The organism is Rothia sp. 27098_8_27, assembly GCF_041432805.1.
GTDB classification, from domain to species: Bacteria; Actinomycetota; Actinomycetes; order Actinomycetales; family Micrococcaceae; genus Rothia; species Rothia mucilaginosa.
The window spans coordinates 1-57,671 of the sequence record NZ_JAPWAJ010000003.1 but is presented as its reverse complement, the minus strand read 5'-3'; the positions used below and the strand labels follow the sequence as shown (position 1 = coordinate 57,671).

Sequence of the window (57,671 nt, the reverse complement as noted above, 5' to 3'; positions counted from 1 at the left end):
AGGATAAGACCCTCAAGGGCACCTACATGTACGAATGCCCCTCGCTGCTGAGCATGCGCGATGAGCTGACCGGCGAGATCCGTGACGTGCTGATTTTCAGCCCGCAGGGCATGCAGCCCCTCGGCGAGAAGTACAACAACATTTTCCAGAGCGGCTACATTGTTGGTTCGCTGGATAACGAGACCCTTAAGTTCACCGTGGAGACCCCCTTCACCGAGCTGGATGCAGGTTTCGAGTTCTACGCACCGCAGACTATCTCCGGTACCGGTCTGACCGCCGATCCGAAGGCACCGCACAGCGTCTGCGGTGATGCCCCGGTCATGATTGGCTGGCTGGGCAACGCAGACCAGGACGACCTGCCCTCGTGGAGTCACCGCTGGGTGCACATGTTCACCTACCCGCGTGAGCTGCACCTGCGTAACGGCAAGATTTTCCAGCGTCCGGTTCCGCAGCTGAATGACGCGATGGAGATGAAGCCTCTGTACCGTGAGGAGGAGAAGGGCAAGCTCGTGGAGCTGAAGAACGCCCTGACCTTCCGTCTGCGCGGCCGCGTGAACGTCTCTGATGAGCGCGTGAAGCTAAAGATTAAGGACACTCACGGCGTGGCTCTGAGCATTGTGCTGGATAAGGACTTTGTGCAGATGGACCGTGGCGGTACCCGCTACACCGAGGGCGGTAGCCTGCGCCGCCGTACCCTGAAGCGTTCGAAGATTCGCGAGTTTGATCTGCTTGTGGATGGCTCGGCTACCGAACTGTACGTGGGCGGCAAGTTGGTCGCGTCCATGGGTGCTGAGGTTATGACTGCTCGCACCTTCTTCAAGGGTGATAAGCGCCGCGTCCGCCTGACCGGTGGCGAGGTGCTGTCCCTGGAGTATGGCCGTCTCTAAGTCGTTTTCTAGGCGTTAGGAGCCGCCCGCACGGGTGGTTTCCGGTAATTTCTGAATATGTCTGAGGGCTCACTCTCCGTATGGAGGGTGAGCCCTCGCTTTTAAGAACTTTCCCGTGATACCATGTTTTACATCTGATATGTCAAACGTATGACATACATATGACATGCACACACAGACATGTCACCCCACCCCATTCACAAAGCATCATACGGTGGTGCTCCAAACAAAGGAGAGCGAGCGTGGACCACAAGTCAGTGGCACAGCGCGTGCTGAAGGACGTCGGTGGCGCCGGCAACATCGTTGCAGCCGCACACTGCGCAACCCGCCTTCGCCTCGTCCTGAAGAACCAGGACAAGGTCGACCAGGCAGCAATCGACAACGACGAAGACCTCAAGGGCAGCTTCCTCAACGCTGGCCAGTTCCAGATCATCGTCGGCCCCGGCGACGTTAACGAGGTCCACAAGCACCTCATCGCCGCTGGCGCACCCGAGGCGTCTAAGGACGAGCTCAAGGAAATTGCCTCCAAGCAGGGCAACATTGTCTCCCGCTTCATCAAGACCATCGCCGACATCTTCGTGCCGCTGATTCCGGTGCTGGTCGGTGGCGGTATGCTGATGGCGCTCAATAGCCTCCTGACCTCTAAGGGTATTTTTGGCCCCCAAGCAGTTATTGAACTTTTCCCTGAGTGGGCTGACTTCGCGGATATCGTCAACCTGCTCTCCGCAGCTCCCTTCGCCTTCCTGCCCGTGCTGGTCGGCTTCTCCGCCACCAAGGTCTTCGGCGGTAACCCCTACCTGGGTATGACCATGGGTGCCGCAATGGTCTCCCCGGCGCTGATGAACGGCTACAATGTCGCAGCATCCCTGGCAGGTGCTGAAGGCACCGACCCGATGAAGTACTGGAACCTCTTCGGTCTGCAGGTTCAGCAGGCGGGCTACCAGGGTACCGTGCTGCCCATCATGCTGGTCGCATTTATCCTGTCCCACGTCGAGAAGTTCTTCCACAAGGTCCTCAAGGGAACCATCGACTTCATCTTCACCCCGACCCTCACCATCCTGATCACCGGCTTCCTGACCTTCCTGTTGGTTGGACCCCCGATGTTCCAGCTGGGCACCTGGCTGGGTGAAAGCATCAACTGGCTCTACACCGTTGCCGGCCCGCTCGGCGGTCTGCTCTTCGGTACCTTCTACGCATTCATCGTGATGACCGGTATGCACCAGGCATTCCCGCCCATCGAGATGAGCCTGTGGGCAACCGGCGGTTCCTTCATCTTCGTCGTCGCCTCCATGTCTAACGTGGCTCAGGGTGGTGCCGCAGCCGGTGTCGCACTGACCACCAAGAACAAGAAGATTAAGGGTATTGCTTCTGCAGCCGCACCCTCCGCGTTCCTGGGCATTACCGAGCCCGCAATGTTCGGTGTTAACCTGGCTCTGCGCTGGCCCTTCTACATTGCAATCGTTTCCGCGGGTATCGGTTCGATGGTTACCTCTATTCTTGGAATTAAGGCGGGTAAGCTGGGCGCTGCTGGTTACCTTGGCTTCCCCTCGATTGAAGCAACCGTCGGTGCAGGTATCCCGGGCTTCTTGGGCTGCCTCGTCCTGACCACCGTCATCGCCTTCGTTGCCTCCTTCATCTGGGGTAAGAAGGTCGAGGCAGGCAACACTGAGGAGGCTGAGGCACCCGCTGTTGCAGCTCCCGTTGCCACCGCAGCTACTGCCGCTGCTCCCGCCGCCGCTGTAGCTTCTGAGGCTGGCGAGAGCGTCGAAATCGGCTCCCACATGGTCGGTTCCGTGGTTCTGCTGGCTGACGTCAAGGACCCCACCTTCTCCTCCGGCGCGCTGGGTGCAGGCACCGCGGTGGAGCCCACCGAAGGTAAGCTCTACGCACCCGCTGACGGCAAGATTACCGTTGCATTCCCCACCGGCCACGCATACGGTCTGCGCACCGAGGACGGCCTGGATCTGCTGATGCACATCGGCATGGACACCGTTGAGCTCGACGGCAAGCACTTCGAGCCCAAGGTTGCTAAGGGTGACACCGTCAAGCGCGGCGACGTTATCGCCGAGTTCGATATTCCCGCCATCAAGGCGGCTGGCTACCCGCTGGCAACCCCCATGGTGATCACCAACGCCAAGAAGGCGGCAGCTTCGGTTGAAGATGTCCAGGCTTCGGGCGCATCTGTCACCAGCGCAGATTCGCTCCTGAAGGTTGCACTGAAGGCAAAGGCTAACGCATAGTCTGCACTCTTAATGAGTAGATAACCTCAACGTGATGTACACCCCGTACCGCTCTCCCTAGAGCTGGTGCGGGGTGTTCAATTTTTCCTGCAAGAGCGTGCAAAAAGTATATGAATAAATATTCACTAAAATTATGCATATTGGTGCAATATAAGTTGGAACACATTGGTGCATAGCCATGAAAAATGTCTTGATAAGGAACAATTTATTAGCCAGGAGTGAATAATCCAGCTAATATTTATGTATAGTTTCAAGCTTTTGTAAAGGGTGAATATGACCTCAGCCTCCTATACCGTCCGCACCGCCGAGTCTCATGAATATGCAGATGCGCTCGAGGTGCTGATTGCCGCATTCGACGGAGACCCCGCCATGATGGCAGTCATTGCAGGTGGTAGCCGCCGACAGGAACTTGCCAAGCTCCGCGCAATCATGACCCTGCAGGTCTACGGTAACTTCCAGGGCCGCGGACGTATCGACATTGCTATTGACAACACCACCGGAAAAATCGTGGGTGTCTGTCTCTGGAACACCCCCGAATCCCAGGAAGGTTCCTTCGCTAACGAACTCAAGCAGATTGGCGCCTACTACAAGGCGCTCGGCTGCAAGACTCTGCTGAAGGCGATCCTAATGGAGCTACATCTGCTCAAGTACCGCCCCGCGTACAAGCACTGGTACCTCTTCAACATTGGTGTTCTCGAAGAGTATCGTAGCCGGGGCATTGGTTCCCAGCTACTCGACTACGGTACCGAACGCATTGGCGACTACCCCGCCTACCTCGAAGCATCGACCTACGACAGTGCACGCCTTTACGAGCGCCGCGGATTCTTCTCCCTCGGCCCGTTCCACGGCATCTTCTCCAAGGCGCACGCCGTCGGCATGGTCTACCCTGGAACCGGCCCGGCCGAGATTGTGCAGCGCAACTCCTAAAACTTCCGGACGCTCACAAAACCGATAAATGTATATACAAAATCCGCCCCACCGTGAGCACTCGCACGGTGGGGCGGATTTTTATTCTCAGAAGACGAGATTCTTATTGGAGCTCATCCGGAGCAGACATATCAGGCTGAATCTGATCCAGATCTGGGATGGAACGCACCGTAGCCCCCAGATGAAGCTCAACGGGGAGCACATCCTCAGGCTGGCTCATTGGGGGAGCAGCTTCCTCCGCGGATTCTTCCTGCTGCAGCTCAACCAACTCCAGCAGACGCTGCGCGGTACGCTTCGCTATACCCTCAATCGGCTGAACCACGGTCGCTAGTTCCGGCATGAGTAACTGAACGCTCTGCGTGCCGTCATAGCCAATCACCTGGAAATCCTCAGGAACGCGAATGCCTCGAGCACGCGCCCACCCCAGGGTGAGTGCGGCGTAATTATCGTTGGAGGCGAAGACCGCGTCCACAGGCTCGGGGCTTTCGGCACGCTCATCCAGGTAGCGGTAGAGAACCTCACGCTTAATACCCAGTGAGGGGCGGAAGCCCAGCTCCATGAACTCCGGCATGAGCCTCGCCTCAAGCATTGCCTCACGGTAGCCTCGCTGACGCTCATTGTGTTTACCCAGGGTAGAAGTTACGTGCACAATATTCTGCGCACCCGTGGCGATGAGGTGCTCCGTGGCGGCGCGGGCACCTCCGTAGTTATCGGAGCGAATATTCGGGTAGAAACCGCTTTCGAGACGGTCTACGGTCACCAGGGGAGCCTGCGCATGCGGAATGTTCACCAGCGCGTCTGAGTGGGCGCCGCTGATGATGCCGTCCACCTGATTGGAGAAGAGCATCTCCAGGTAGCGCTTTTCTTGCTCGGGGTGATCGTCGCTATTGCAGAGAATGACCCGGTAGCCCTCTTCGGCAAGGTAACTTTCGAGGCGGTACACCATCTCCCCGTAGAAGGGGTTCGCAACCGTGGGGAAGATAAGGCCCACCATCTGCGAGCGCTGCCCCTGCAGGCTACGGGCGATGGCATTGGGGCGGTAGCCGAGTTCCCGCATCGCCTCGTGGACCTTGGTGCGGGTGCTTTCGCTCAGGTAGCCGCGGTTATTGAGTACGCGGGAGACCGTGGTGGGGGAGACGCCCGCTAGGGCTGCAACGTCGCTGAGTTTGGGCTTTGCCACGGGGGCTCCCTTCGATATGTTAAACGATTGACATATCTCTCTACTATACCTTCTTCACCGGGGCTAACGTGGCCTCAAAAACCAGAAAAAACGCTTTTCCCCTGTGCTGTCAAACGCACCGATTTATCGTACCGGTCTACAGCACCGGAATAATCGGAACGCGAGCCCCCACCTCATGCGCAGAACCCCGCACCGAAGAATCATCCAACACCGCGCAGTGAGTAGCCGCCGCCAACGAGGACAACATATGCGACGCCGACTTCGGCAGAGGATACGCCACGCCATCACGCACCGACACCGGAAGCAGACGAGCCCCCGCCGGCTTACGCAAAGTATCCACCGGATCACCCAGAACCGCTGAATCCAGCTCAGGAAGAGGCATATCCCTCATACCAGCCAAAAGCGGCGGCAAATACGAATACAAAGCCGTGTACGCAGCCAAAGGATTACCCGGAAGACCCAACACAAAACGCTCACGACCCGAATTCGGGCCCGTCTCCGGAACCGGCAAACGCGCAGCCAACGCAGGATGACCCGGACGCACATCCACCGACTCAAACAGATAGGTTGCGCCCATATCGTTGAGCACTTTACGCACCAAGTCAACACCCGAGGTGCTCGACCCGCCCGTAAACACCAGCACACGAGCCGTCGACGTAGACAAAAACGTGCGGAACTCAGACTCAACATCCGCCAGGCGAATCGATGGGCGCGCCTCGCAACCAGCAGAAATAATCGCATGCTCCATAAAGCCGCCAAACGCATCACGCACCTGACCCGGCGCAGGCACACCAAATGTAATGACCTCATTACCCGTAAACGCGCAACGCACCGGAATCGGGGCGTACACCGGTAACTCATCAAAACCATTCGTACCCAAAAACGCCGCCATACGCGCAGAAATACGGTCACCGTGGCGCGCCAACAACTCGCCACGCTCCAGCTCAGCACCGGCATGGCGAATATCAGCACCCGGTGCCGGAGGCTCAAAACCCTCCGCCATATCCAAGTAATGAATGCTCGCCTGAGTCTCCAAATGGGAACCCATGCCCGGACGCGAAGAACCCTCCGCACCTTCATACAGACGCGAATGCTCCTCACGCACAATCGCCTCCGCGCCCTCCGGGATCAAGCCACCCGTCAGAATCGGGGTCGCCTCACCCGGAACAATCGGCACTGTTAGACGGTGAATATTCGCGCGAGAATCCTCCGGGTACGCAGGAGTCACCAGACGCCACGGAGGCGTACCCGCCACAGCATAGCCGTCCATCGCCGAAGAACTGTAGTGGGGCACCGGCATCACCGAATAAATATCGGCCGCCAAATAATGGCCAATCGTCGCCAACAGCGGCAAAGATTCCGTCTTAACATGGGGCGCAACCTGCTGGCCCTCCTCATGCAGAATCTGACGGGCCTGCTGCCACGAAACAGAAGGAATATGGTGAGACATCGTACCTCGTAAAAGTGTGTGCGGGACGCGCAACAGCGCGCGAGCTCAAAAACATCGCCCGGTCGGGAGTTAAGAACTGAGACCTACCACTAGGGTACTCGTAGCTTGGCAACTAGCGCTCCCGCGCGCCTCAGATGCTAATAACTCATGCTAATAACTCGACCAGAGCGAAGTCGTATAGCCAAGAGCCTGCGCCTGCTCCCACGTATCAACATCGGCGGTATCAGCGGCAGACATCTCCACCGCCGCGGGGTTCAAACGGCGCAAAAAAGAACGAACAGAAGCGTCAGTCGTGCCGGTCGAAAAGACCGAACGGATCGCCTCAAAACGGTAAATACCCACCAGCGGCTGATAGATGCCCTCAGAAACACCCCAGAAACCTGCAGATGCTTCAGAATCGTTGGGCGCTTCAGAATCGGTGGGGGAGGGGGTAGCGGTCGCGGCCTGCTCGGCACCCCGCGCGGCGGTAAGTAACTGCTGAACCGCCGGAGCAATACGCGGAGTATCTACGCCTAAAATCAGGCACCAGCTCGGCAGCGGCGCCTGCGAGCGCTCGCAATCGGCTGCAATACACTCCAAGCCGGCATGAATCGCCGCAGCAGGACCCGAAAACGGCGGATCCTCACGAGTACGCAACACCCCCGACGGCAACGGCAAGCTCTCAGGACCCACCACCACGCGCGGGGACGCGCTCGCCACCGCCTCCAGGGCGCAATCCAGCAGGGTGCTCGTGCCGTCAGACAGGGACGCCTTCGGAACGTGGTTCAGGCGGCGAGAAGCACCTCCGGCAACAACGACCGCGGCGCACGAAAAATCACCCTCGGCGGGAAGCTCCGAACCGGGCATCTGATCCGCCCGCATTATCCACCCGCAAAGGGAGGCAGAACGTCCACACGATCGGTATCCTGCAGGGGTGCCTGCGCATCAGAACGGGCGCCATTGACCAGGAACGAGCACTGCTCCATGACCTGCGCAAGAGTCAGGCCCGACGGGGTCGTGCCCTCCGAGTTCTGGCCCAGATACTCAATCAGCGCGCCAAGAGTTGCAGACGGCAGCTCAGCCAGGGGCACCGACAGCTGCGCGGTACCCGCCGCGGCACGTGCGGCAGCGAAAAAATGAACCTGCATAATGCTCCTCAATCCTTGATCAAACTCTGAGTAGGGTAGCCGAAAGCCAGGGGGTGCAAGGTGCCAGTAAAAGACCTTGTCCCACGCATATCTGACTGTATATTCGGCTAATAAATAGGGTAGCGTCTTAGCCACCAATAGCGCTCATCGAGCGGCTCGCCTTCGCGAACTCCTCAATATCGAAGTCAGCGTCTTCCTTACCGTGCGCACGCGGCTTAAACCACATGCCCTCACGCCAGCGCAGAGCCAGCTGCTGATCGTCAGCGCCGGAGCGTAGAAGCTGCATTAGATCAGTCTCAGTGTCAGAGAACAAGCACGAGCGAATCTTGCCGTCCGCCGTCAGACGGGTACGAGTGCACGCATTGCAGAACGACTCCGTCACCGAAGCGATAATGCCCACACGGCCCAGCGACTCGGTGTCGTCAGCCGGGAAGCCCGCCTCATCCAGGGCAGTGCCGAGCGGGTACACCTCCCACAGCTGAGCGGGGGAGTCGCCGCGAGCCTCAGCCACCGAACCTAGAACGTACTCAGCCGACAGTTTCTCGCGAATCTCAGCGGCAGTAATCGTGCCCTCACGGGTCCAACGGTTATCGGCATCCAGCGGCATCTGCTCAATAAAACGCAGCTGATAACCGCCCGCCAATGCCCAGCGCAGAAGCTCCGGAGCCTGATCATCATTCAGACCCGGCATCAGCACAGCATTAATCTTGATGGGCCACAGACCAGCCTCGGCAGCACCGTCAATACCCTTGAGCACGGCATCGAGCTTATCGCGGCGGGTCAACTCGGCAAAGGTTTCACGGCAAATCGTATCCAGAGAAACATTGATGCGGGTCAGACCAGCCTCCGCCAGGGCGGCGGCACGCTTCTCCAAACCAATACCGTTCGTCGTAATAGCAAGCGGAACATCCGGATGCGCCTGATGGATACGGGAAATAATGTCCACCAAATCGGCGCGCACCAGCGGCTCGCCACCGGTAAAGCGGATCTCCTCAACGCCCAGCTCAGTAATCGCAATATCGGCAAGGCGCGCGATCTCCTCGGCGGAGAGCAGATTCTCCTTGGGAAGCCACTGCAAACCATCCGCCGGCATGCAATAAATGCAACGAAGATTACATTTATCGGTCAGAGAGATACGCAGATCCGTCGCCACGCGACCCCAACGGTCCAAGAGCGGACCGCTGTTTGTAATATTCGGGAGCTTACGCTCGACCTTTACGCCACTCTCAGATTTTTCGGGCGTAATAAAAGCAGCCCCGTTACCCTCCGCAGAAGATAAGGTGCTTAACGTTGGGCCCGCAATGAGCTCAGAAGAGGCCGAATTTGCCGTGTACGCCATGTAAAACCTATGTGGAAAATTTGCATATTTCAGGTGACAATATGATTATTCCATGTTCCGGCGCCCCGTACATAGTGTGTGCAGGGTAAGTTACAACTGCGCCACGGCAGACAACCACGACGAAGTAACGCCGCGTGTACAAGCTAGGGACGTACACGGAACGTCATACAGAGCCCGCACATGGACGCACCTCACCTTCAATAGCAGTACGAACTAACCAAGGAAACAAATTTCATGAAGAGCCCCCTCGCAGCCCTCAGCGCGCTCGCCGCCGCAACCCTCGCCCTCACCGGATGCGGCGCCACCCAGAGCTCCTCTTCGTCCACTGCCTCCGCATCGAGCAACCAGGCTGCCTCCGGCAAGGTCGAAGTCTTCGCTGCAGCCTCCCTGAACAACGCCGGCGCAGACCTCGAAAAGGCATACGAAGCCGCCAACCCCGGCGTGGACGTCACCTTCGTCTATGAAGGCTCCGCAAAGCTCGTCAACCAGATTGAGCAGGGCGCAACCCCCGACCTGCTCATCACCGCAGACACCAAGAACATGGATAAAGCAAAGAAGTTCGACCAGTTCTCCGACTCCAAAACCAACGTTCTGGTCACCAACAAGCTCGTGCTTGTCACCGCCGAAGGCAACCCCGGCAAGATCAACAGCCTCGACGACCTCAAGACCACCGACGGCGTCGTCGCAGTCTGTAAAGAAGACGTCCCCTGCGGCACCATCGCCCACCAGGAACTGAAGAAGCACGACATCACCCTCAAGAACGCAACCACCGAAAGCAAGGTCACCGACGTAGCCACCAAGGTCACCACCGGTAACGCCGATGCGGGCTTCATCTACACCACCGACCTCGCCGCCGCCAAGAAAAAGGGCGTCAACCTCGGCTCCGTCGAGCTGACCGATGTGGAACGCAACGAATACCCCGCAGCGCTCAGCAAGACCGGCTCTTCCTCCGAAACCGCGAAGAAGTTCAACGAATGGCTGAAGAACTCCGACGAGGCGAAGAAAATCCTCACCGAGTACGGCTTCAACACCGCACAGTAATTCAGCACCGCCACAGTAGGGAACAACCCGCGTCTCATCACCCATGACAGACACTACCGCTACCCGCCGCAACGCCGGAACCTCACGCACACCCGGAAGTAGCCTCTTCGCCTCCGTGCCCGTGCTCTTCCTGGTTCCGGCGTCGCTGGGTGTTTTCCTCATTGCCGGACCGCTCCTCGGGCTCTTCCTCAACATCCCCTGGAGCCAGCTCGGCAGCATCTTCACCCCGCAGGTGCTCGGGGCGGCAAACCTCTCCCTCAGTACTGCCGCCGCCTCCACCCTCATCTGCGGGCTTCTCGGTGCACCCCTGGCGCTCGTGCTCTCCAAAGTGCTCAACCGCTCGCGGCTACACCGATTCGGGTCAGTTCTCTACGCCATCATCTACACCCCGGTGATTCTCTCCCCGGTCGTCTCCGGACTCGGTCTGCTCTTTTTCTGGGGACGCAAAGGCATGATCGGCACCTACCTCTACCAGGCAGGAATCTCTATCCCCTTCACCCCCAACGCGGTGATTATCGCCCAAGTCTTCGTTGCCCTACCCTTCTTCGTTGCCACCGCGGTCACCACCCTGCAGGCTATTCCCCGCGAATACGAAGAAATCGCCCTCGTCGAAGGCGCTAAACCCGCAGAAATCACCTTCAAAGTGCTCCTGCCCCTCGCCGCGCCCGGCCTCGCCACTGCCTTCCTGCTCTCCTTCGCCCGCACCCTCGGCGAATACGGCGCAACCGTCACCTTCGCCGGCAACGTGCAAGGCAAAACCCAAACCATACCCCTCGCCATCGACCTAGCCATCAACAGCAGCGACATCCCCAGCGCCCTCGGAAGCGCCCTGATACTCATCAGCCTCTACCTAGGAATCTTCGGGGTCCTCGGCCTAATCCGCGCCCTCAAAAAACTACGCGAAAGCACCCGATAAGCCGCTTCGTCACTTGCCCCACATACCGGCCGGCACACACCGGTCCTTAGGCAAAACTCCATTTACCAGCCCGCAAACACACACCTACACTAGTCATAACCGCCGCCGCACGATTGGAACCGCCATGATTTCCCCCGAATTCAATGGAACCCCTAGCACCGAAGAATACCGCGCCTACCTGGCGCTCCTGCTACGCGAAGTCTTCATCGGCACAGCAGAAACGGTTCCCCTCTACCATGCGGCAGGACGCATCCTCGCCCAAGACGTCACCGCACGTATGGACGTACCCAGCTTCGACAACTCCCAAATGGACGGCTACGCCCTCACCGCTGAAGCCGCAGGACGCGAAGACCGCATCTTCACCGTCGGACGCGAAATCCCCGCCGGCCGCCCCCTGCAGCGTTCCCGCTCCTCCGACGACCTGACCTACCCCATCATGACCGGCGCGCCCATGCCCAAGGGCTACGACGCCGTTATTCCCGTCGAACAGTCCGAACGCATCGAATACCCCGACCTGCCCGAATCCTTCGGCCGCCCCAGCGAAAAGGTCAAACTTGCCCCCGGCAAGCCCGGGCAGTTCGTGCGCCGCCGCGGTGAAGACGTCGTCACCGGTCAGGTCCTCGCACGCGCCGGTGAACGCGTCACCCCCGCTCTGCTCGGTGCGCTCGCATCCCAGGGCTATGCCCGCTTGACCGTCGCGGCAGGTCCCCGCGTGCTCGTCTGCACCGGCGGCGACGAGATCCTCTCCGGTGTTGAAGAAGACGGCAGCGCCACCACCCAGGAACTCGGCCAGGGCCAGATTTTTGACGCCAACGGCCCCATGCTCACCGCCATGCTCCGCGAAGACGGAGCGGAGGTGCGGCGTATCGCTATTGGTGATGATCCCATCGAGCTGTTGCACCGCCTCACGGCAGAATACGAGAGCTTCAAACCGGACATCATCATTACCTCAGGCGGTATTAGCCACGGTAAATACGAGGTGGTGCGCAACGCCATCGCCAAGGCGCACGAAGCCGATATTCTGGTGCCCGTTTCCTGGTTCGGCCACGTCAGCCAGCAGCCCGGCGGCCCCCAGGGGGTAAACGTTCTCGCTTTCAAAGGTCACCGCGTGCCCATGATTTCCTTCCCCGGCAACCCGGTGAGCACCCTCATCTCGTACGCGCTGATTCTTCGCCCCTACCTGCGTGCCGGTGGCCCCTACGGCGTGCCCCACGCGGTTGCCTCCGAACAGGCAACCTTGAACAACGCACCGCGAGGCGTGCTCGTCACCGACACCCCGCTCACCGCACCCGCAACCAAGCGCCAGTTCCTGCGCGGCACTCTCGCTATGGTTGAGGTGGAGCCCGGAACCTACAGGGTGGAGCTCTACCCTGATGTGCTCTCCGGCTCGCATCTGCTGCACCGCGCCGCCCAGGCGGATGTGCTGATTGAGCTGGCGCCCGGAACCACCTACACCGGGGGAGAGGCGGTACACTACCACCGCATTCGCCTCACCGATAATTAGGGGCAACACCCCCGCATTGTTCCTTGGTCGAACGACAAGGAATAATTGAGACTCACACTAAGTAACGATTCGCGGCAGAAGAATACCGCGCAGAAGCCAGGAGAAACGATGACCTCTACCTCGCAGCCCAACCAGGAACTGACCCACGTGCGTGCCGACGGCTCGGCGCACATGGTGGATGTTACGGAGAAGTCGGTTACCACCCGCACCGCCCTGGCTGAGGCGACCGTGCGCACCCGCGAAGACGTGATCGCCATGATTTTCGACGCCGACCTGCCCAAGGGTGACGCCCTTCCCGTCGCACGCGTTGCGGGCATTATGGGTGCTAAGCGCACCCCGGAAATCATTCCCCTCTGCCACCCGCTGCCCCTGGGCAAGATTACGGTGGACTTTGAGCGCGGCACCGACTTTGTGCGTATTGAGGCCTCCGTGAAGACCCGCGGCGTCACTGGCGTGGAGATGGAAGCGCTCACCGCCGTCTCCTCGGCGGCATTGACCGTTTTCGACATGATCAAGGCAGCCGATAAGCACGCCGTCATTACCGATATCCGTGTTCTGGAGAAGAGCGGCGGCAAGTCCGGCGACTGGTCCGTCCGCGAGGACTCCTAAGCTGCGGCGGCGCACCCCCGTCACCTGATAGATACAGAAAAGGAAAGCCAATGAGTAGCGAAGAGTACACCATGCCCGAGAACCTCACCGGCCTGGTTATTGTCGCCTCCACCCGCGCAGCCCGCGGTGTGTACGAGGATAAGTCCGGCCCCATCGCCGTGGAGTGGCTGCGCTCGCGCGGTTTCGACACCCCGGATGCCGTGGTCATTGAAGACCGCGATATTGTCGAGTACTTCAACACCCTGGTGGCTGAAGGTAAGAAGAACGGTAACCTACCGACCTTCATCCTGACCAGCGGTGGTACCGGTCTGAACTCTGACGACCAGACCGTGGAGGCGGTTCGCCCACACCTGGACAAGGAAGTACCCGGCATCATGCACGCCTTCTGGATGAACGGTCTGAAGAACGTTCCCGCCGCGGTACTTTCACGCGGCGTGGCGGGCGTCATTGACCGAACCTTCGTGATGACCCTGCCCGGTTCGCGCGGTGGTGTGAAGGACGGCGTGGCAACCCTCGACCCGCTTGTTGAGCACATTTGCCGTCAGATGGAGGACTACCATGACCACTAAGCCGCAGAACGAAGGATCCCTGGACCATTCGGGTGCGCACGGTGCTGAGCCGAGCGGCTCGACCGTGGTGTTCACCGATATTACGGAGGCGCCCCTGGAGCCGCTGTACGCTGCGGCTAAGGCTGAGGTCATGACCGACGCCATGGGTGCCCTGGTAATTTTTGACGGCATTGTACGTAACCATGATCACGGTAGTGCGGTTCGCGGGCTGTCCTATAGCGCGCATCCGCAGGCTCGTGAGTATATTGCGGAGGTTGCCGCCGAGGTTGCTGCCGAGCTGGACGGTGTGCGTCTGTGGGCTGTGCATCGTGTGGGGCCGATTGCTATTGGTGAGTCGGCTCTGACCGTGATGGCGGCGGCTGCTCACCGTGGCCGCGCGTTTGATGCCTGTGAGCTGGTGGCTGACCGGGTGAAGGCTCGTGTACCGATTTGGAAGGAACAGGAACTGCTCGATGGAAGCATCGAGTGGGTTGGTGTGGACACTTCTCCCGCTTAGCCTTCTGAATATTCTGATATCTCTATATAAGCCTGTCAGGGGGTTTTCTCTCGGGCAGGCTTATTCTCCTTGAAAGCTCAAGTCACCTCTACTACTAGACGCGAGGAATCCCTATGTCTTCTCAGCCTTCAACCGGCACGGGCGAGCTCTCTGCCGCTGAGCGTGCGTTCTATTCTCGTCAGCTGATTCTGCCCGAAATGGGTTACGAGGCTCAGTTGGCGCTCAAGCGCGCACGCGTGGTGGTGCTGGGTGCTGGCGGTTTGGGTGCTCCCGCGCTGCTGTACCTGGCGGGTGCCGGGGTCGGTCAGATTGTGGTGGTTGATGATGATTTCGTGGATGCCTCGAATCTGCACCGCCAGGTGATTCATACGCACGCCAGAGTGGGTAATTCTAAGGCTGAGTCTGCCGCAGAGTCTTTGCGCTCGCTGAATCCTTTTATTGAGGTTGTGCCGGTGCGTGAGCGTTTGACGGAGGCGAATGTTGATGAGCTTCTGTCTGGTGCTGACCTGGTGCTGGATGGTAGCGATAATTTTGAATCGCGTTATGTGGTGTCGGCGGCGGCTGCGCGTGCTGGGATTGCGCATGTGTGGGCTGCGATTCTTGGTTTTGATGCGCAGCTGAGTGTGTTTTGGGCTGGTCGCGGTCCGGTGTATGAGGATTTGTACCCTCATGCTCCTGCTGCCGGTAGCGTGCCGTCGTGTAGTACTGCTGGCGTGGTGGGTGCTATGGCTGGCGTGGTGGGTGCTGCGATGGCCATGGAGGCGGTGAAGCTGCTGACCGGGGTGGGGGAGCCGCTCATGGGTGAGGTTGGCCTATATTCGGCATTAAGCGGAAGGTGGGAATATATACCTCTTGTAGCTAGCGTGCAAGCTGTACCTAAGAAAAGCGCTGTTTTGCCCCAAGAAACAAGTCATAAGCCCAAAAATTATGTAACAATTCGTAATATTTCTCAGGATTTTACAAGCTCTTCTGCTGACTCGAAGCCCCGCTCGATGAGCGCTCAGGACCTTAAAAAGATGTCATCGGGTGAAAATATTGCCCTTTTGGATGTCCGTGAGCAGGTGGAGTTCAATGCCTTTGCGATTGACGGTGCCATTAATCTACCCCTCACTGAATTGCTTGAAGCGGCTCGAAATGACTCCCTCAAAGCCCTAATTGAGCGTAAAATCCCCGCAAATGCCCATAAAATCGTTATTTACTGCACCGGATACACCCGAACGGTTGAAGCGGCTCGTGAAATAGCGCCTCTGGAGGAGCGTTCTGTGTACATGCTTGAGGGTGGAATTTCCGCCTGGCTTACGGTCTAAAACACCCTTATTTCGCATGAATTAGGCAAGGTTTTTATCTCGTATTTTCTATGCCAAATTTCCGATATATTGGGCAGTATGGAACAAGCATCACAGATTAAGGGCCCGGATGGCCCCCTTACCGATCAGCTGATCAAGTTCGGTAAGTTCTTCTCCCGCTGGGATGAGACTGAAGACGGCCGCGCCGTCTTCCGTGAAGGCGGCCGCGAAGGTGACGCCTTCTACCGCGACCGTTGGAGCCACGATAAGGAAGTTCGCTCTACCCACGGCGTGAACTGCACCGGCTCCTGCTCCTGGAAGGTGTACGTCAAGGACGGCATTATCACCTGGGAAGCACAGGAAACCGATTACCCCTCGGTTGGTCCCGACCGCCCCGAGTACGAACCCCGCGGTTGCCCCCGCGGTGCAGCATTTTCGTGGTACACCTACTCTCCCACTCGCGTTAAGTACCCCTACGTTCGCGGTCTCCTGCTGGAGATGTACCGCGAAGCGAAGGCAATCCACAACGATCCCGTGGACGCCTTCCACTCCATCGTGTCCGACCCCGCCAAGCGTGCACGCTACGTGAACGCACGCGGTAAGGGTGGTCTGGTGCGCTCGACCTGGGCTGAGGCTCTCGAGCTGATGGCTGCTGCTCACGTGCACACCATCAAGTACTACGGCCCCGACCGTAACACCGGCTTCACCCCGATTCCGGCAATGTCCATGGCGTCCTTCAGCGCGGGTGTTCGCTACATCCAGCTGGCCGGTGGCGTCATGACCAGCTTCTACGACTGGTACGCTGACCTTCCCGTGGCTTCCCCGCAGGTCTTCGGCGACCAGACCGACGTTCCCGAGTCTGGCGACTGGTGGGACGCTGCGTACCTCATCATGTGGGGCGCAAACGTTCCGCTGACCCGTACCCCGGACGCTCACTGGGTCTCCGAGGTTCGCTACCGCGGTACCAAGGTTGTCACCGTGAGCCCCGACTACGCCGACAACACCAAGTTCGCTGACGAGTGGCTGCCCGCCCAGGCAGGTACCGACGCGGCGCTGGCAATGGCAATGGGCCACGTCATCCTCAAGGAGAACTACGTCGACCAGCGTGTCGAGTTCTTCGAGGACTTCTCCCTGACCTACACCGACCTTCCCTTCCTGGTCACCCTGGAAACCCGCGAAGACGGCATTAAGGTTCCCTCCAAGTTCCTGACCGCTGCAAAGCTCGCTGGCGAGGCTGAGCAGCCGAATGCTGACTTCAAGCCCGTCCTGATGGACCGCGAGACCGGTGAGGTCTTCGTCCCCAACGGCACCATGGGTCACCGTTACGCTCAGGAAGACCAGGGCAAGTGGAACCTGGATCTGCAGGGTCGTAAGCCGATTCTGTCGATTCGCGACCTGCCCCAGGGCCAGACTGCAGCTGCAGAGATTAAGATGCCGACCTTCGACAACCCGAAGGGCCACGGCGACGTCATTACCCGCGGCGTGCCCGTAGCCTACGTTGAAGGCCACGAAGTCACCACCGTCTTCGATATCATGCTGGCACAGTACGGTGTGGGGCGTGAGGGCCTGCCCGGTACTTGGGCTAAGGACTACGAGGACTGGAACGTTCAGAACACCCCGGCATGGCAGGAGCAGATTACTTCTGTCCCCGCCGAGGCTGTTATCCGCGTTGCCCGCGAGTTTGCTAAGAGTGCCCTGGATTCCGGTGGCCGCTCCATGGTCATCTTCGGTGCAGGTATCTGCCAGTGGTACCACGCTGACACCACCTACCGCGCTATCCTCGCCCTGCTGAACCTGACCGGTTGCCAGGGTCGTAACGGTGGCGGTTGGGCTCACTACGTGGGCCAGGAGAAGGCGCGTCCGCTGACCGGTCTGACCAACATTGCGAACGCTCTGGACTGGAGCCGCCCGCCGCGTCACATGATCGGTACCGGCTTCTGGTACATGCACACTGACCAGTTCCGTCAGGACGCATACTCCACCGATTACCTGCAGTCCCCGCTGGCTAAGGGCGAGCTGCGCGATGTTCACACTGCTGACGTTGTGGCACGTTCTACCCGTATGGGCTGGATGCCGTTCTACCCGCAGTTCCCTGAGAACTCGCTGGACCTGGCAGACAAGGCAGAGCAGGCTGTGGCACGCGGCGAGGCTTCCTCGAACGCGGACTACATTGCACAGCGTCTGAACTCCGGTGACCTGGAGTTCTCCGTTGAGGACGTTGACAACCCCGTCAACTGGCCTCGTACCCTGACCCTGTGGCGTTCGAACCTGTTCGGTTCCTCCGCTAAGGGTGAGAGCTACTTCCTGAAGCACCTGGTCGGTAGCATGGACAACGTCCAGGGCTCCGACTCGGAGAAGCTGCCGAACGAAGTGAAGTGGGTTGACGACGCGCCTCAGGGCAAGCTGGATCTGCTGGTCACCTCGGACTTCCGTATGACCTCCACGACCCTGCTGTCTGACATCGTTCTGCCGACTGCTACCTGGTACGAGAAGCACGATATCTCCTCGACCGATATGCACCCGTTCCTGCACGCGTTCTCCCCGGCAATTGACCCGCCGTGGGAGGCAAAGACCGACCACGAGACCTTCAAGGCACTGGCGTTTGAGTTCAGCCGCCTGGCTAAGAAGCACCTCGGCGTCCGTAAGGACATCGTTTCGGTCCCGCTGTTGCACGACACCCCCGGCCAGATTGCTCAGCCCGGCGGCCACGCACCCGACTGGAAGAACACCCCCGGTATGGTGGGCGTACCCGGCAAGAACATGCCGAACTTCGTCACTGTCGAGCGTGACTACGGCGCACTGTACGACATGTACACCACCGTTGGCCCGCTGTTCGACAAGCTCGGTGCCACCACTAAGTTCATCACTTACGATCTGAAGGACGAAGTCGCGAAGATGGCTAAGGAATTCGGTGTGATGGACTCCGGTAAGGGCGCAGGCCGTCCGGCACTGGATACCGACGTGAAGATTTCTGAAGCAATCCTCATGATTTCCGGTACCTCCAACGGTGAGGTCGCTGTCAAGGGCTTCAAGGAGCTTGAGAAGCAGACCGGTCTGCACCTGATGGACCTGGCAGAAGGTAACGAGGAACGTCGTATCACCTTCCCCATGACCCAGGCCGCACCGCAGCCCGTGATGACCTCCCCCGAGTGGTCCGGTTCGGAGACCGGTGGTCGCCGTTACGCTCCGTTCACCGTCAACATCGAGAAGAAGAAGCCGTTCCACACCCTGACCGGCCGTATGCACTTCTTCCTCGACCACGACTGGATGCACGAAATGGGCGAGGCTCTGCCGATTTACCGTCCGCCGCTGGATATGACCGGCCTGTACAACGAGCCTGAGCTCGGTACTACCGATGGTGTTTCGGTTGCTGTTCGCTACCTGACCCCGCACAACAAGTGGGCAATTCACTCGCAGTACTTCGATAACCACTACATGCTGAGCATGTTCCGTGGCGGTCCGACTGCATGGATGAGCCCGCAGGACGCTGAGAAGATTGGCGTCAAGGATGGCGAGTGGATTGAGTGTGTGAACACCAATGGTGTCTTCGTCGGCCGTGCGGTTGTTTCGCACCGTATGCCCGAGGGCGTTTGCTACGTCTACCACGCTCAGGAGCGTATGGTTAGCCCGAAGTCTGAAGTCACCGGTAAGCGCGGTGGTATTCACAACTCGGTGACCCGTATTCTTCTGAAGCCCACCCACATGATTGGTGGCTACGCTCACCAGGCGTTCGCCTTCAACTATCTTGGACCGACCGGTAACCAGCGAGACATCGTCTCGTACATCCGTCGCCGTAAGTCCCAGGAGGTAACTTTCTAATGCGCGTTATGGCACAAGTTGCTATGGTGATGGCGCTCGATAAGTGCATCGGCTGCCACACCTGCTCCGTGACCTGTAAGCAGGCATGGACGAACCGAGCCGGTACCGAGTACGTCTGGTTCAACAACGTTGAGACTCGTCCCGGCCAGGGTTACCCCCGCCGTTACGAGGATCAGGAGAAGTGGAAGGGCGGCTGGGTGCTGAACAAGCGCGGTCGTCTGGAGCTCAAGAGCGGTAACCGCTTCCAGAAGCTCTTCACGATCTTCGCTTCCCCGATTCAGCCCGAGCTGAACGACTACTACGAGCCCTGGACCTACGATTACCAGAACCTGACCAGCGCTCCTCTGGGTGATGACTTCCCGGCTGCTAAGCCGGTCTCCCTCATCACCGGTGAGGACACCAAGGTCGAGTGGGGTATGAACTGGGACGACAACCTGGCTGGTGCGACCGAGTACGGTCACCTGGACCCGCTGGTTGAGAAGGTTCGCAAGAAGGCAGAGGACAAGATTAAGTTCGAGTTCGAGCAGACCTTCATGTTCTACCTGCCTCGTATTTGTGAGCACTGCTTGAACCCCTCCTGCATGGCTTCTTGCCCCTCCGGCGCTATCTACAAGCGCGCTGAGGACGGTATCGTTCTGGTTGACCAGGACCGTTGCCGCGGTTGGCGTCAGTGCATCACCGGCTGCCCCTACAAGAAGGTGTACTTCAACCACAAGACGGGTAAGGCTGAGAAGTGTACCTTCTGCTACCCCCGTATTGAGGCTGGTATTCCGACCGTGTGTGCTGAGACCTGTGTTGGTCGTATGCGCTACATCGGTATCTTCCTCTACGATGCAGACCGCGTGACTGAGGCTGCTTCGGTTGAGGATGAGAAGGACCTCTACGAGGCTCAGCTGTCGCTGATGCTTGATCCTTCGGATCCGGCTGTGATTGAGCAGGCTCGTAAGAACGACATCCCCGATGCGTGGATTACTGCAGCTCAGAAGTCGCCCGTGTACAAGCTGGCGAAGGAGTGGAAGGTGGCTCTGCCCCTGCACCCCGAGTACCGCACCATGCCGATGGTTTGGTACGTGCCGCCGCTGTCTCCGATTGTTGACCTGCTCAAGGAGCAGGGCCACGATGCAGAGAACAGCAACAACCTGTTCGGCGCTATTGAGTCTCTCCGTATTCCGGTTGAGTACCTGGCTGAGCTGTTCACCGCTGGTGACACTGAGGTTGTTACTAACGTTCTGCGCCGCCTGGCTGCGATGCGTTCGTACATGCGTGACATCAACCTCGGTGGCGAAGGCAACGAGGAGATTGCTCAGGCAGTTGGCATGACTGGTCAGCAGGTGTACGAGATGTACCGCCTGATGGCTATCGCTAAGTACAACGAGCGTTACGTCATTCCGAAGGCTCACATGGAAGACGCCCACAACCTTGAGGAAATGGGCTGCTCCCTGAGCGTGGATGGCGGACCCGGCATGTACGGCGATGCGTTCAACGACATGGAGGGTCGCCCGACCCCCGTGTCCACCGGTGTCTACGAGGCTAACAACAAGGTCAGCTTGTTCAGCTGGGACGGTTCTTCCCGTCCTGACGGCCTCTTCCCGAATACCACCGGAAAGAAGTAATAAGTGGCTGGATTCTTTTCCAAGCTCATGGGCAAGGCCGGTTCCGAGGCTACTGTCTCGGAGCCGGCTCAGCCGGAGAACCCGTTTGATATCGATTACGGTCCCGGCGAGGATAAGGACTCGGTGATTTACCAGGTGAGCGGTATGCTCCTGGGCTACCCCGATGAGGAGACTCTGAAGGTTCTGCCTGAACTGGTGGAGATTACCGCTTCCACCCAGGATGAGGCTTTCATTGCTGCCGTTGATGCGGTTCAGCAGTGGCTGACTTCTAAGGACCTGGAGGATGTGCAGTCCGAGTACGTGCAGGAATACGACCTTTCGCGTCGTCATTCTCTGCATCTGTCCTACTGGACCGATGGCGATACCCGCCGCCGTGGTGAGACTCTTCTGCGTTTCAAGCAGATGTACCGCGACTCCGGTATGTTGACCGTTTTGAATGGTGAGCTTCCGGACTACCTGCCGCTGGTGCTGGAGTTCTGTGCGTTGGTGGATCGCCGTAAGGGCCGTTCCGCTTTGCAGGCGTACCGTCCGTCCCTTGAGCTTCTTCGTCTGTCCATGAAGGACGGAAATCTGCCCCACTACGGGTTGTTGCAGAGCATCTGCGATACCCTTCCTGGCGTCTCTCCGCAGACTCAGGAAGAGGTCCAGAAGATGGCTGGCTACGGCCCTCCCGTCGAGACTGTTGGCCTGAATGGCTACGCTGATCACCAGCTGCTCCAGCAGGCTTCGGCTCGTTCTAACTAGTTTTATCCCTTGTGAGGAGACAACACGTGTACGTACTTGCTTCTGAGAACGCAGGACATGCTGCACAGGCTGTAGTCGATCCGGGTATTGTTGACATCCTGCTGTGGGGCGTTCTGCCCTATGTTGCACTGGTCGTTCTGATTGGTGGCACCATTTGGCGTTACCGTACTGACCAGTTCGGATGGACTACCCGCTCGTCCCAGGTCTATGAATCGAAGCTGTTGCGCATCGCTTCGCCCCTGTTCCATTACGGTCTTGCGGCCGTTTTCCTTGGCCACGTTGGTGGTCTGGTGGTGCCTAAGGCATTCACCGACCTGGTCGTTTCGGAAGACACTTACCACATTGTGGCGCTGGTTGGCGGTTCTGTTGCTGCGGTCGCAACCATTGTTGGTATGTTCGTTCTGATTGGTCGCCGCGCTTCGAACTCTCGTGTGCGTTCGGCTACCACTCGTAATGACGTTTTCATGTATATCGTTTTGGTTCTGGTGATTCTCGCCGGTACTGCGGCTACTCTAATTTCGGCAGTGAACCCCTCGGGTGGTTTGCCTCCGGTGAATGGTCACGAGGTTCACTTCAACTACCGTGAGACCATTTCTGTGTGGTTCCGTTCGCTGTTCTACTTCCACCCTGAGGTGGCTCTGATGGTGAATATTCCTGTGGCTTTCAAGATTCACATCGTGGTGGCTATGGTTCTGTTCATCATTTGGCCGTTTACCCGCCTGGTGCATGCACTGACTGTGCCCCTGCACTACCTCTTCCGCCCCTACACCGTGTACCGCTCTCGTGGCGGCCAGCGTGTTGGTGCACGTCGAGGTTGGGATCCGGTTGGTACTCTCCCGCGTGAGCGCGCCGACCGCTAATACACATATCCATATTGCAAAAGAGGAAATATGAGCACCCCTGCTGCACCGAGCTACGACCTGAAGAATGGTCAGCTCCGTAACGTTCTGCTGGCAACGTTCATCTCGACCATCGGCTTCTGGGCCTGGACTATTGTTGGTCCGCTGGCCAAGCTGTACGCCAAGCAGATGCACCTGGACGCTGGTATGACCAGTGTTCTGGTGGCTATGCCGATTTTCATCGGCGCTATCGGCCGTATTCCCGCTGGTGGTCTGACTGACCGCTACGGTGGTCGTATTATGTTCACCGCGGTTCTGGCGATTAGCGCGCCCCTGGTCCTCCTGGTTGGTGTTGCTGGTCAGATGAACTCGCTGCCCATGCTGCTGATTGTCTCCTTCTTCCTGGGTATTGCGGGTACCGTGTTCGCTATAGGTATTCCCTTCAGCTCGGCATGGTATGACGTATCGAAGAAGGGCTTCGCAACCGGCGTGTTCGGTGCAGGCATGGTGGGTACCGCGGTTTCCGCATTCGCTACCCCCCGCCTGGTGCAGGGTATCGGTTACTTCCCGACTCACATCCTGATTGCTGTGATTTGTGCAGTAACCGCCGTGATTTCTTTCGTGTTCCTGAAGGATTCCCCGGCAACCATCGGTCGTGAGGTTACTCCGCTGATGCCGAAGATTGTTCAGGCATTCAAGGTGAAGACCACTTGGCAGCTGTGCTTCCTCTACGCTGTTGTGTTCGGTGCGTTCGTGGCATTCTCGAACTACCTGCCCACTTACCTGAGCAACATCTACCACTTCGACGCTAATGACGCTGGTCTGCGTGCGGCTGGCTTTGCCGCTGCCGCTGTGGTGGCTCGTCCCTTCGGTGGTGTCCTGGCAGATAAGTTCGGTCCGAAGATTATCTCCCTCATCTCCCTGGGTGGTGTGGTGATTCTGGCAGTTATTACCGCGTTCCAGCCTGATGCTGAGCACGTGTATGGTGCTGTTTTCATCCTGATGGCTGCTCTTCTGGGTCTGGGCCACGGCTCGGTCTTCGGCTGGGTGGCTCGTGCGGCTGATCCGAAGAACGTTGGTGCGGTGTCCGGTGTGGTTGCTGCTGCTGGCGCTCTGGGTGGTTTCTTCCCGCCGCTGGTGATGGGTGCAACCTACAACCAGGCTGAGAACAACTACTTCATCGGTCTGATGCTGCTGGCCGTGACCGCGTTCCTCGCCTTTCTGTCGGCATTCCTCGTGCCGCACGGTGGCAAGCCGGATCACGCTAAGAAGTAATCCATTGAAGATATTTAGATATTCCTCGTAAGAGGTATATCTGAGCTTGTTTTCATAGGGGCCCCGGTTCGTTCTTCCGGTAACGGAGAACGAACCGGGGCCTTGCTCTGTTCGGTATCAGGGGCGAGAGAATCCTTCGAGTCGTCAATATGAGGGTTAGGAGAAGAGTTATCGTCTCCGAGCATGTCGAATCGTGATAATGGTGAGAAAAATGTGCGGAGATGTGGGACACTTAAAGCGTTCGACTCGTCGCAATAGCGCGACGTGACCCCTCTACGGTTTGCGCCGACCAATAGGAGAATCCCTATGTCCTTTATTGATCGTCATCTCGGCCCCCGTTCCGCAGACGCAGAGCAGATGCTCGAAACCCTGGGATATTCTTCCCTGGATGCGCTGATGGACGCTGTCGTCCCCTCGCAGATTCGCCTCGACGGCGAGCTGCAGCTTCCCGCCCCGCTGTCGGAGCATGAAGCTCTTTCGAAGATTGCCGGCTATGCTGCGAAGAATAAGGTTCTCGCCCAGATGATTGGTGCCGGATACTACGATGCAGTAACTCCCGCGGTTCTGCGCCGTAACATTCTGGAAAACCCCGGTTTCTACACTTCTTACACCCCGTACCAGGCTGAGATTTCTCAGGGCCGTCTGGAGGCTCTGCTGAACTTCCAGAACACCGTGATGGAGCTGACCGGCCTGGAGATTGCAAACTCCTCCCTGCTGGATGAGGCATCCGCAGTAGCTGAGGCAGCTGTCATGATGCACCGTGCGAACCGCAAGGTGAAGAATGGCTTCTTCGCGATTGACTCCCGTTGCCTGCCTCAGGTTATTTCGGTGACTCGCGGCCGTGCAGAGATGCTCGGCATTCCCTTCGTCATTACTGATTTCTCTGAGGGTCTGCCTGAGGGCGACCTGTACGGTATCGTCCTGGCGTACCCCGGCAATGAAGGCGATATTCGCGATATTGAGCCGCTGATTAAGGCCGCTAAGGAGCGTAACGCCCTGGTCACTGTGGTCGCTGACCTGCTGGCTCTGACCCTGCTGAAGTCTCCAGGTGAGCTGGGCGCTGATATCGCTGTGGGTAACACTCAGCGTTTCGGTCTGCCCTTCTTCTTCGGTGGCCCCCACGCTGCGTACATGGCTGTTCACAAGGGCATGGAGCGTACCATGCCTGGCCGTCTGGTGGGTGTTTCTAAGGATTCGGCTGGTAAGCCTGCGTACCGTCTGGCTCTGCAGACTCGTGAGCAGCACATTCGCCGTGAGAAGGCTACTTCCAATATTTGTACTGCTCAGGCTCTGCTGGCGATTGTTGCTGGTGCTTACGCGATGTACCACGGTCCTGAGGGTCTGCGCGCTATCGCGAACCGCCTGCACACTAATGCCGCTCGTGTTGCTACCGCGCTGAAGTCTGCGGGCTACGGTATCGCTCACGATACTTTCTTCGACACCGTCGTGGTGGAGGCTGCTGGCCGTGCCGACGAGCTGGTTGCGAAGGCTCTGGAAGCTGGCGTGAACATCCGCCGCTTCGACGAGAACCGCGTCGGTATTTCCGTGGGTGAGTCTCACGGTGAGGAGCTGCTCAAGGGCCTGGTTGAGGCTCTGAGCGGCACCCTGGGTGAGGCAGATGCACAGTACGATCTGCCCGCTGAGCTGCTGCGTACCGATGACTACATGCAGCACCCGATTTTCCACAAGTACCGTTCCGAGACCGAGATGATGCGCTACCTGCGTCACCTCGCTGACAAGGATCTGGCACTTGACCGCACCATGATTCCGCTGGGTTCGTGCACCATGAAGCTGAACGCGGCCGCTGAGATGGAGCCCATCTCCTGGCCTGAGTTCGCGAACATCCACCCGCTGGTCCCGGAGGATCAGGCTGAGGGCTGGCACGAGCTGATTAAGGATTTGAGCGAGTGGCTGGTTGCTATTACCGGTTACGATGCTATCTCGCTGCAGCCGAACTCGGGTGCGACCGGTGAGTACGCTGGTCTGCGCGCTATCCGTTCCTTCCACGAGGCTAACGGTGACCACGAGCGCGATACCGTCCTGATTCCGCTGTCTGCTCACGGCACCAACGCGGCATCTGCTGCTCTGGCTGGTCTGAAGGTTGCCGGTGTGGCAACTGCGGCTGACGGTTCGATTGACGTTGACGACCTGAAGGTAAAGATCGAGAAGTACGGTCCCAAGGTTGCCGGCATCATGATTACCTACCCCTCCACTCACGGTGTGTTTGAGGAGCAGGTTGCTGAGGTGTGCCAGCTGGTTCACGAGGCTGGCGGCCAGGTGTACCTGGATGGCGCGAACCTGAACGCTCAGATGGGCTTCGCTCAGCCCGGTAAGTTCGGCGGCGACGTTTCGCACCTGAACCTGCACAAGACCTTCTCCATTCCTCACGGTGGTGGCGGCCCCGGTGTTGGCCCGCTGGCTGTTCGTGAGCACCTGGCGAAGTTCCTGCCCGGTGACGCATACCGCGCTGATGCTGAAGGTAAGCTCCCCAACGATGCCGCACTGCCGATTTCGCAGGCGTTCTTCGGTTCTGCCGGTGTTCTGCCGATTAGCTGGATGTACATTGCGATGACTGGTGCTCAGGGTCTGAAGGACTCTTCGCAGTACGCGGTTCTGAACGCTAACTACATTGCGAAGAAGCTTAACGACAAGTACCCGGTGCTGTACACCGGCCCCGGCGGTCTGGTCGCTCACGAGTGCATCCTGGACCTGCGTCAGCTGACCGATCAGTCTCACGTGACTGCTGAGGACGTCTGCAAGCGTCTGATGGACTTCGGCTTCCACGCTCCGACTCTGGCGTTCCCGGTTCCGGGCACCCTGATGGTTGAGCCGACTGAGTCTGAGTCGAAGGAAGAGCTGGACCGCTTCATTGAAGCAATGGAGACCATCTACGACGAGATTATCGAGGTGGCTGAGGGCAAGGTCGCTGTGGAGGATTCGGTTCTGCGCAACGCACCGCACACCGTTGATGTGGTGAGCGCTGATGAATGGGATCGCCCCTACAGCCGTACCCAGGCAGCTTTCCCTGTACCGAGCCTGCGCGCTAACAAGTACTTCACTTCGGTGGGTCGCATTGATGGCGCTGGCGGTGACCGTAACTTCGTGTGCGAATGCCCCCCGATGGAGGCTTTCGACCTGGAAGCATAAGGAGCCTATAACGCTCCTGGGTAGGCTGTAGCGGTCTACCTGCCTCACCCGTCCTCAGGTTCCTGGGGACGGGTGGGGACCGCCTCCGCAGCGTATCTCGTGTCTGTGGAGGTGAACTAAATCTACGACGATTGAACGATAACAGCACAAGGCTGTGCGTGAGGAGAATCTAATGTCCCCCAAGAAGACCTCTCTGTACTCTGTCCACGAGAAGCTTGGCGCTTCTTTCACCGACTTCGGCGGCTGGGATATGCCCCTGAAGTACGCTAATGATGTTGCTGAGCATGAGGCGGTCCGTACTCGTGCCGGTATTTTCGACCTGTCCCACATGGGTGAGTTCCGTGTGACCGGTCCGGATGCGGGCGCGTTCCTGGATTACGCTCTGGTGTCGAACATGTCCATCCTGAAGGTCGGTAAGGCAAAGTACTCGATCCTGGTCAACGACAAGGGCGGCGTGATTGACGACCTGATTACTTACCGTCTGGGCGATGAGGAGTTCATGGTCGTTCCGAACGCTTCGAACATTGACACTGACTTCGCTGCGATGAGCGAGCGCCTGGGCGATTTCAACGTTGAGTTCGTGAACGAGTCGGATCAGACTTCTCTGGTGGCTGTTCAGGGTCCTCGTGCTGAGGAGATTCTGCTGGCTGCTGGTGTTTCTGATGAGGAGGCTGTCCGCGAGCTGAAGTACTACGCTTCGGTGCCGCTGACTGTTGCCGGTGTTGATGTTCTGCTGGCTCGTACCGGTTACACCGGTGAGGACGGCTTCGAGCTGTTCGTTCCGAATGAGAACGCTGTTGAGCTGTGGGATAAGCTGGCTGCTGCTGGTGAGCCTTTCGGTATGATTCCTGCCGGTCTGGCTTCTCGTGACTCCCTGCGTCTTGAGGCTGGTATGCCGCTGTACGGTCATGAGCTGGGTCTTGAGATTACTCCGTTTGAGTCCGGTCTGGGCCGTCTGGTTGAGATTGCTCTGGAGAAGAAGGCAGCTGACTTCGTTGGTCGTGAGGCTCTGACTGAGCTGGCTAAGAGCGAGTCGAAGCGCATCCTGGTTGGTTTGAAGGCTCAGGCGAAGCGTCCTGCTCGTGCCGGTTCTAAGCTGGTGGATGCTGAGGGCAATGAGATTGGTGAGGTTACCTCCGGTATTCCTTCCCCGACTCTGGGCTTCCCGATTGCTATGGCGCTGGTGAACCGTGAATTCTCTGAGGTTGGTTCTACTGTGGATGTTGATATCCGCGGTAAGCGTGCTCCGTTTGATGTTGTGGCTCTGCCGTTCTACAAGCGTGAGAAGTAAGAGTTTTTCTGCAGGTAATCTGTAGGGTAGAGGCGTCGTGTCCTGTGTGGGCACGGCGCCTTTTCTGCGCCGTGAGGTGGGCGTTGAGTGGTGGGGGAGTGTATGAGGTGTTCTGAGCCTTAGTTTGTGCTGGTTCTGAAGTGCGTTAGGATTAGAGCGGCCAGTCAAGGGTGATTGTCCGCACTTATAGACCGCAGGTTGATGTGTGGTTCCTCCGTTGAGGGGCGCGTATCTTTTGGTGCGGTGCACAGACATTATTTATTTGAAGGACAGAACGTGGCTATTAACCAGAGCGCGCCCAGCAGCGCCCAGAAGAAGGCAGAGGCTCTGCCGTATGACATCAGTGTTTTTGAGATGTTCAGCGTTGGTGTGGGGCCTTCGAGTTCGCATACGGTGGGGCCGATGCGCGCTTCGAACCGTTTTGTGGCGGAGCTGATTGATGAGGGCCTGCTGGACCGTGTGACGGGTGTGCATGTTGACCTGTATGGTTCGTTGGCGGCTACGGGTGCTGGTCACGGTACGATGAGTGCTGCGTTGAAGGGCCTGTGTGGTTTTGTTCCGGAGACTATCAATATCGCTGATTCTGAGGCGATGATTGAGCGCAATAGCGTGGATGGTACTTTGCCGTTGGCTGGTTATCCGTCCTCTGCGTACGGTGTGACTGCGCCCGGTGGTGAGGAGCAGAAGGTGTACGGCCCGGTGGTGAATTACCGTGAGCTGGATATGACTCTGCGTCCGTTGACGGTTCTTCCGCGCCATACGAACGGTATGAAGATTGCGGCGTTTGCGGGTGAGCAGTTGCTGTTGGAGCGCACTTACTATTCGATTGGTGGTGGCTTCATTGTTGAGGGTGATGAGGAGGCGACCGGTTGTGCGTCGCTGATGAACCCTCCGTATCCGTTTGGTTCGGCTGCTGAGCTGCTGGAGATGGCGAATGAGTCTGGTCTGTCGATTGCGCAGTTGAAGATGGCGAATGAGTGTTCTCTGCGTTCTGAGCAGGAGGTCCGTGATGGCATCTTGCATATCTACCGTGTGATGAAGGAGTGCATTGGCTCTTCTCTGGCGCGTGTGGGTTATTTGCCGGGGCCGCTGAAGGTGCGTTGCCGTGCGGGTGCGTGGCATCGCGATTTGATGGTGGAGGATCCTTCGAAGTCTCCTGAGTTCGCTATTGACTGGGTGAACCTGATTGCTTTGGCGGTCAATGAGGAGAACGCTTTTGGTGGTCGTGTGGTGACTGCTCCGACGAATGGTGCTGCGGGTATTATTCCTGCGGTGCTGCATTACGCGATGAATTACACGCAGGGTATCCGCCATTGCGGTCAGGCTGCTCGTGATCAGGCGGTTGTTGATTTCTTCTTGGCGTCTGCTGCTGTGGGTGTGCTGTATAAGAAGCGCGCGTCGATTTCTGGTGCTGAGGTGGGTTGCCAGGGTGAGGTGGGCAGTGCCTCCTCGATGGCTGCTGCTGGTTTGGCGCAGGTGATGGGTGGTACTCCCGAGCAGGTTGAGAATGCGGCTGAGATTGCGATGGAACACAACCTGGGTCTGACGTGTGACCCGGTGGGTGGTTTGGTGCAGATTCCGTGTATTGAGCGTAATGCGATGGCTGCGTCGAATGCTGTGACGGCGGCTCGTATGGCGTTGCGTGGTGATGGTACGCACCGTGTGTCGTTGGATCAGGTGATTGAGACGATGCGTCAGACCGGTTTGGATATGTCTCACCGTTATAAGGAGACGTCCATGGGTGGTTTGGCTGTGAATGTGGTGGAATGCTAGGTGCACGCTGTGGCAGGTTTGCACTCCTGATGAGGGTGTGGTAGACAGAAGGGTTTTCTTCCTGTATCGTTAGTATTTACGCTTTCCCTAACCTTTGTGCCTTCATATAGCGGTGGGCACGGGCTGAAGGTGACGTTTTTCCGTCCGACTCTATAGCTTCGAGCACCGTTCTATTCGGGGGCTGAGGTTGTCGTGTCGCCGGTAATGTCGCCGGGAGGCTGATTGCTAACAGACATGTCTGTGGAAGGATCCCCATTTTGGTCGCTTCGAGCACCTCTAACCATGACGCCGCTAACGGCGCAGAGAACGTCTCGCGCCGAATTTCATTCGCGAAGATTAACGAACCGCTGAAGGTTCCCAACCTGCTTGCTATCCAGACCGATAGCTTCGACCGCCTCGTTGGTAACGAGCGCTGGGCGGAGCGTCTGGAGAAGGCGCAGGCTGCTGGTGACACTTCTGTCCCCGCTCAGTCCGGTCTGGCTGAGATTTTTGAAGAAATCTCCCCGATTCGTGACTTCCAGGAGACTATGCAGCTCTCCTTCTCTGAGCCTGAGTTTGCTGACCCCAAGTACTCTGTTGAGGAGTGCAAGGACCGCGACGCAACCTACTCGGCTCCGCTGTACATTAAGGCTGAATTCATGAACCTCGCTACCGGCGAGGTCAAGCAGCAGACCCTGTTCATGGGTGACTTCCCCCTGATGACCGAGGCCGGTACCTTCGTTATTAACGGTACTGAGCGTGTGGTCGTTTCTCAGCTGGTGCGTTCCCCCGGTGCTTACTTCGAGAAGGCTCCGGACCGTACCTCCGATAAGGACATTTACTCTGCCCGCGTGATTCCTTCCCGCGGTGCATGGTTCGAGCTTGAGATTGATAAGCGCGACCAGGTTGGCGTGCGTCTGGACCGCAAGCGTAAGCAGTCCGTGACTGTTCTGCTGAAGGCTCTGGGCTGGACCGAGTCCAAGATTCTGGCTGAGTTCGGTCAGTACGACTCCATCCGCGCAACCCTGGAGAAGGACTCCGTCAAGGACCGCGACGAGGCTCTGCTGGACATCTACCGCAAGCTGCGTCCGGGCGAACCCCCGACGGTTGAAGCTGCCCAGGCTCTGCTGGACAACATGTACTTCACCCCGCGCCGCTACGACCTGGCGAAGGTTGGCCGTTACAAGCTGAACCGTAAGCTCGGTGTGGACGTTCCCATGGATTCCCCCGAAGCTTCCGTTCTGAGCCAGGACGACATCGCTCAGATGATTCGTTACCTCTGCGCTCTGCACGCAGGCGAGACCAGCATCCCCGGCGTCCGTGACGGCGAGGAGATCTCCCTCAAGATTGATATTGACGACATCGACCACTTCGGTAACCGTCGTATCCGCACCGTGGGCGAGCTGATTGAGAACCAGATCCGTACCGGTCTGTCCCGTATGGAGCGCGTGGTTCGCGAGCGCATGACCACCCAGGACGTGGACGCTATCACCCCGCAGTCCCTGGTGAACATCCGCCCCGTCGTGGCGGCTATCAAGGAGTTCTTCGGTACTTCTCAGCTGTCGCAGTTCATGGACCAGAACAACCCGCTGGCAGGTCTGACCCACAAGCGTCGTCTGTCCGCACTGGGTCCGGGCGGTCTGTCCCGTGACCGTGCAGGCATGGAAGTTCGAGACGTCCACCCCTCGCACTACGGTCGTATGTGCCCCATTGAAACCCCTGAAGGCCCGAACATTGGTCTGATTGGTTCGCTGGCAACCTACGGTCGCATCAACTCCTTCGGTTTCATTGAGACCCCCTACCGCGTGGTGACTGACGGCCGCGTGACCGATGAGGTCCGCTACCTGACCGCTGACGACGAGAAGTCTGTTGTTATCGCACAGGCAAACGCACCGCTGAACGCTGACCGCACCTTCGCTGAGAACGAGGTTCTCTGCCGTGCGGGCGATGGTTCTGGCGAAGCTGTTCTGGTTGCTCCCGGCGCCGTTCAGTACATGGACGTCTCCCCGCGCCAGATGGTGTCTGTTGCTACCGCTCTGATTCCTTACCTGGAGCACGATGACGCTAACCGAGCACTGATGGGTGCTAACATGCAGCGTCAGGCTGTGCCCCTGCTGGAGTCTGAGGCTCCCGTGGTTGGTACCGGTATGGAGAAGTACGCAGCACTGGACTCCGGTGACTCCGTGCTCGCGAAGAAGCCCGGTGTGGTTTCCTCCGTGGACGCTAAGACCGTTATCGTCCGTAACGATGACGGCTCTGTCTCCACCTACCCGATCATGAAGTTCTCCCGCTCGAACCCGGGTAACTGCTACAACCAGCGCGTTGTGGTGAAGGAAGGCCAGCGCGTCGAGTACCGCGACGTTATTGCTGATGGCCCCTCCACCGACGGCGGTGAGCTGGCACTGGGTAAGAACCTGCTCGTGGCATACATGCCGTGGGAAGGCCTGAACTACGAGGATGCGATCATCCTCTCCCAGCGCATGGTTTCTGAGGACGTGCTGACCTCGATTCACATTGAGGAGCACGAGATTGACGCCCGCGACACCAAGCTGGGCCCCGAGGAGATTACCCGCGACATTCCGAACGTGTCCGAAGATGTTCTCTCGGCTCTGGACGAGCGCGGCATCATCCACATCGGTGCTGAGGTTGAGGCTGGCGACATCCTCGTCGGTAAGGTTACCCCCAAGGGTGAGACCGAGCTGACCCCCGAGGAGCGCCTGCTGCGCGCAATCTTCGGTGAGAAGTCTCGCGAGGTTCGCGACACCTCCCTGAAGGTTCCTCACGGCGAGTCCGGTACCGTCATCGGTATCCGTATCTTCGACCGCGAGAACAACGATGAGGACGATCTGCCCCCGGGCGTAAACCAGCTGGTCCGCGTGTACGTGGCTCAGAAGCGTAAGATTACCGACGGCGACAAGCTTGCAGGCCGCCACGGTAACAAGGGTGTTATTTCCAAGATCCTGCCGATCGAGGATATGCCCTTCCTGGAAGACGGTACCCCCGTGGACGTTATCCTGAACCCGCTGGGCGTGCCCGGTCGTATGAACATTGGTCAGGTTCTGGAAGTCCACACCGGTTGGCTGGCTAAGCAGGGTTGGAAGATTGAGGGCGAGCCCGAGTGGCTCAAGCACATGCCGAACTTCCCGAAGGAATCCGGCCCGACCCGCCTGGCAACCCCGGTGTTCGACGGTGCCCACGAGGACGAACTGTTCGACCTTATGGACCACTCGAACCCGAACCGCGATGGTGACCGTCTGATCAACCGTTCCGGTAAGGCACGTCTGATTGACGGCCGTTCCGGTGAGCCGTTCCCGGATCCGATTTCGGTTGGTTACCAGTACATCCTGAAGCTGCACCACCTGGTGGATGACAAGATTCACGCTCGTTCCACCGGTCCGTACTCGATGATTACCCAGCAGCCTCTGGGTGGTAAGGCGCAGTTCGGTGGTCAGCGCTTCGGTGAGATGGAAGTGTGGGCGCTGGAAGCATACGGCGCCGCATACACCCTGCAGGAAATCCTGACCGTCAAGTCCGATGACGTGGCGGGCCGTGTGAAGGTTTACGAGGCTATCGTGAAGGGCGAGAACATCCCTGAGCCGGGTATCCCCGAATCCTTCAAGGTTCTTATCAAGGAAATGCAGTCTCTGTGCCTGAACGTTGAGGTGCTCTCCACCGACGGCAAGATTATTGAGATGAGCGACTCGGAGGAAGAAGGCTTCCGGGCAGCAGAAGATATGGGCGTGAGCCTGACCCACGACGAGCCTAGCTCCGTCGACGAGGCATAAGCACCGCCTCCTTCTAGGGTGGGGAGCCCCGCATGCGCTCGCGTGCGTTGTGGGGTTCCCGCCCGCTAACCCAAGTCTTCAGAAACTTACAGAAAGAGATTAGGACCGATATGTCCAACGAATCTTCGCTTGGTTTGATGCGAATTGGCCTCGCCACCGCCGACGACATCCGTCGTTGGTCCTTTGGTGAGGTTAAGAAGCCCGAGACCATCAACTACCGTACCCTGAAGCCCGAGAAGGACGGCCTCTTCGACGAGCGTATCTTCGGCCCCACCAAGGACTGGGAGTGCTACTGCGGTAAGTACAAGCGCGTGCGCTTCAAGGGCATTGTGTGTGAGCGCTGTGGTGTTGAGGTGACCCGCTCTAAGGTACGTCGTGAGCGTATGGGTCACATTGAGCTGGCTGCTCCGGTTACCCACATTTGGTACTTCAAGGGTGTTCCTTCCCGCCTGGGTTACCTGCTGGATCTGGCTCCGAAGGACCTGGAGAAGGTCATTTACTTCGCTGCGTACATGATCACTAAGGTTGACGAGGAAGCTCGTCATGAGGATTTGCCGATGCTGCAGGCTGCTCACGACCGTGAGAAGCAGGAGCTTGAGGCTGCTCTGAACGCTGACGTGAACGCTATTAGCCGTGAGGTTGAGGCTGAGCTGGCTCGTATTGAGGCTGAGGGCGGCAAGGCTGCTGAGAAGCGCAAGCTGCGCGATAACGCTGAGCGTCAGCTCGCGTCGGTGCGTAAGCGTTACGAGCGTGAGGCTGAGCACCTGGAGCGCGTGTGGGATCGTTTCAAGAACCTGAAGGTCGCTGACCTTGAGGGCGATGAGGCACTGTACCGTTCCATGATTGATAAGTACGGCCTGTACTTTGAGGGTGCGATGGGCGCAGAGGCTATTAAGAAGCGTCTGGAGTCCTTCGACCTGGAGGCTGAGGCTGAGGCTCTCAAGGAGATCATTCAGACCGGTAAGGGTCAGAAGAAGACCCGCGCTCTGAAGCGTCTGAAGGTTGTTAACGCCTTCCTGACCACCGATAACTCCCCGTTGGGTATGGTTCTGGATGTTGTTCCGGTTATTCCGCCGGAACTGCGCCCGATGGTTCAGCTGGATGGTGGCCGTTTCGCGACCTCCGACCTGAACGACCTGTACCGTCGTGTGATTAACCGTAACAACCGTTTGAAGCGTCTGCTGGAGCTGGGTGCTCCCGAGATTATCGTGAACAACGAGAAGCGTATGCTGCAGGAAGCTGTGGACTCGCTGTTCGATAACGGTCGTCGCGGTCGCCCGGTGACCGGCCCCGGTAACCGCCCCCTGAAGTCTCTGTCTGACATGCTGAAGGGTAAGCAGGGTCGTTTCCGTCAGAACCTGCTCGGTAAGCGTGTTGACTACTCGGGTCGTTCCGTGATTGTGGTTGGTCCTCAGCTGCAGATGCATCAGTGTGGTTTGCCTAAGCAGATGGCTCTGGAGCTGTTCAAGCCCTTCGTCATGAAGCGTCTGGTGGAGCTGAGCCACGCTCAGAACATTAAGAGCGCTAAGCGTATGGTTGAGCGTTTCCGCCCGCAGGTTTGGGACGTTCTGGAAGAGGTTATTGCTGAGCACCCGGTTCTGCTGAACCGTGCACCTACCCTGCACCGCCTCGGTATTCAGGCGTTTGAACCGAAGCTGGTTGAGGGTAAGGCTATTCAGCTGCACCCGCTGGTTTGCTCCGCGTTCAACGCTGACTTCGATGGTGACCAGATGGCAGTTCACCTGCCGCTGTCTCCCGAGGCTCAGGCTGAGGCTCGTATCCTCATGCTGTCCTCGAACAACATCCTGAAGCCGTCGGATGGCCGCCCTGTGGCTGTTCCTTCGCAGGATATGATCATTGGTCTGTACCACCTGACTACTCCTCGCGAGGGTCAGAAGAACGAGGGTCACGCATTCTCTTCGGTGTCTGAGGCTCTGATGGCAATGGATCGTCACGAAATTGAGCTGTACACCAAGGTGAAGATTCGCCTTGAAGGTGACCAGTTTGTTGCTCCTGAGGGCTGGGAAGCTCCTGAGGGTTACAAGGCCGGCGACCCCGTGCTGCTGGACTGCACCGTTGGTCAGGTTCTGTTCAACCAGGCTCTGCCGAAGGATTACCCCTGGTTCTCCGGTGTGGCAGATAAGAAGGGCCTGGGTAGCCTGATTAACGATCTGGCTGAGCGTTACCCGATGGATGTTGTGGCTCGTGCTCTGGATAACCTGAAGAACTCCGGTTTCTACTGGGCTTCTCGTTCGGGCGTGACCGTGGCTGTTTCCGATATTGCTACTCCCGCTGAGAAGCCGGCAATTATGGAGCGCTACGAGAAGCAGGCTGCTGCAATTCAGGACGACTTTGAGATCGGTACCATCGATGACGAAGAGCGTCGTCAGGAGCTGATTAAGGTTTGGACCGAGGCTACCGACGTGGTTGCAGAGGCTATGCGTGAGAACTTGAGCTCTCACGGTGGTCTGAACACCATTTACCGCATGGTGACCTCCGGTGCACGTGGTAACTGGATGCAGGTCCGTCAGATTGCGGGTATCCGTGGTCTGGTGTCGAACCCGAAGGGTGAGATTATGCCTCGCCCGATTAAGTCCTCGTACCGTGAGGGCCTGTCGGTTCTGGAGTACTTCATCGCGACCCACGGTGCACGTAAGGGTCTGGCTGATACTGCGCTGCGTACCGCTAACTCGGGTTACCTGACTCGTCGTCTGGTGGACGTTTCGCAGGACGTTATCGTTCGCGAGCACGACTGTGGCACTCGCCGCGGTCTGGTTCTGCCTCTGATTGATGAGGACGGCGGTCTGCACCAGGATGTTGAGACTTCGATTCACGGTCGTACCCTTGCGGTTGACGTGAAGGACGAGGCTGGCAACGTTCTGGCTGCTGCTGGTTCCGATGTCTCTGATGAGCTCATTGAGAAGCTCTTCAAGGCAGGCGTGAAGGATGTTCGCGTTCGTTCGGTTCTGACCTGTGAGTCCGCTATTGGTGTGTGTGCACTGTGCTACGGTCGTTCGATGGCTTCGAACGTGCTGGTGGACATTGGTGAGGCTGTTGGTATTATTGCGGCTCAGTCGATTGGTGAGCCCGGTACCCAGCTGACCATGCGTACCTTCCACACCGGTGGTGTGGCTTCGGCTGACGATATTACTCAGGGTCTGCCCCGTATTCAGGAGCTGTTCGAGGCTCGTACCCCCAAGGGTGTTGCCCCGATTTCTGAGGTGTCTGGTCGTGTGACCATTGAGGATACCGAGAAGTCCTACAAGATTGTGGTGACCCCGGACGATGGTTCCGAGCCCCAGTCCTACACTGTTCTGCGTCGTGCAGCTTCTAAGCTGCAGAATGGCGATCACGTTCAGGTTGGCGATCAGCTGGCTACCGGTTCTGTTGATCCGAAGGAGGTTCTGCGTATTCGTGGTCCTCGTGAGGCTCAGAAGCACCTGGTGAGCGAGGTTCAGGGCGTGTACAAGTCGCAGGGTGTGGAAATCCACGACAAGCACGTTGAGGTTATTGTTCGCCAGATGCTGCGTCGCGTGACCGTGATTGAGTCCGGTGATACCGATCTGCTGCCTGGTGAGCTGGTTGATAACATTGCTTTCCAGACTGCTAACCGTAAGGCACTGGTTGAGGGTAAGAAGCCCGCAGCTGGCCGTCCGGAAATGATGGGTATTACCAAGGCTTCGCTGGCTACCGAGTCCTGGCTGTCGGCGGCCTCCTTCCAGGAGACCACCCGCGTCCTGACTCAGGCTGCTATGGAGGCGAAGACTGACCCGCTGCTCGGCCTGAAGGAGAACGTGATCATCGGTAAGCTGGTTCCCGCCGGTACCGGTCTGGCACGTTACAACGATATTGAGGTTGAGCCCAGCGCCCAGGCTACTGCTGAGCGTATGCAGGCTCTGGACACTTTCGGTGGTTACCAGAGCGCGTTCCAGATGGATAACGAGGTGTACACTTACGGCAACGGCGGCTTTATGGCTGTTTCGCTGGATGAGTACGGTCGTGGTCTGGACTAAGGCTTCTGCCGTGAAGGACAGGTTGGGGGTTTAGGCTCCCGGTCTGGTCCTTGATAAAGAACGCGGATATTCGAGTTTGTCTCGGGTATCCGCGTTCTGTGTTTAACGAATAGGTGGGGAGGGATGGAGTTCTTTTAAGTGGTACTTTAATATTCTTTATCCTTCAGGGGAAGGTTGTATATTTTTTGCCTAGTGGACGAATCTATTTATAAAAAATCATTAGAGTGCATTATTTTTTCAAACTGGGAAAATTTCTTGACCGGGCAAGAAATTAGATGGCGGTCAAATATGCTAAATCTCCCTAGAAACCGCACTAGGACTGCAATATATAGAATATTCACTCGTTTTTCTTTGGGGTGTACATGGAATAAATGTTCTTTATTTGAACAGTGCTAATTCAACTGGAAAGCCTTTTGACTAGGTTCTATTCTTGAAGGCATGCATATCACTCTATTCTCTTCCGGACGGGTGACTACTGGTGGCACCCAACTGTCTTCCGGAACGGCACAGCCTCACGAATCTGAACAGAATCCCTCCTCGACTGCAGGGGAGCAAAAGCGCTCCTCTGTTTTTTCGCGTTTTAAGACGCCCACCCACTCTCTTGCTCGCATTGGTGCAGCATGCCTTATTGCGGCTTCCGCAGTTCTTCCTGCCGGTCAGGTCGCGACCGCAGCCCCTGTTTCTCAGAGCGCTAGTGCTACCCCCTACCTGGTGGGTGCGGGTGCAGCGGATATTACCGGTGAGCCCGGTGAAGTCGGCTTCATGGGCTACGGTGAGAGCTCCCAGAAAGGTAGCGGTGTACATACTCGCCAGTATGCACGTGCTTTTATTGCTGTGGATCGCGCCTCAGGTAAGCGCAACCTCATTGTTGTCCTGGACTCTCTGACTGGCTGGCAGTCCCTGCGTGATGAACTGGTGAAGCGTATTCGCGCTGAGTTTGGCTCCGCGTACGATGAGTCGAACATTATGATTACCGCTACCCACACTCACGCAACTCCGGGTGGTATTACGCACCAGAGTCTGTACAATATCACCACTCTGGGTTTCCATCAGGACACTTTCAACGCTCAGGTGGATGGTTCGCTGAAGGCAATCCGCCAGGCAACTAAGGACCTGGCTCCGGGTAACCTGACGATTTCTTCTTCGAAGCTGACCGGTGTTGGTGCTAACCGTTCCCGCGAGGCGTTTAATCTGGATTCTCCCCAGTTGCGTTCTAAGTTGCCCGGCGGTACCGATCCGACCAATATGACTTTGCGTCTGGAGCGCAACGGTAAGACTCGTGCGGTGTTGAACTGGTATGCGATTCACCCGACTTCTTTGACCTCGAAGAATACTCTGATTTCGAGCGATAACAAGGGTTATGCGGAATATCTGCTGGAGACTCAGGATCACGGCGTTGACCGCAATGTTTCCGGTAGTGGTGATGGTTTCGTTGCGGCGTTTGCGAATGCTAATGCTGGTGATGTTTCCCCGAATACTTGGTTGAAGCCTGGTCAGGGTCCCACTAATGACCAGTTCAAGAACGTGAAGATTCAGGGTGAGAAGCAGGCTAATGCTGTGCGTTCTCAGCTCAAGAGCGCAGGTACTCCTGTGGGTAAGGGTCTGGATTCGCGTATTTCGTACTTCAATTTCTCGGGTATGACTGTGGATGCGAAGTACACCGGTAGCGGCCATAATGAGCGTACCTGCCAGGGCTTCTTGGGCACTCCGTTTGGTGCCGGTTCCACTGAGGATGGTGGCGGCGGTTGGGCTGTTTATAAGGAAGGCTCTGGTCGCCCCTCTATTCTGGGTACTTTGGTATTCACTCCGAGTGCAACGCAGACGCGTTGCCAGCAGCCGAAGGGTATTCTCTTCTCTGCAAAAAATGGAACGATCATTCAGGAAAAGTATCCGGTGCAGATTATGCGCTTCGGTGACTACTACCTGCTGGGTATGCCCGGTGAGTTCACCGGTGCGGTAGGTGTGCAGTATCGTCAGGATGCTGCCAAGCTTTTTGGCGTTCCCGAATCGCACATTATTCTGCAGGGCTACACCAACGCCTACGACCACTACGTGACGACTCCTGAGGAGTATGACTCTCAGCAGTATGAAGGCGGCGCGACCCTCTTCGGTCGTTACACCTCCAGTGCGTTCCGTCAGACTATTAACGTTGTTGGAACTTCGCTGAAGAATGGCACTCCGCTGGGTATTGGCGACCGCCCGAATGATCGTCGCCCGGTAGCCAGCCTGCAGGGTAAGGTCGTCTACGATACCCCCATGTTTGGTATGCGTTACGGCCAGGTCACTCAGCAGCCTCAGGATGCTATTGCCGGCCGTGAAGAGGTGACGGCTCGTTTTGCTGGTGCTCACCCGAATAACAACATGCATCACGACGGTAGCTACTTCGTGATTGAGCGTCGTGTGGGTAATACCTGGAAGTACTACACTGCGGATAACAACCCGGATACCTTCTTTGAATGGAAGCGCATTGGTGTTTCGGCTTCTCAGGTGACGGTTCGCTGGAAGGTCCCGGCTAATACTCCTAAGGGGCAGTACCGCATCCGCTACTACGGCAATGCTAAGAAGAATTCGAAGACTATCACCCCGTTTGAGGGTCAGACTCGAGTCTTCCAGGTGGTGTAGTCTCTTCCAGATGGCGTAGTCCAGTAGCTGCTGTGGCGGACCTATAACTGAATATTCTCTTGCGGGAGGCGGGCGCAGCTATGCGCTCGCCTCCCGCATCTGTTGGGGTCGCCAAGAATCATTGAGAGGTTCTTGGCGGCCTTCTGCTTTAAATTGCGTCAAAGAGGCAAAAGAAACAGAGGTGGCGGAGGCGGCGGCGGGGGAGTGGTAAATCCCAAAGATGTAATTTAAGTGAGGTAAATCATCAGCTTTTACCCTTAGATGGGGGCTTAAAAGCAAAGAATCCCCGCTCTGGCGCTAGATTAAGCGGGATTTAACCTGTATAGTCTTATCCGAAGTACTTGAGCTCGGTGCACAAGGATCCACCCCCGGTGGGTTTACGCGGGATATTTCCCGAGGGCACGGGCATGATGAATCAATGGCAGTATGGATACCGTCCTTTGGCGTTGCTTTTTGCTGACGCCTAAATGCCATTTTTAAGCGTGCCCAAAAACTTTTTCACCTCTGATGGTGGGGAATTTTAGCCCTGAGAACTCGCCGAGATGTCGAGGAACCTATAGAAACCAACCGGATATGCATCCGAGCGTTTCTGATAACCGAGAGCACCCATCCAACGTGATGGGGGCCAGTAAGTTTATACGGGATTTTCTAACGAAGAACCCGATCAAGCAACGGAGAAAACGTGCCTACTATTCAGCAGCTGGTCCGTAAGGGCCGGACTCCCAAGGTCGTTAAGACCAAGGCGCCCGCACTGAAGGGCAACCCCATGAAGCGTGGCGTGTGCACCCGTGTGTACACCACCACCCCGAAGAAGCCGAACTCGGCACTGCGTAAGGTCGCTCGTGTCAAGCTCAACGGCGGCGTCGAGGTTACCGCATACATCCCCGGTGAGGGTCACAACCTGCAGGAGCACTCGATCGTGCTCGTTCGCGGTGGTCGTGTGAAGGACCTCCCCGGTGTTCGCTACAAGATCGTTCGTGGCGCTCTGGATACCCAGGGTGTTAAGGGTCGCGGCCAGGCTCGCTCCCGCTACGGCGCTAAGAAGGAGAAGAAGTAATGCCTCGTAAGGGTCCCGCTCCCAAGCGTCCCCTCGTAAACGATCCTGTTTACGGTTCCGCTCTGGTCACCCAGCTGATCAACAAGGTTCTGCTGGACGGCAAGAAGTCCGTCGCAGAGCGCATCGTCTACGGTGCCCTCGAGGGCGTCGAGAAGAAGACCGGTTCTGACCCGGTCGCAACCCTGAAGAAGGCTATGGACAACATCAAGCCTTCTCTCGAGGTTCGCTCCCGCCGCGTTGGCGGTGCAACCTACCAGGTTCCGGTTGAGGTTCGCCCCGGCCGTTCCACCGCTCTGGCTCTCCGCTGGCTCGTTGGCTTCTCCAAGCAGCGCCGCGAGAAGACCATGACTGAGCGTCTGATGAACGAGATCCTGGATGCATCCAATGGTCTCGGTGCCGCTGTGAAGCGTCGCGAGGACACTCACAAGATGGCCGAGTCCAACAAGGCCTTCGCACACTACCGCTGGTAATTCTCCGTTTAGAGCCTGCCGAGTCGATTCGAGTCGGCAGGCTTTCGGAGTATCTCATTTAGGGAGAATAACGTGGCACTTGACGTGTTCACCGACCTTAACAAGGTCCGCAACATCGGTATTATGGCGCACATCGACGCCGGTAAGACCACCACCACTGAGCGCATTCTGTTCTACACCGGTATTAACCACAAGATTGGTGAGACCCACGACGGCGCTTCCACCATGGACTGGATGGCTCAGGAGCAGGAGCGAGGTATTACCATTACCTCCGCAGCAACCACCTGCTTCTGGAAGGACAACCAGATCAACATCATCGACACCCCCGGTCACGTCGACTTCACCATTGAGGTTGAGCGCTCCCTGCGCGTCCTCGACGGCGCTGTTGCTGTGTTCGACGGCAAGGAAGGTGTTGAGCCCCAGTCTGAGACCGTTTGGCGTCAGGCTGACAAGTACGACGTCCCCCGTATCTGCTTCGTCAACAAGATGGACAAGATGGGTGCGGACTTCTACTTCACCGTTCAGACCATCATTGACCGCCTGGGCGCTCGCCCGCTGGTTGTTCAGCTCCCCATCGGTGCTGAGAGCGACTTCATCGGTGTCGTTGACCTGCTCGAAATGAAGGCATACGTATGGCCCGGCGACGCCAAGGGTGACGTGTCCATGGGTGCCTCCTACGAGGTTCAGGACATCCCCGCTGACCTGGTTGAGAAGGCTGAACAGTACCGCTCCGAGCTGGTTGAGGCTGTCGCCGAGTCCAGCGAAGAGCTCATGGAGAAGTACCTCGAAGAGGGCGAGCTGTCCATCCCCGAGATCAAGGCTGGTATCCGTCAGCTCGTGATCGCAGGCGAGGCATTCCCCGTTCTCTGTGGTTCTGCATTCAAGAACCGCGGTGTTCAGCCCATGCTGGACGCTGTGATCGATTACCTGCCCTCCCCGCTGGACGTTCCGGACGTTGTCGGCTCCAACCCCTCCAACGAGGAAGAGAAGCTGACCCGTAAGGCATCCGCTGAGGAGCCCTTCGCAGCACTGGCATTCAAGGTCGCAACTCATCCCTTCTACGGTCAGCTGACCTACACCCGCGTGTACTCCGGTACCGCAGCTCAGGGCCAGCAGGTTCTGAACTCCACCAAGGGTAAGAAGGAGCGCATCGGTAAGCTCTTCCAGATGCACTCCAACAAGGAGAACCCGGTTGAGGAGATCACCGCAGGTCACATTTACGCGGCAATCGGCCTGAAGGACACCACCACTGGTGACACCCTGTGCGACCCTGCACACCCGATTGTTCTCGAATCGATGACCTTCCCTGAGCCCGTGATCTTCGTGGCTATCGAGCCCAAGAGCAAGGGTGACCAGGAAAAGCTGTCCACCGCTATCCAGAAGCTTTCCGCTGAGGACCCCACCTTCACCGTTTCGCTGAACGAAGAAACCGGTCAGACCGAAATTGGTGGTATGGGTGAGCTGCACCTGGACATCACCGTTGACCGTATGAAGCGTGAGTTCAAGGTTGAGGCTAACATTGGTAAGCCTCAGGTTGCTTACCGCGAGACCATCAAGAAGGCAGTCGAGAAGGTCGACTACACCCACAAGAAGCAGACCGGTGGTTCCGGTCAGTTCGCAAAGGTGCAGGTCTCCTTCGAGCCGCTGCCCCTGGATGGCGAAGAGCTGTACCTGTTCGAGGACAAGGTCACCGGTGGCCGCGTTCCTCGCGAGTACATCCCCTCGGTCGACGCTGGTATCCAGGACGCTATGAAGTTCGGTGTCCTCGCTGGCTACCCGATGGTGGGCGTGAAGGCAACCCTGATCGACGGTGCTTACCACGACGTCGACTCCTCCGAAATGGCGTTCAAGATCGCTGGTTCGATGGTCTTCAAGGAAGGCGCTAAGCGCGCTAACCCGGTCCTGCTCGAGCCGCTGATGGACGTTGAGGTTCGTACCCCCGAGGAGTACATGGGCGACGTTATCGGCGACCTGAACTCCCGCCGTGGCCAGGTTCGTTCCATGGAGGACGCATCCGGCGTTAAGATCATCAAGGCTATCGTGCCCCTGACCGAAATGTTCGGTTACATTGGCGACCTGCGTGGTAAGACTCAGGGTCGTGCAGTGTTCTCGATGGCATTCGACAGCTACGGCGAGGTTCCCAAGAACGTCGCTGACGAGATCATCCAGAAGAGCCGCGGCGAGTAATTTTCGCGTCTCACCCGTGGGCCACGGGTCAAAAACCTGTGGCCCACATCAAAATTTTCAATTAAATCCATTATTGAGAGCATGAACAGTTTCATCTCTGCGGCGTAATCCGCTATTGTAGACGCTAGACCGTTTTATAACGGGATGCGCCGGAGCGAAGATCCGCGTGCATGTTTTCAATCGTTCTAGGAGGAACACTCTTGGCTAAGGCTAAGTTCGAGCGCTCCAAGCCTCACGTTAACGTCGGTACCATTGGTCACGTTGACCACGGTAAGACCACCCTGACCGCAGCAATCTCCAAGGTTCTGGCTGACAAGTACCCGGACCTGAACGAGAAGCGCGACTTCGGTATGATCGACTCCGCTCCCGAGGAGCGCCAGCGCGGTATTACCATTAACATTGCTCACATCGAGTACCAGACCGAGAAGCGCCACTACGCACACGTTGACGCTCCCGGCCACGCTGACTACGTCAAGAACATGATTACCGGTGCGGCTCAGATGGACGGCGCAATCCTCGTGGTTGCAGCTACCGACGGCCCCATGGCACAGACCCGCGAGCACGTTCTGCTCGCTCGCCAGGTTGGCGTCCCCACCCTGCTGGTTGCACTGAACAAGGCAGACATGGTTGACGACGAAGAGCTCCTCGACCTCGTCGAGATGGAGGTCCGTGACCTCCTCTCCTCGCAGGAGTTCGACGGCGACAACGCTCCCGTTGTTCGCGTTTCCGCACTGAAGGCTCTCGAAGGCGACCCCGAGTGGGTTGCTAAGGTCGAGGAGCTCATGGACGCAGTCGACACCTACATTCCGGACCCCGTGCGTGAGAAGGACAAGCCCTTCCTCATGCCCATCGAGGACGTCTTCACCATCACCGGTCGTGGCACCGTTGTTACCGGTCGTGCAGAGCGCGGTACCCTGAAGATCAACTCCGAGGTCGAGATCGTCGGTATCCGCCCGATTCAGAAGACCACCGTTACCGGTATCGAGATGTTCCACAAGCAGCTCGACGAAGCATGGGCAGGCGAGAACTGTGGTCTGCTGCTGCGTGGTCTGAAGCGTGACGATGTTGAGCGTGGTCAGGTTGTCGTGGAGCCGGGCTCCATCACCCCCCACACCGAGTTCGAGGCAAACGTCTACATCCTCTCCAAGGATGAGGGTGGCCGTCACAACCCCTTCTACTCCAACTACCGTCCTCAGTTCTACTTCCGTACCACTGACGTGACCGGCGTTATCACCCTCCCCGAGGGCACCGAGATGGTTATGCCCGGTGACAACACCGAGATGACCGTTACCCTGATCCAGCCCATCGCAATGGAAGAGGGCCTCGGCTTCGCTATCCGTGAGGGTGGCCGCACCGTTGGTTCGGGTCGCGTTACCAAGATCATCAAGTAATTGCCGTAAATTTACGACAATTCGCTAAAGATCTGCCGGAGAGAAAACTCTCCATCAGGTAGCGATACTCAAGGACCCCCGCATCTGCGGGGGTCCTTTTGTTATGCCCGTTGCGGGTTGATGAAGGCTCCGGCGAAGGAGAGAACGGCATTATCTGGCTGGGCTGTATCCAACCGCTCTGACCGTTATCAGTTCGCCTCAGCAGCCGCTCAAGACTTATGAGTGGGAAAACATGCGTAGTAATAGCGGAAGTCCACGTTGCATCCGTAACGATAGAAATCCCCCTGCGGCGGCATGGCAAGTCCATACCTTCTAGCTGTATATCCTGAACTCCTGGATATGGAAAGAGCACGGGTAGGTGAATGACTGCCTGATCCGTTTAGAGATTTGCAGACCTCAGAAAGAACCTGGTCATGCGGACCGGCTTGCGCCGGGGGAGCGGCTAAAGACCCTGCAGATAGGAATATAAAATCTGCGGACAAAGAAAAACGGTTCCCAGCCCGAAGGCTGGGAACCGCAATTCGAATGACTGCCCCTCGGAAGGGACATAGGTAATCCTACTACAGAATGCCGCAGGAATAGAACCTATACGTGCTGATGGCTAGATGTTTTCCTCTTGGCGAGGCTCGTAGCCCTGCTGAGGAGCCGGGGGCTGCTGCATCTGGACATTGCTCTGAGGGTACATACCCGGCTGATTCTGAGACGGCGGGAAGTCCTCGAGCTGCTCAGAACCCTGGTGCGGAGCTACCACATCCTGCTTATTCTGTCGCGCCAGCAGACGCCAGATAACGCCGGCAATAAGCAAAATCGAGATGATTAGCAGGGTCAGCGGGTTCAGACCGTTGAGCAAAATTGCCAGGTCGAGGGTGACCAGAGCAGTTGCGATATAGGTCCAGACTCGGTCGAGCAGCAGAGCGCTCAGGAGAGTCAGGGCAATACCGAGTACCAACACCACGATATCCGGACCATCAGCGGGAACTGCCCACGTTACCAGGGTGAGGAACACCTGCAGACCCAAAGCCCAGTACAGAGGAGAATCCGATACCTGCGTATCTACAGGCCTCTTTGCGATGAAGTTCTTGAGAACCTTGGCTGCCACAACAGCCAGCAGAATCAGGAGAGCAACCTCAAGAATGACGCTCAGGGGGTTGGACTTCGAGTAATCAATGACCAGACGGGCGATGAAGAGGCTGAACGCCGTGGTGCAGACGATCGGCAGGTTCTTCGCCTTGGTGACAGATACGAAGGACAGAGCACCTAGACCCCAGAGAAGTGCGTTGAGTTCTACCTGCCTGGGCTCAAAAACCAGCCCAACGAAGGTGTAGAATCCCAGCACCGCCAGAGCGGGAATCATCAGCAGCGTGTTGACCGGTGCATAGATACCCTGGCTCAGGGGACGGCGAGACATGAAACGCGCGTAGGGGGCACCCAGCGGGCCGTGCATCGGCAAATCAACCATCGTATTACCGACCGGGACAGCGATACGCGGACGAACATTTGCCCTCACCCCGAAGACCTCAACCGGGAGCGTGACCTTCAGAACGAACAGGATGATGACGGCAATCAGAGCGTAGTAGCCCAGAAGAGTCATTTCCATTGTGCTTTCCCTCGTGTTGAAGAGATTCCACAGAGCACCGATGCAGAAAGTCGTGATGCTGATGGAGGCACCAATCTGCATGCGGGGGACCCTGAAGATGAGGGCAAGCACCCATACAGCGATGAAGATGGCAGGAGTTGCTACCGCGAACAGCAGATTATCAAAATCGCCAATGAAACGGCCTGCGCTCAGGACAGAACCGAGCGTGAAGAAAATCGCCGCCGCGTATGCTTCGTAGTTTCGCTTGGAGTACGCGTAGAGTAGCACGCTGCACAGAGCCTGAACCGCCAGCAGCGCAAGTACGAGGAAGTCTACGAGCGATTCCTTCATATTGCCGGTGATCGCGAGCAGAATGACCGACCAGCAGATGGGGAATCGCGCAACGGTGAGTAGCTCCGAACGAATCGAAGAGCCAACCGGCATAAAGAAACCAAGCGCACCGTAGACAACGGTCAGGAGCGCCGGCAGTGCTACAGCGATGTACTCCTTCTGCAAGTCGTACAGCAGGTAGTGTCGCGAGCCAATCGTCGCGATAAGCAGAGTCGAGTAGAACGCGATACGGACAAACATGACAAGCGTGGAGCGGAAGGATCCAACGTCCGAAAGTCGCAACGCGCGAGCCAGAATAAGAGCGCCCAGCACGCTCAAGAAGAGGACGGCACCCGAGAAGAGAGGGAAACCAATCCAGAATCGGCCATGCGCTCCGCCATCAGCATGGTTAGCTACGTACCCGACGAAGAGAGCAAAAACGCCCAAGAAGAGGTAGACCGACATCTCTACAAGACGGTAGCTTGCGTTCTGCGCTGCAACGCCCTGAGAGAGGACAAAAGTCAGTAGCGCAATAACGGCGCAGACCAACGCAAACATCAAAAGCGACTCAGAAGTCTGCATCTCAGGAATGAGAGCGAGGAAGAGTTGAATCATACCAATGGCATAACCGATGTTGCTCAGTACCGCTCCAGCGGTACGTGCCTCAGGGGCCTTAGCACTGACCAGATAGATGACTACTGCCGCGGTAAAGAAGAGGTAGAAAGTACCCTGATTGCCGGGGGACGCGTACATGCCAACAACTGGAATGAGCGCTACAAAACTCATGAGTAGCAGAGGCTGGATTGCCTTGCGGTACAGCAAGAAACTCACAATGCAGAGGACACCAATAACCCAGGGGGCAGGGAAGATACCTTGATTACCTTCTGCATAAGGAAGGAAAGCGCTCCAGCGCGTTGCGTATACAGGGCTATCGGCAGCATGAGCAGTGAAGAAGGCATCAATGAGAGCGAAGAAAGAGAAGAACACGCCGACGCATGCGTCAATTGCCGGCAACCACTCCATCTTGTGAGCGGGATGGTGAGGAGCTTCCTTCGCCCAGGGGATAGCCGGGGTGCTTTGAACCTGCTCGGGCTGTTCATCAGTAGCAGGAGCAGAACCAGCAATAGTCTTCTGCAGACGAGGAATAAATACGTAAGCAGAAATCAGGTTAACAACCAGGACCGAGACGAAGAAAATGCTGGGGAACCACGGGCCGTGATCCGAGTCCATGATGAAGGAGAGAACAGACGCAATCGGGTAGATACGTGCCTGGGCATAGTAATCTGCCGTACCGTTCAGCCACGTGAAAAGAATGGCATGCACAGACATGACTGCAAACGCAATACCCGCATCCGTATAGCTCAGATCGTTGGTGAAGAAGAAAATAGCGATGGCAGTAGCCGGAACAAAAATGCGGGAAGAATCAACAAGACCTTCGCGGATGCCCTTCGGAGCAGCATTCGGGGCAAAATGCAGAACCAAACCCAGAACGGTGGCAACTGCAGTCAGTGAAACAAAATACCAAACGAAAGGCAGAGCCGCTACCTTCGTAGCCGCCAACGAGTCCGAAACAATGAACGAAATCAGCAGGTACGCCATCACACGGTTACGCATGAGGGCACAGGCTCCAACAATGGCTGCAGTGCCAACCAGAGACGTGAGAAGCCAGACATAGCGTCCTTCAACCCAAATCCTGAGGACATAGGTAGCAACGCCAGTCAGAGGAATAAACGCAAGACCGGTTGCTGCAAAAGAGTAGGAAGCGATACGTAGGCGCTCCACGAAGCGGTAGGTGAGCAGACCAGCTCCGTAGAAGACGACTGCTCCAAGCGCCATTGCAAGGACACGGAAGATAGCCGTTTCATCCTGAGAAGAAGTCACCGAGGTGACAAAAAGGCCCGCAGCACCAATGAGCAGGAGCGAACCAATGTACAGAACAATATTGAGGAAGATATCCTCGTTGACTCGGCGTCGCTGCGCAGGAGGCTGAGGATACGGACCCGACAGGGACGGGGGAACGTACAAGCCGAGACCTTGCGGCTGAACATACTGAGGGCTCTGAGATGAAGAGTGAGAGCTAGAGGATGCCTGATGAGGTTGTGTCGGCTGAGACATGGTTTCTCCTTAGGCTGTAGTGATACTTCTACGATACGAGAGTCTTTAGACCTAAAAGCTTTATTACGAGCAATAAAGCGCATGGAACTTACTGAAAATAGATTGAAAGCTCCCTGAGAGTTACATCGCGGGAGTATCCTCAGATTGACAGAGGCAGTTAAGTGTTCTTAAGCACTTAACTCGTGTTTGTATTGCGTAAGAGCTCTATCTCTGAGAGAATTGACGACGTTGTCAAAGCGTCTACCTGCACTAAAGGTAGGCCCACGTATGACCCGGTCCGAAGGATGACGGGATGAGTCTGTCTAGAAAATAGGCGACACGCCCGAGTTCGGGGGTCGGTACTCAGGCGGGGTGAGGAACCCGGCAAAGCCGGATTCAGTTCGTTCTGAGTGGCGCACGTGATGAATATATCGCGTTCCTTAAGCGCTATAACAAAGGGGCAAAAGCTCCGATACAGGGAATACATCAAGAAAGAGAGTCCGACAGATGGCGGGACAGAAAATCCGCATCCGTCTGAAGTCCTATGACCACGAGGTCATCGATTCTTCGGCACGGAAAATCGTCGAAACGGTAAAGGGCGCAGGCGCAACTGTAGTTGGCCCCGTGCCGCTGCCGACCGAGAAGAACGTTTACTGTGTTATCCGTTCTCCCCACAAGTACAAGGACAGCCGCGAGCACTTCGAGATGCGTACGCACAAGCGTCTGATCGACGTTGTTGATCCGACCCCCAAGGCTGTTGATGCCCTCATGCGTCTCGACCTGCCGGCAGACGTAAACATCGAGATCAAGCTGTAGAGGATCGCATCTAATGACTAACAAATTCGAGCGCCAGGTGAAGGGCCTGCTGGGCACCAAGCTCGGCATGACCCAGGTCTGGGACGAGGACGGCAAGTTTGTGCCCGTCACCGTCGTCAAGGCTGATTCTAACGTTGTTACCCAGATCCGTAACCAGGAAACTGACGGCTACGAAGCTGTTCAGATCGGTTTCGGTGCAATCGACTCTCGCAAGGTTACCAAGCCCCTGGCTGGTCACTTCGAGAAGGCCGGTGTCACCCCCCGTCGCCACATCGTCGAGCTGCGTACCGCAGATGCTTCTGAGTATTCCCTCGGTCAGGAACTGACCGTTGAGCTCTTCGAAGCAGGCCAGAAGGTCGACGTCGTTGGTAAGACCAAGGGTAAGGGCTTCGCAGGTGTTATGAAGCGTCACGGCTTCAAGGGTGTTGGCGCGTCTCACGGTCAGCACAAGAACCACCGTAAGCCCGGTTCCATCGGTGGCGCATCCTACCCCGCACGCGTGTTCAAGGGTATGCGCATGGCTGGCCGTATGGGCGCAGCACGTCACACTACCTTGAACCTGACTATCCAGGGTGTGGACGCAGAGAACAATGTCCTGCTGATCAAGGGCGCAATCCCCGGTCCCAAGGGCGGCGTTGTTCTGGTTCGTACCGCTGTGAAGGGAGCCTAATACATCATGGCTGTTAAGACCCTTAAGGTAGACCTGCCCGCAGAGATTTTCGACGCGCAGGCATCCGTGCCCCTGCTGCACCAGGTTGTCGTTGCACAGCTCGCTGCTGCACGCCAGGGCACCCACAAGACCAAGAACCGCGGCGAGGTTTCCGGTGCAGGCCGTAAGCCCTTCAAGCAGAAGGGTACCGGTAACGCACGTCAGGGCTCCATCCGTGCACCGCACATGACCGGCGGTGGCGTTGTTCACGGTCCGACCCCGCGTAACTACGCACAGCGCACCCCCAAGAAGATGATTGCCGCTGCACTGCGCGGTGCTCTCTCCGATCGCGCTCGTCACGACCGCGTCCACGTTGTCGAGAACTTCATCTCCGGTGAAACCCCCTCGACCAAGGCTGCAAAGGCTGCATTCGCAGCTATCACCGAGCGCAAGAACATCCTTCTTGTGATTGCTCGTGCAGAGGACGTTGTGGCTCTGTCCGCACGTAACCTGGAGAACGTCCACGTTCTGTACGCAGATCAGCTCAACACCTACGATGTGCTGGTTTCTGACGACGTGGTCTTCACCAAGGCAGCATTCGACGCATTCGTTGCTGCAGCTCAGAAGAAGGAGGGCGCTAAGTAATGAGCGTTTCCACCAAGTCTGTATACGACGTGATCATCGCTCCCGTCGTTTCCGAGAAGAGCTACGGTCAGCTCGACGAAGGTAAGTACACCTTCGAGGTCGCTACCGATTCCAACAAGCTGGAAATCAAGCAGGCCATCGAGAAGATCTTTGACGTCAAGGTTGCTTCCGTCAACACCATCAACCGTCAGGGCAAGCGCAAGCGCACCCGTTTCGGTTGGGGCGCTCGCAAGAACACCAAGCGTGCGATTGTGACCCTCAAGGAAGGCACCATCGACATCTTCGGCGGTCCGCAGGCATAAGCCCCGCGGAGACCACTTTAACGAAGGAAGAAATATCTAAATGGGTATTCGTAAGTACAAGCCGACGACCCCGGGTCGCCGCGGTTCGAGCGTTGCTGATTTCTCCGAGATCACCCGCTCCACCCCGGAAAAGTCCCTGCTTCGTCCGCTTCACAAGACCGGCGGCCGTAACAACACCGGCCGCATCACCACCCGTCACAAGGGTGGCGGCCACAAGCGCCAGTACCGTCTGATCGACTTCCGTCGTCACGACAAGGACGGCGTGAACGCACGCGTTGCACACATCGAGTACGATCCCAACCGTACCGCTCGCATCGCACTGCTGCACTACTTCGATGGTTCCAAGCGCTACATCATCGCTCCGAACAAGCTCGCTCAGGGCGACATTGTCGAGTCCGGCCCCGCAGCTGACATCAAGCCCGGTAACAACCTGCCCCTGCGCAACATCCCCGTTGGTACCGTGATTCACTGTGTTGAGCTCCGCCCCGGTGGCGGCGCAAAGCTGGCTCGTTCCGCAGGTGCTTCTGTACAGCTGGTTGCTAAGGAAGGCAAGTACGGTCAGCTCCGTCTGCCCTCCGGCGAAATCCGCAACGTGGATGTTCGCTGCCGCGCAACCGTTGGTGAAGTTGGCAACGCTGAGCAGTCCAACATCAACTGGGGTAAGGCAGGCCGTAACCGCTGGAAGGGCATCCGCCCGACCGTCCGTGGTGTGGTCATGAACCCGGTTGACCACCCGCACGGTGGTGGTGAAGGTAAGACCTCCGGTGGTCGTCACCCGGTTAACCCCAACGGTAAGCCCGAGGGTCGTACCCGTCGTCCCAACAAGGAAAGCGACAAGCTCATCGTTCGTCGCCGTCGTACTGGCAAGAAGCGCTAAGGAGCCTGAAACATGCCTCGTAGTTTGAAGAAGGGCCCTTTCGTTGATCAGCACCTCTACCTGAAGGTTGCAGCTCAGAACGAGAAGGGCACCAAGAACGTAATCAAGACTTGGTCGCGTCGCTCGATGATTATCCCCGACATGCTCGGTCACACCATCGCAGTGTACGACGGTCGCAAGCACGTGCCGGTGTTCATCACCGAGTCGATGGTTGGTCACAAGCTCGGTGAGTTTGCTCCGACCCGCACTTTCCGCAGCCACGTGAAGGACGACCGTAAGGGCAAGCGTCGCTAATCGGTTCACACCGATAAGCTAACGTTTCCCTTTCGGCAATAGACGAAAGAGAGATAGGCAATGGAAGCCAAGGCATCAGCGCGTTTCGTTCGCGTTACGCCTATGAAGGCCCGCCGTGTCGTCAACCTGATCCGTGGTAAGCAGGCGGAAGAGGCTCTGGCGATTCTGAAGTTCGCCCCCCAGGCAGCTTCGGAACCGGTATACAAGATCGTTGCTTCGGCAGTAGCTAACGCTCGTCAGAAGGCAACCCAGCAGGGTCTGCCCTTCCGCGAGGAAGAGCTGTTCATCAGCGAAGCATTCGTGAACGAGGGCCCGACCATGAAGCGCATTCAGCCCCGCGCTCAGGGTCGCGCATACCGAATCAACAAGCGCACCAGCCACATCACCGTGGTAGTTGCTACCCCGGAGAAGGAGGAGGACCGCTAAATGGGTCAGAAAATTCACCCGAACGGTTTCCGACTGGGCATCACCACTGACCACGTCTCCAAGTGGTTCGCTGATTCCAACAAGCCCGGCGAGCGTTACGCTGACTTCGTCCGCGAGGACGTAAAGATCCGCGAGCTGCTGGCTAAGAACCTGGATCGCGCAGGCGTTGCAAAGGTCGAGATCGAGCGTACCCGTGACCGCGTGCGTGTGGACATCCACACCGCTCGTCCCGGTATCGTGATTGGCCGCCGTGGCGCAGAAGCAGACCGCATCCGCGGCGAGCTCGAGAAGCTCACCAACAAGCAGATTCAGCTGAACATCCTCGAGGTTGCTAACCCCGACCTCTCCGCTCAGCTGGTTGCACAGAGCATCGCAGAGCAGCTCGCATCGCGTGTTGCATTCCGCCGTGCAATGAAGAAGGCAATCCAGTCCGCACAGCGTGCAGGCGCAAAGGGTATCCGTATCCAGTGCTCCGGCCGTCTGGGTGGCGCTGAAATGTCCCGTTCCGAGTTCTACCGCGAAGGCCGTGTGCCCCTGCACACCCTGCGTGCGAACATCGACTACGGCTTCTTCGAGGCTAAGACCACCTTCGGTCGCATCGGCGTGAAGGTCTGGATCTACAAGGGCGACCTGACCGACAAGGAGCTGGCAGCTCAGCAGGCAGCAAACAACCGCCGTGGCAACCGCCGCGATGGTGACCGCCGCCGCCAGGGCAACCGTGGTCCTCGTCGCGAGCGCCGCAACGAGAACGCTTCGGCAAAGGTCGAGGCCAAGACTGCAGAGAACGGTGAGGCATAAATGCTTATTCCCCGTCGAGTAAAGTACCGCAAGCAGCACCACCCCAAGCGTAGTGGTCTCGCAAAGGGCGGCACCGAGGTTAGCTTCGGTGAGTGGGGCATTCAGGCCCTGTCGCCCGCATACGTGACCAACCGCCAGATTGAGGCTGCACGTATCGCAATGACTCGTCACATCAAGCGTGGCGGTAAGGTCTGGATCAACATTTATCCCGACCGTCCGCTGACCAAGAAGCCCGCTGAAACCCGTATGGGTTCCGGTAAGGGTTCGCCCGAGTGGTGGGTCGCAAATGTCAAGCCGGGTCGAGTCATGTTTGAACTCTCCGGTGTGTCCGAAGAAGTGGCTCGCGAGGCAATGCGCCTGGCAATCCACAAGCTCCCGATGAAGGCACGTGTTGTGCGTCGCCGCGAAGGTGGTGAATAAGCGAGATGGCAGTAGGATCCAAGGACCTGAGCATCGATAAGCTCGCAGAGCTCTCCAACGAAGAGCTGGCTGCAAAGCTGAGCGAAGCGAAGAAGGAACTCTTCAACATCCGCTTCCAGGAAGTCACCGGTCAGGCTAACGCAGGTCGTCGCCGCACTATCAAGCGCGACATCGCACGTATCTACACCGTGCTGCGTGAGCGCGAGCTCGGTATTCGTCCCGCAACTGAAGGTGAGTCCAAGTGAGTGAAGTAAAGAACGAAGAGCGCGGCTACCGCAAGACCCGCCGCGGCTACGTTGTCTCCGACAAGATGGACAAGACCGTTGTCGTCGAGGTCGAGGACCGCGTGAAGCACGCACTGTACGGCAAGGTCGTTCGCCGTAGCTCCAAGATCAAGGCACACGATGAGCAGAACGCTGCTGGCATCGGTGACCTCGTTCTGATTGCAGAGACCCGTCCGCTGTCCGCTTCCAAGCGCTGGCGTATCGTGGAGATCATCGAGAAGGCTAAGTAAGCCCTTTTCATGACTCTCTGCTAGAGCAGTAAAAGAGCCCCTCTCCTACTTCGGTAGGAGAGGGGCTCTTTGCGTTTAACCTTTGTTCGGGAAAAACTAGGGCGGGCGCCTTATGGCATGGGCTAATAACAGACGCTAAGACAACATTTGTCATAAATGTCTTGATATGTCATACGAGAAAACAATATTCTTCTCTCGATTTGATGACGCAATCTATGAGTAGACGCTACTAGAGAAGAAAGTGCATGTGGAGGCGGAATTAGGGCGAAAAAATGAAAAGTAATACGTGAGTAAGGCGCCTGGGGTCTGCGGAATCCGATGAGCAACACTTGAAAACAACCTGATTAGGGACTTATTATCAACTTTATAGTTGCTTAGCATAACCTTTCCTAATAATTAGTCGGGTGGCTTTGCACCTTCCGGAGGTTGCACGACCTTTGGAGAAGTACCACTACACATCATCGAGGATCATCATGACTTCTTCGCCCAAGCCCTCACGTAAGCTGCTCGCCATTGCTGGCGCACTTTCCGTTGTTGCAGGCTCTTTCGCTGCCGTTCCTGCTACCTTTGCGGCAAACGTCTCCGCATCCGTTCCCGGCGGGAACTCCCAGAACTCCACTGAGGAATGCCGCCACATTGCAGTGAGCGCTACCCAGTACCAGGGCCTGCCCGGCCAGTACCAGCTGGCATACTCGGCAGCAACCTCCTCCCTCTACACTTCCTTCTCCTCCGGACGCCCGCCGATTCTGACCGGTGGCGTCGGCACCTGGAACGTTGCATCCACCCCGAGCCTTGCTACTGTCTACCAGTTCCCGACCACGGACTTTATTGCACGTGGCGCTACCGCACCGACCGGCAAGCAGATTGAATCTCCCTACGGTATTGCCTACGACGAAGCAACCGGATACGTATGGGTGACCCAGACCCGCGTCAACAAGGTGTCTGTCTTCGATCCCGCGACCAACAAGATTATCTGGAGTAGTGCAGAAGGCGACGTCAACCACCCCCGCGAGGTACGCATCGACCCCTCTAGCGGCAAGGTCTTTGTATCTGGCTCCGGCGGCATTAGTGTCTTCGACACCACCCAGCACACCCTGGTCAAGAAGATTGAATTCACCGATGCCAAGGGTGAATCTGACATTGCAATGAACATGCACGTAGACTCCGCTGATGGCAAGCTCTACGTACCCTCCCTGAGTGCCGGCACCGTGAAGGTGATCGACACCAAGAGCTACGAAGTCGAGAAGACCATTCAGCTGCACAAGGAAAATGCTGAAGCTGCTCTGAACCCCTCGGACGTCACTATCGACAAGTCCCTGAAGGAAATCTACGTCAGCACCCAGGGTGACCGTAAGGGCACTAACTCCGGTATCACCGTCTACGACCTGGAAACTGGTGCCTACAAGAAGACCATTCCTTTCGGCAACCAGGCCCTCGCCCTCGCCTCCGACGAAGCCCGTGACCTGCTGTACGTGACCGATTACGGTACCGGCAACGTCGGTGTTGTTGATGCACGAACCGGCACCGTTGTTTCTCAGGTGTCTACCGGTGCGACCAGCGGCGCAAATGATGTTCTGGTCACCGCAGACGGCAGTGCATACGCTGTAGCACGCAGCATTGAAGGCGCTTCCGCTATCGAAACCGACTACACCATCGATAAGACCACTGGCGAATACCGCACCTCTAGCACCGAGCCCAAGGGTAAGGACAACGCGGATTCCCCGATCACTCCCGGTGTCATGGTGAAGATCAACACCACTGTTGAAACCAGCGCGAAGCCTGCTGCACAGACTTCTTCTGAAGAACTGGTGAAGACCTACGCCGACGGCGCTAAGCTCTACGCCGTGAAGGACTGGACCACCGGTGAAACTCTGAAGCTGCGTGGCGAAGGTTTCAAGACTCAGGACGGTTCAAAGGGCTCCGTACTCGCAGTCAAGCTGAACAAGGGCCGCATCTCCGCGAAGGAAGAGCCGAAGCTCAACGGTGCTGAGGGCAACAGCGCTGGCGTCTGGGCGTACATCCAAGCAGATGAGAATGGTAACTTCACCGCTGAGCTGCCGTACCCGACCACTGAAAACTCCAACCTGAAGGAAAACCTGAAGAGCGGCGATAAGGTATCTGTCTTCCTGCTCTCCGGCTCCATGGTTGAAGGCGATACCGCACGTGGTGGTGAAGCGCTCTCCGCAACTGTTGCAGAGAAGAAGGCAGACACCGCTGCGACCTGCGCACCGGCAGAAACTACCCAGGTCGCTGCTGCTCCCTCTGGCGTGACTACCACTTACCCCGCCGGTACTAAGCTGAGCCTGCCTGATGGCAACGAGCCCACTCCGGCTCCGAGCGAGTCTGCTAAGCCT

43 protein-coding genes (1 of these 43 running past the window's edge) are annotated in these 57,671 nt (G+C 57.5%); 37 read left to right on the top strand and 6 right to left on the bottom strand.

The window, feature by feature from the left end; translation table 11 throughout:
- From O3675_RS04970 to O3675_RS04960, 3 genes are all read left to right on the top strand, one after another.
- A protein-coding gene (locus O3675_RS04970) for a glycoside hydrolase family 32 protein (protein WP_303940096.1) crosses the window boundary here: on the top strand, positions 1 to 887 show its 3' portion. Its footprint begins 655 nt before the window's first position; 887 of the gene's 1,542 nt are visible here — the last part of the coding sequence; its start codon lies off the left edge, out of view; the stop codon is at positions 885 to 887.
- Between the two features lie 242 nt (positions 888 to 1,129).
- Positions 1,130 to 3,127 (top strand): glucose PTS transporter subunit IIA, encoded by a 1,998-nt coding sequence (locus O3675_RS04965; RefSeq protein WP_371571322.1) that lies wholly within the window; start codon positions 1,130 to 1,132, stop codon positions 3,125 to 3,127.
- 273 nt (positions 3,128 to 3,400) lie between these two features.
- Positions 3,401 to 4,054 (top strand): N-acetyltransferase, encoded by a 654-nt coding sequence (locus tag O3675_RS04960; protein WP_005504890.1) that lies wholly within the window; start codon positions 3,401 to 3,403, stop codon positions 4,052 to 4,054.
- Positions 4,055 to 4,157: 103 nt separating this feature from the next.
- Here the strand turns inward: O3675_RS04960 and O3675_RS04955 are convergent, their stop codons facing one another.
- The 5 genes from O3675_RS04955 to moaA all read right to left on the bottom strand — a co-directional run bounded on the left by O3675_RS04955 (position 4,158) and on the right by moaA (position 9,150).
- Positions 4,158 to 5,234 carry a LacI family DNA-binding transcriptional regulator gene (locus O3675_RS04955; RefSeq protein ID WP_371571319.1) on the bottom strand — a complete coding sequence of 359 codons (1,077 nt, stop codon included), beginning with the start codon at positions 5,232 to 5,234 and terminating at the stop codon, positions 4,158 to 4,160.
- A 136-nt stretch (positions 5,235 to 5,370) separates the two neighbouring features.
- Positions 5,371 to 6,684, bottom strand: a complete 1,314-nt coding sequence (locus O3675_RS04950; RefSeq protein ID WP_371571317.1) for a molybdopterin molybdotransferase MoeA — start codon at positions 6,682 to 6,684, stop codon at positions 5,371 to 5,373.
- 150 nt (positions 6,685 to 6,834) lie between these two features.
- Positions 6,835 to 7,545: a molybdenum cofactor guanylyltransferase gene (locus tag O3675_RS04945; protein ID WP_294602129.1), complete on the bottom strand. Its 711-nt coding sequence runs from the start codon at positions 7,543 to 7,545 to the stop codon at positions 6,835 to 6,837.
- A complete protein-coding gene (locus O3675_RS04940) occupies positions 7,545 to 7,811 on the bottom strand; it encodes a MoaD/ThiS family protein (protein WP_294643186.1) in 267 nt (88 codons plus the stop codon). Before O3675_RS04940 ends, O3675_RS04945 begins: the two co-directional genes overlap by 1 nt.
- A 127-nt stretch (positions 7,812 to 7,938) precedes the next feature.
- On the bottom strand, positions 7,939 to 9,150 hold the full coding sequence (moaA, locus tag O3675_RS04935; protein ID WP_070643107.1) for a GTP 3',8-cyclase MoaA: 1,212 nt from the start codon (positions 9,148 to 9,150) through the stop codon (positions 7,939 to 7,941).
- A gap of 234 nt (positions 9,151 to 9,384) precedes the next feature.
- On the opposite strand from moaA, the gene modA reads away from it, so the two are divergent.
- The 22 genes from modA (at position 9,385) to tuf (ending at position 45,576) form a co-directional block, all read left to right on the top strand.
- On the top strand, positions 9,385 to 10,191 hold the full coding sequence (gene modA, locus O3675_RS04930; RefSeq protein WP_313987081.1) for a molybdate ABC transporter substrate-binding protein: 807 nt from the start codon (positions 9,385 to 9,387) through the stop codon (positions 10,189 to 10,191).
- A 43-nt stretch (positions 10,192 to 10,234) separates the two neighbouring features.
- Positions 10,235 to 11,107, top strand: a complete 873-nt coding sequence (locus O3675_RS04925; RefSeq protein WP_371571313.1) for an ABC transporter permease — start codon at positions 10,235 to 10,237, stop codon at positions 11,105 to 11,107.
- Between the two features lie 124 nt (positions 11,108 to 11,231).
- Positions 11,232 to 12,611 carry a molybdopterin molybdotransferase MoeA gene (locus O3675_RS04920; protein WP_303936026.1) on the top strand — a complete coding sequence of 460 codons (1,380 nt, stop codon included), beginning with the start codon at positions 11,232 to 11,234 and terminating at the stop codon, positions 12,609 to 12,611.
- Positions 12,612 to 12,719: 108 nt separating this feature from the next.
- A complete protein-coding gene (moaC, locus tag O3675_RS04915) occupies positions 12,720 to 13,220 on the top strand; it encodes a cyclic pyranopterin monophosphate synthase MoaC (protein ID WP_371571309.1) in 501 nt (166 codons plus the stop codon).
- 50 nt (positions 13,221 to 13,270) lie between these two features.
- On the top strand, positions 13,271 to 13,789 hold the full coding sequence (locus O3675_RS04910) for a molybdenum cofactor biosynthesis protein B (RefSeq protein WP_371571306.1): 519 nt from the start codon (positions 13,271 to 13,273) through the stop codon (positions 13,787 to 13,789).
- The gene (locus tag O3675_RS04905) at positions 13,779 to 14,285 is read left to right on the top strand and encodes a molybdenum cofactor biosynthesis protein MoaE (RefSeq protein ID WP_303936021.1); all 507 of its coding nucleotides are present in this window, start codon (positions 13,779 to 13,781) and stop codon (positions 14,283 to 14,285) included. Before O3675_RS04910 ends, O3675_RS04905 begins: the two co-directional genes overlap by 11 nt.
- 113 nt (positions 14,286 to 14,398) lie before the next feature.
- Positions 14,399 to 15,592 (top strand): ThiF family adenylyltransferase, encoded by a 1,194-nt coding sequence (locus O3675_RS04900; RefSeq protein ID WP_371571304.1) that lies wholly within the window; start codon positions 14,399 to 14,401, stop codon positions 15,590 to 15,592.
- A gap of 78 nt (positions 15,593 to 15,670) precedes the next feature.
- Positions 15,671 to 19,390: a nitrate reductase subunit alpha gene (locus O3675_RS04895; RefSeq protein WP_371571302.1), complete on the top strand. Its 3,720-nt coding sequence runs from the start codon at positions 15,671 to 15,673 to the stop codon at positions 19,388 to 19,390.
- On the top strand, positions 19,390 to 21,003 hold the full coding sequence (gene narH / locus O3675_RS04890) for a nitrate reductase subunit beta (RefSeq protein ID WP_005504921.1): 1,614 nt from the start codon (positions 19,390 to 19,392) through the stop codon (positions 21,001 to 21,003). The genes O3675_RS04895 and narH overlap by 1 nt, the downstream gene beginning before the upstream one ends.
- A 3-nt stretch (positions 21,004 to 21,006) precedes the next feature.
- Positions 21,007 to 21,747, top strand: a complete 741-nt coding sequence (gene narJ / locus O3675_RS04885; RefSeq protein WP_005504922.1) for a nitrate reductase molybdenum cofactor assembly chaperone — start codon at positions 21,007 to 21,009, stop codon at positions 21,745 to 21,747.
- A 26-nt stretch (positions 21,748 to 21,773) separates the two neighbouring features.
- Positions 21,774 to 22,607 (top strand): respiratory nitrate reductase subunit gamma, encoded by an 834-nt coding sequence (gene narI, locus O3675_RS04880; RefSeq protein WP_303981332.1) that lies wholly within the window; start codon positions 21,774 to 21,776, stop codon positions 22,605 to 22,607.
- Between the two features lie 30 nt (positions 22,608 to 22,637).
- Positions 22,638 to 23,861, top strand: a complete 1,224-nt coding sequence (locus O3675_RS04875) for a nitrate/nitrite transporter (RefSeq protein WP_371571299.1) — start codon at positions 22,638 to 22,640, stop codon at positions 23,859 to 23,861.
- A 306-nt stretch (positions 23,862 to 24,167) separates the two neighbouring features.
- Positions 24,168 to 27,008, top strand: coding sequence for an aminomethyl-transferring glycine dehydrogenase (gene gcvP, locus O3675_RS04870; protein WP_371571298.1), 2,841 nt, complete (start codon positions 24,168 to 24,170; stop codon positions 27,006 to 27,008).
- A gap of 172 nt (positions 27,009 to 27,180) precedes the next feature.
- The gene (gene gcvT / locus O3675_RS04865) at positions 27,181 to 28,299 is read left to right on the top strand and encodes a glycine cleavage system aminomethyltransferase GcvT (protein WP_049353778.1); all 1,119 of its coding nucleotides are present in this window, start codon (positions 27,181 to 27,183) and stop codon (positions 28,297 to 28,299) included.
- Positions 28,300 to 28,575: 276 nt separating this feature from the next.
- Positions 28,576 to 30,072 (top strand): L-serine ammonia-lyase, encoded by a 1,497-nt coding sequence (locus O3675_RS04860; RefSeq protein WP_005508391.1) that lies wholly within the window; start codon positions 28,576 to 28,578, stop codon positions 30,070 to 30,072.
- Positions 30,073 to 30,329: 257 nt separating this feature from the next.
- The gene (rpoB, locus tag O3675_RS04855) at positions 30,330 to 33,836 is read left to right on the top strand and encodes a DNA-directed RNA polymerase subunit beta (protein WP_005504932.1); all 3,507 of its coding nucleotides are present in this window, start codon (positions 30,330 to 30,332) and stop codon (positions 33,834 to 33,836) included.
- A gap of 110 nt (positions 33,837 to 33,946) precedes the next feature.
- Positions 33,947 to 37,849, top strand: a complete 3,903-nt coding sequence (locus tag O3675_RS04850; RefSeq protein ID WP_049353347.1) for a DNA-directed RNA polymerase subunit beta' — start codon at positions 33,947 to 33,949, stop codon at positions 37,847 to 37,849.
- Between the two features lie 438 nt (positions 37,850 to 38,287).
- A complete protein-coding gene (locus tag O3675_RS04845; protein ID WP_371571293.1) occupies positions 38,288 to 40,471 on the top strand; it encodes a neutral/alkaline non-lysosomal ceramidase N-terminal domain-containing protein in 2,184 nt (727 codons plus the stop codon).
- Between the two features lie 682 nt (positions 40,472 to 41,153).
- Positions 41,154 to 41,528, top strand: coding sequence for a 30S ribosomal protein S12 (gene rpsL, locus O3675_RS04840; protein ID WP_005504939.1), 375 nt, complete (start codon positions 41,154 to 41,156; stop codon positions 41,526 to 41,528).
- Complete coding sequence (gene rpsG / locus O3675_RS04835; RefSeq protein WP_005504941.1) at positions 41,528 to 41,998, top strand: 30S ribosomal protein S7; 471 nt, start codon at positions 41,528 to 41,530, stop codon at positions 41,996 to 41,998. Before rpsL ends, rpsG begins: the two co-directional genes overlap by 1 nt.
- A 72-nt stretch (positions 41,999 to 42,070) precedes the next feature.
- The gene (gene fusA / locus O3675_RS04830; RefSeq protein ID WP_306524657.1) at positions 42,071 to 44,185 is read left to right on the top strand and encodes an elongation factor G; all 2,115 of its coding nucleotides are present in this window, start codon (positions 42,071 to 42,073) and stop codon (positions 44,183 to 44,185) included.
- Between the two features lie 200 nt (positions 44,186 to 44,385).
- The gene (gene tuf, locus O3675_RS04825) at positions 44,386 to 45,576 is read left to right on the top strand and encodes an elongation factor Tu (protein WP_005508397.1); all 1,191 of its coding nucleotides are present in this window, start codon (positions 44,386 to 44,388) and stop codon (positions 45,574 to 45,576) included.
- Between the two features lie 601 nt (positions 45,577 to 46,177).
- Here the strand turns inward: tuf and O3675_RS04820 are convergent.
- The gene (locus tag O3675_RS04820; protein WP_371571289.1) at positions 46,178 to 49,507 is read right to left on the bottom strand and encodes a Fe2+/Zn2+ uptake regulation protein; all 3,330 of its coding nucleotides are present in this window, start codon (positions 49,505 to 49,507) and stop codon (positions 46,178 to 46,180) included.
- Between the two features lie 576 nt (positions 49,508 to 50,083).
- Here O3675_RS04820 and rpsJ point away from each other — a divergent pair.
- From rpsJ to O3675_RS04760, 12 genes are all read left to right on the top strand, one after another.
- A complete protein-coding gene (gene rpsJ / locus O3675_RS04815) occupies positions 50,084 to 50,392 on the top strand; it encodes a 30S ribosomal protein S10 (protein WP_004005287.1) in 309 nt (102 codons plus the stop codon).
- Positions 50,393 to 50,405: 13 nt separating this feature from the next.
- On the top strand, positions 50,406 to 51,062 hold the full coding sequence (gene rplC, locus O3675_RS04810) for a 50S ribosomal protein L3 (protein WP_005504955.1): 657 nt from the start codon (positions 50,406 to 50,408) through the stop codon (positions 51,060 to 51,062).
- Positions 51,063 to 51,068: 6 nt separating this feature from the next.
- Positions 51,069 to 51,686 (top strand): 50S ribosomal protein L4, encoded by a 618-nt coding sequence (gene rplD / locus O3675_RS04805; RefSeq protein ID WP_005504957.1) that lies wholly within the window; start codon positions 51,069 to 51,071, stop codon positions 51,684 to 51,686.
- Positions 51,686 to 51,988 (top strand): 50S ribosomal protein L23, encoded by a 303-nt coding sequence (gene rplW / locus O3675_RS04800; protein WP_005504959.1) that lies wholly within the window; start codon positions 51,686 to 51,688, stop codon positions 51,986 to 51,988. The genes rplD and rplW overlap by 1 nt, the downstream gene beginning before the upstream one ends.
- Before the next feature lie 40 nt (positions 51,989 to 52,028).
- Positions 52,029 to 52,865 carry a 50S ribosomal protein L2 gene (rplB, locus tag O3675_RS04795; RefSeq protein WP_005504961.1) on the top strand — a complete coding sequence of 279 codons (837 nt, stop codon included), beginning with the start codon at positions 52,029 to 52,031 and terminating at the stop codon, positions 52,863 to 52,865.
- 12 nt (positions 52,866 to 52,877) lie between these two features.
- Complete coding sequence (gene rpsS / locus O3675_RS04790; RefSeq protein ID WP_004005282.1) at positions 52,878 to 53,159, top strand: 30S ribosomal protein S19; 282 nt, start codon at positions 52,878 to 52,880, stop codon at positions 53,157 to 53,159.
- Between the two features lie 60 nt (positions 53,160 to 53,219).
- A complete protein-coding gene (rplV, locus tag O3675_RS04785) occupies positions 53,220 to 53,585 on the top strand; it encodes a 50S ribosomal protein L22 (protein WP_005504964.1) in 366 nt (121 codons plus the stop codon).
- On the top strand, positions 53,586 to 54,383 hold the full coding sequence (rpsC, locus tag O3675_RS04780) for a 30S ribosomal protein S3 (protein ID WP_005504966.1): 798 nt from the start codon (positions 53,586 to 53,588) through the stop codon (positions 54,381 to 54,383).
- Positions 54,384 to 54,803 (top strand): 50S ribosomal protein L16, encoded by a 420-nt coding sequence (rplP, locus tag O3675_RS04775; protein WP_005504968.1) that lies wholly within the window; start codon positions 54,384 to 54,386, stop codon positions 54,801 to 54,803.
- 5 nt (positions 54,804 to 54,808) lie between these two features.
- The gene (rpmC, locus tag O3675_RS04770) at positions 54,809 to 55,048 is read left to right on the top strand and encodes a 50S ribosomal protein L29 (RefSeq protein WP_005504969.1); all 240 of its coding nucleotides are present in this window, start codon (positions 54,809 to 54,811) and stop codon (positions 55,046 to 55,048) included.
- Positions 55,045 to 55,317 carry a 30S ribosomal protein S17 gene (gene rpsQ / locus O3675_RS04765; protein ID WP_005504980.1) on the top strand — a complete coding sequence of 91 codons (273 nt, stop codon included), beginning with the start codon at positions 55,045 to 55,047 and terminating at the stop codon, positions 55,315 to 55,317. Before rpmC ends, rpsQ begins: the two co-directional genes overlap by 4 nt.
- A gap of 473 nt (positions 55,318 to 55,790) precedes the next feature.
- Positions 55,791 to 57,671 (top strand): peptidase (locus O3675_RS04760; RefSeq protein WP_371571285.1); only part of this gene is annotated, 1,881 nt, incomplete at its 3' end.

Coding starts and splice junctions, on each gene's coding strand:
- rplB (WP_005504961.1), top strand. CDS start 52,029: ATGGGTATTCGTAAGTACAAGCCGACGACCCCGGGTCGCCGCGGTTCG.
- rplC (WP_005504955.1), top strand. CDS start 50,406: ATGACTAACAAATTCGAGCGCCAGGTGAAGGGCCTGCTGGGCACCAAG.
- O3675_RS04900 (WP_371571304.1), top strand. CDS start 14,399: ATGTCTTCTCAGCCTTCAACCGGCACGGGCGAGCTCTCTGCCGCTGAG.
- gcvT (WP_049353778.1), top strand. CDS start 27,181: ATGTCCCCCAAGAAGACCTCTCTGTACTCTGTCCACGAGAAGCTTGGC.
- rpsJ (WP_004005287.1), top strand. CDS start 50,084: ATGGCGGGACAGAAAATCCGCATCCGTCTGAAGTCCTATGACCACGAG.
- O3675_RS04940 (WP_294643186.1), bottom strand. CDS start 7,811: ATGCAGGTTCATTTTTTCGCTGCCGCACGTGCCGCGGCGGGTACCGCG.
- rpsS (WP_004005282.1), top strand. CDS start 52,878: ATGCCTCGTAGTTTGAAGAAGGGCCCTTTCGTTGATCAGCACCTCTAC.
- O3675_RS04905 (WP_303936021.1), top strand. CDS start 13,779: ATGACCACTAAGCCGCAGAACGAAGGATCCCTGGACCATTCGGGTGCG.
- O3675_RS04895 (WP_371571302.1), top strand. CDS start 15,671: ATGGAACAAGCATCACAGATTAAGGGCCCGGATGGCCCCCTTACCGAT.
- narH (WP_005504921.1), top strand. CDS start 19,390: ATGCGCGTTATGGCACAAGTTGCTATGGTGATGGCGCTCGATAAGTGC.
- O3675_RS04875 (WP_371571299.1), top strand. CDS start 22,638: ATGAGCACCCCTGCTGCACCGAGCTACGACCTGAAGAATGGTCAGCTC.
- O3675_RS04960 (WP_005504890.1), top strand. CDS start 3,401: ATGACCTCAGCCTCCTATACCGTCCGCACCGCCGAGTCTCATGAATAT.
- modA (WP_313987081.1), top strand. CDS start 9,385: ATGAAGAGCCCCCTCGCAGCCCTCAGCGCGCTCGCCGCCGCAACCCTC.
- moaA (WP_070643107.1), bottom strand. CDS start 9,150: ATGGCGTACACGGCAAATTCGGCCTCTTCTGAGCTCATTGCGGGCCCA.
- O3675_RS04845 (WP_371571293.1), top strand. CDS start 38,288: ATGCATATCACTCTATTCTCTTCCGGACGGGTGACTACTGGTGGCACC.
- rplW (WP_005504959.1), top strand. CDS start 51,686: ATGAGCGTTTCCACCAAGTCTGTATACGACGTGATCATCGCTCCCGTC.
- rpsC (WP_005504966.1), top strand. CDS start 53,586: ATGGGTCAGAAAATTCACCCGAACGGTTTCCGACTGGGCATCACCACT.
- O3675_RS04910 (WP_371571306.1), top strand. CDS start 13,271: ATGAGTAGCGAAGAGTACACCATGCCCGAGAACCTCACCGGCCTGGTT.
- O3675_RS04920 (WP_303936026.1), top strand. CDS start 11,232: ATGATTTCCCCCGAATTCAATGGAACCCCTAGCACCGAAGAATACCGC.
- O3675_RS04925 (WP_371571313.1), top strand. CDS start 10,235: ATGACAGACACTACCGCTACCCGCCGCAACGCCGGAACCTCACGCACA.
- gcvP (WP_371571298.1), top strand. CDS start 24,168: ATGTCCTTTATTGATCGTCATCTCGGCCCCCGTTCCGCAGACGCAGAG.
- O3675_RS04950 (WP_371571317.1), bottom strand. CDS start 6,684: ATGTCTCACCATATTCCTTCTGTTTCGTGGCAGCAGGCCCGTCAGATT.
- rplP (WP_005504968.1), top strand. CDS start 54,384: ATGCTTATTCCCCGTCGAGTAAAGTACCGCAAGCAGCACCACCCCAAG.
- rpmC (WP_005504969.1), top strand. CDS start 54,809: ATGGCAGTAGGATCCAAGGACCTGAGCATCGATAAGCTCGCAGAGCTC.
- rplD (WP_005504957.1), top strand. CDS start 51,069: ATGGCTGTTAAGACCCTTAAGGTAGACCTGCCCGCAGAGATTTTCGAC.
- O3675_RS04850 (WP_049353347.1), top strand. CDS start 33,947: ATGTCCAACGAATCTTCGCTTGGTTTGATGCGAATTGGCCTCGCCACC.
- O3675_RS04945 (WP_294602129.1), bottom strand. CDS start 7,545: ATGCGGGCGGATCAGATGCCCGGTTCGGAGCTTCCCGCCGAGGGTGAT.
- rpsG (WP_005504941.1), top strand. CDS start 41,528: ATGCCTCGTAAGGGTCCCGCTCCCAAGCGTCCCCTCGTAAACGATCCT.
- rplV (WP_005504964.1), top strand. CDS start 53,220: ATGGAAGCCAAGGCATCAGCGCGTTTCGTTCGCGTTACGCCTATGAAG.
- moaC (WP_371571309.1), top strand. CDS start 12,720: ATGACCTCTACCTCGCAGCCCAACCAGGAACTGACCCACGTGCGTGCC.